The organism is Helicobacter pylori, from assembly GCF_030323545.1.
Taxonomy (GTDB): domain Bacteria; phylum Campylobacterota; class Campylobacteria; order Campylobacterales; family Helicobacteraceae; genus Helicobacter; species Helicobacter pylori_CO.
Window position 1 is genome coordinate 57,672 of record NZ_CP122954.1, and the last position, 57,671, is coordinate 115,342.

Here is a 57,671-nt window from a genome sequence, read left to right on the forward strand (position 1 = left end):
CAAGATCACTCAAGAATGGATTTTTTCTCTTTTGGATGATGAAAATTTGAATTTAGAAGAAGCGCTAAAACTTGGGGTGTTTAAAGGCAAACTGAACCCCAAAAATGAACACGCTTTGAAACAATTTATCGCTATGATAGGGCGTTTGAGGGAGGCTTTTGAAATGTCAGTAGAGGAGTTTTGCGCTCGGTTTTTAGAAGAAACCAACCTTTTAAAAAGCTATGAAAAAGAAGACAATTATGAAGAAAGAGAGGGCTTTGTTAAAGAGCTTTTAACCTTATTGAAAGAGCATTTTAAAACTAACCCCACGCATTCTTTACTGGATTTTTTGAATGAAAGCGTTCTGGATGTCCATAATACAGAAAACGCGCAAAAAGTGAGTTGCATGAGCGTGCATATGAGTAAGGGGTTAGAGTTTAAGCATGTGTTTGTGATCGGGTTAGAAGAAGGGTTTTTCCCGCATAGGGGGTTCAATCAAGAAAGCGATTTAGAAGAAGAAAGGCGCTTGGCTTACGTGGCGATCACTAGGGCTAAAGAAGGATTGCAGCTCTCTTATGTTCAAGAGCGTTCGTATTTTGGGAGGAAAATTTCTTGCTCGCCTTCTGTGTTTTTAGAAGAAGCCAAGTTACTCCAACAAGACAACCCACCTAAACAGGATTATCAAAAAGATACGCCCATTAAAGTGGGGGATTTGATTAGGCATAAGATTTTTGGCACCGGGAGGGTTTTAGGCGTGGAAAAAGGCTTGAGCGGTTTGTGTTTGAAAATCAATTGCGGAGGGAGTGTCTATGATAAAATCTCAGAAAAATTTGTAGAAAAAGTGGATAACGGGTTTTGAAAATTTTAATCCTTTTTTTGTTCTGTTTAAACGCGCTATTCGCCCTGGATTCAAACGCGCTTAAAACAGAGATTAAAGAAGCTTACCTTAAAGAATACAAAGACTTAAAATTAGAAATTGAAACCATTCACTTAGAAATCCCAGAGCGCTTTTCTAACGCTTCCATTTTAAGCTACGAATTAAACGCTTCCAATAAGCTTAAAAAAGATGGGGTCGTGTTTTTAAGGTTGGAAAATGAGCCTAATTTACGCCTACCGGTGCGTTATAGCGTGATCGGCAGCATGCAGGCTTTTAAAAACACAGGAGCGATTAAAAAAGATGAAAACATCACCGCTAACAACACTCAAAAAGAGCGCATTCCTTTTGGCACGCTTTCTAACCCCCTATTAGAGGGCGCGATTGGTAAAGTGAGCGCGAAAAATTTTATCCCCCCTAACACGCTTTTAAGCGCGGATAAAACCCAAGCTTTAATCATCGTGCGTAAAAACGACATTATCACTGGGGTGTATGAAGAAGGGCAAATCAGCATAGAAATAAGCCTAAAAGCCCTAGAAAATGGCGCGCTCAATCAAATCATTCAAGCGAAAAATGTAGAAAGCAATAAAATATTGAAAGCAAAAGTGTTGAGCAGCTCTAAAGCGCAAATCTTATAAAGGACATTCATGAAATTGGTTTTGGGCATCAGTGGGGCGAGCGGGATACCCCTAGCTTTGCGGTTTTTAGAGAAATTACCCAAAGAAATTGAAGTTTTTGTCGTGGCGTCTAAAAACGCGCATGTCGTGGCGTTAGAAGAATCTAACATCAACCTTAAAAACGCTATGAAAGACTTGCGACCTGGCGCTACTTTTTTTAACGAGCAAGACATCCATGCGAGCATTGCTTCAGGGAGTTATGGCATCCATAAAATGGCGATCATTCCAGCGAGCATGGACATGGTGGCTAAAATCGCGCATGGCTTTGGGGGGGATTTGATTTCTAGGAGCGCGTCTGTGATGCTTAAAGAAAAGCGCCCCTTACTCATTGCCCCTAGAGAAATGCCCTTAAGCGCTATCATGTTGGAAAATTTGCTCAAACTCGCCCATTCTAATGCAATCATTGCGCCGCCGATGATGACTTATTACACCCAGAGCAAGACTTTAGAAGCGATGCAGGATTTTTTAGTGGGGAAGTGGTTTGACAGCTTGGGGATAGAAAATGACTTATACCCGCGATGGGGAATGAACTGATGCAAAAAATCGGCATTTATCCGGGCACTTTTGATCCGGTCACTAACGGGCATATAGACATTATCCACCGATCTAGTGAATTGTTTGAAAAGCTCATTGTCGCTGTGGCGCATTCAAGCGCTAAAAACCCCATGTTTAGTTTAGATGAGCGCTTAAAAATGATGCAACTGGCCACTAAAAGTTTTAAAAATGTAGAATGCGTGGCGTTTGAAGGGCTATTAGCCAATCTGGCTAAAGAATACCATTGTAAGGTGTTAGTTAGGGGCTTAAGGGTGGTGAGCGATTTTGAATACGAATTGCAAATGGGCTATGCGAACAAATCCTTAAACCACGAATTAGAAACCTTGTATTTCATGCCCACTTTACAAAACGCGTTTATTAGCTCTTCTATCGTGCGATCCATTATCGCGCATAAGGGCGATGCGAGCCATTTAGTGCCTAAAGAAATTTATCCTTTGATTTCAAAGGCTTAAAATGTATGTGGTGTTAGAAGGCGTTGATGGCGCGGGCAAAAGCACTCAAGTAGAATTATTAAAAAACAGGTTTAAAAACGCCCTTTTTACCAAAGAGCCAGGGGGGACGAGAATGGGCGAAAGTTTAAGGCGTATCGCTTTAAATGAAAATATCAGCGAATTGGCTAGAGCGTTTTTATTTTTAAGCGATAGGGCTGAGCATGTAGAAAGCGTGATAAAACCGGCATTGAAAGAAAAAAAGCTCATCATTAGCGACAGGAGTTTGATCTCTGGCATGGCTTATAGCGAGTTTTCAAGCTTGGAATTAAACCTGCTCGCCACTCAAAACATCTTGCCTGAAAAAATCGTTCTTTTAGTGATAGATGAAGAGGGCTTAAAACAGCGCTTAAGCCTTAAAAGTTTAGACAAAATAGAAAACCAAGGCACAGAAAAATTGCTCACAATCCAGCAAAAGCTCAAAACCCACGCTTATGCGTTAAGAGAAAAATTCGGGTGTGAAGTTTTGGAATTAGACGCTCAAAAAAGCGCTAAAAACTTGCACGAAAAAATCGCCGCCTTTATTGAATGCGTTGTTTAACCTGTTTGAAGCTTTCTTTTAAGCCCCTTTGCAAAAATTGCTTGAACGATTTGCCCTTAAGCTTAAAGGTAAGGGTTTTAGAGGGCGTGAGCGTGTATAGTTTTTACGCTTATAGCGAAATAGAAGAACTCATTAAAAGCAAATACGCGCTGATTGGATCTCGCATTTTGCCCTTGCTTTCTCAAAAAGCCGGCGCGGAATTTGTGAGAATCTTACAAGAACAAGGCCTGACTACCCCCCTTTATGGCATCGCCATTGATGATAAAATCAAATCCTTTTACTCGCATTCAGCCGCACTTTTAAAAGGCTTTTGTCAAGGCAATTTAAAGCCCACTTACGGGCACTTAAGGGCGACTAATACTATTTCGTATGCCGGGAAAAGCCTGGAATTTCGCGCCAATAACCCACGGGATTTCACCTTCAAAGGCGATGAAAATTTAGATTATTTCTTACTAGATGATATTATCACCACCGGCACCACCCTAAAAGAAGCCCTAAAATACCTTAAAGCTTTAAACATTAAAGCGCACTTTGCGATCGCGCTTTGTAGCACGGACGAATGAGTTATAATTTTGTTTTTGATATTATGTGGCAAATGTGCCTAAAAATTTAAGCCATAAAAAGAATACAAATTTTTCAAAGCTTCTTTAAAAATTTCAGGGGAATGGGTTTGCAAAATCATTTTACCATTCTCATTTAATACAAATCCTATCTTAACTAAATCACATTGCGATAATTTTGGAAAACTAACTTCCGATATTTCATTCTCTGAACTACCAAATAAAACAAGACTTCTTATTATTCTAGCGTTTGGATAGTAATGACTTATATATATTTTTTCAAAAGCATCAAAATCACTTAACTCTTTTATGCCAACATCAACTTTAATAAATTTCTTACCCTCTATATTAATAATTTCACTTCTGTCTATATCACTGATAACTAAGTCAGGGATGGCAATTTTAGCTGATTTATCGCCACTCTTATAACGATCCCTATCTTCATATTTTTTTACAGCTACTGCCTCCCCAGTTGGAGTAAAAAAGTATCCACGCTCACATCCATCGTGGTTTTCATATATTGATTTAGCAGTAGTAAAATGTTCGATAACTAAATGCAAAAATATCGTAGCTAATTTTTCTCCTGATGATTCATAATGCCAATAGTCATTACGATCTGGTAGTACTTGAGGAATCGTTAAATTTTCAAGTTGTATGTTCAAAATATTTGCAACTCGTATAAACTTATTGTCATTTTTTATATACTCTTGAGATAAGTCGTGCGAGATAATTTCTATCTCTCCTAAATATCCTAATTTCCTAATAGTTGCAGATATTAAACTTAATGCTCCTATATTTGGATCATGAGATAAAGAATTGTTTTTTGATAGCCTACCAGATATTGTAATTTTATTGTTATATTGAACAATATTGATAGGAGTGTTATTTTTAGGTGCTTTTCTCATATTTTCCTTAAAAGCAATAAGTTCTTCCATAGAATAAAAGGGACATAAATCTTCATCAAGCCTTTTTCCTAAAATTTCAACTCCGAGCGTCATTAAACATCTTGTGCCAAAAATATTCGTTTGAGTGAGTGTATCTTTTTGAGAAATTTGGAGCGAATAGAGCATAATTTTTCTTGCATTAGGGAAAATAGATGATGCATAAACAAATTTTGAGGCTCTTTGATAAATGCCAGTATTTCGACTTTCACTATCATCTGTTTTTGTTTCTTCAATAATATAAAGTGGAATATCAGCCAATGGATTAGGATGAGAATCTTGAAAAAATATTAAAAAATCCACAAAGCTCGAACTACCTGATACATTGATAATGTAAATGTTGCAAATAAAAGGAGAACAAGCACCTAAAACTTGATAGCAAAATGTAAAATTTCCGTTACATCCATCTATAATAGGGATTATATGAAAGTTTGAGATAAAAATACCTATTCTGTTATCAAGTGCAAATTTTTCAATAATTGTCCTTAAAACATTATCTTTTGGTCGCTCCTCTGTAAGTATCCATAAGTTACTAGCTCTCATTTTTCATCCTTAATAAAATTACAAAGTATTTTATCAAAAGGCAACTTGCATAAAAGAAAAACCTACTTTTTTTTGAACACTAAAATAAATTGATGAATTTGATTTGCAACAAATGAAAATGGGTAACCGTAGGGATATAAATTAACATTTAAATCGGCCCAAATTTTATTTCCTATATAGTTTAACTCATTGATTGTGTTTAAGGTTTTAATTATGTCAGCGTGAAGCAGATTATCCTTGTCCCCTTTTGGTTGCAAGTCTTTAATAAAAACAATCAAATGCCCACCTTTCTTTAAATATTTTATGCTATATCCAACACTTTCTTTAAATTTTTCCAAAAACTCTTGCCAATTCATATTGCCCAAGTCATTTTTTAAATTTGTAAAGGGAGTAGGTGAAGTATCTTTTTTTTGTTTTAAGGTCTCTCCTGTTTTTGGACGAGACAGCATATCACCATAAGGAGGATCTATTAAAATAAGACTAGCAAGTTCATTTTTAAACAAATTTTGCATGAGATTATTGTTCTTTAAAAGCTCTAAGCTATCTCCGCATATAAATTTTTGCTCCTTTAAATCCAAGTTCTTATTCGCTTTCATATATATGTCCTTATAGCGATCAGATAAATCAAAACCTATAGCTTTTCTATTACACAGTGAACTGCCAAGTAATGTTCCTCCTACTCCAGCAAAATAATCAAACACAAGTTCATCCTCTTTTGTAAAAAAAGAAATTATATCTCGCATAAGCTGTGGAGGCTTTGGAGAAGGATGCTCTTTTCTTATTTCGTGAGCATAGCTATCCTTTCCGCTAGTTTTATATCTAGTGCATAAAACAGAATTTAAAAAATAGTTCCATTCTGCTCCGCTTAAGTCGTTAAGCTTATTTTTTAAGTGGTATTTTTTGCCATTCTCTAATTGTATAACTTGTTTTGATTTGCCGATAATAACTGCCTTGTCTATATCGTTTTTTACCCATTTGGGCAAAATTTCAATTTCCTTTTTATTCAGACATTCGATCGCTTTAATTTTTGGCTTACTATCGTCATTTTTATTAACTCGCTCTTTGTTTTTTAGCTCTTTAATCTTATTTTCTAGTCCATTCTTAATTATATTTAAAATCTCATTAAATACTTCATCGCTATATTTTTCTAAGTGTTTCTTATGAAGAATTTTATCTAATTCTAATTTATTGATTAAATTCATGTTTTACCTTTTTTCTATATAGAAAAGCAATTCGTTTATATGGTTTTTAGCTTCTCCACTTGTCCTTTTGTATCTTTTATATGGTATCTTTTTCATCTTGTAGCTTTCAAATTTAGCATATTGTCTTAATAGATTTTCTATCTCCAACATACTCATTATGCCTTCATCATTGTAACTTAAGACTATGTGCTTAAAATTCGCTTCTTTTACAATATGTTCTAGTTCGCTCAAAGCTTTTTTCGAGTTGCAAAATTTAGATTTTAATTCTCTATATTCCCTAATTCCTACTTTGCCTTTTATTTGTGGATTATCATATTTGGCTATAGTTTCAAGTATGTGATAGTTTGCTCCATATTGCCTTGAATTATATGGGGGATCAAGATATAAAATATCTCCTGATATTTCCTTTATAAGTTCTTTCGCATCTCTATTAAATACAAAGTGCTTTGATGTATTTGTAGTGGTTAATTCTATTGGATTTAGCGTTAATGTTTTAAGTGCTCTTTTATCCCAAATTTTAAGATAAGCTCCATAAGTTCCAGTAGTGTTTGAAACAAAAGGAACGGCCTCTATTAGGCAAGCTAAAAGATAAAAATATTCATCCTGATTTATATTATTTTGAATATACCATTCTTCAATGGTTTGTCTTATAAAATCTATTTTTAGGGCATTTTCATTTGTAAAAAACATTCTTTCGTTATGCTTGTTTGGAGAATAGTTTTCATAAAAGAAAGCACTACTTAAATTTCCCATGTTGTTATTTAGAAAATCAAGAGGATTTAATTTTAGACCCATGAAAGTAGGTCTTTCATTGTTGCACAAATAAGCTTTTTGTAGAACATAAGAAAAATATAGTAAGTCGTTTGAAATAATTTTATATTTTTGTTTAAAGTATCTTGCTACACAAGCAGTCCCTGAAAATATATCACAAAAAGTTTGCCCTTTTATATATGTTGGCAATATGCTTTCTATCTCTTTTAATAAAGATATTTTTGAACCAATAAATCTCATTTAACCCTACTTGTCTGCCATGCCCTAACAATTTTTACAATATCGTCATCATTGAGCTGCGAAAACATATCTAAAATAGCTCTCATTGCTAATGGCTGATTAACATCTCTTAGCCACTCTGTATATGTTCGCAAAGACACTCCAAGTCTATTTGCCATCTCTTGTTGTGAAATATTTTGTATTTCTTTGCTCTCTATGAGAGCATGTATTTTCTTTAATATTTGCGATAGTTTCATAAATTTATACCTTTCATATTAAATTCTTTTATTATACCTAAAATATCCTTAAAAGAGATTTAAATATGTATATTATAAATATTTTTATGTATAAAATAACTATTAAAATAGGTAAGTTAAATATGGAGCAATATTTTTACTATCAGCTCAATACTGCAACGCTAAAATCCATGCTACAAAAGAAGTCATCAGCCACGAAACGCCAACCCAAAAAGACTCGTTGTTTTGAAACAGATGAGGTCCAGCTTGTGTTACAATAAACTTAAAATTCGCTTGATTGAAGAGGGTTGAATGATGGAGCAGCCAGTCATTAGAGAGGGGACTTTAGCTTTAATTGATACTTTTGCGTATTTGTTTAGAAGCTATTACATGAGCGCTAAAAATAAGCCTTTAACGAATGATAAGGGCTTTCCTACGGGGCTTTTAACGGGGCTTGTGGGCATGGTTAAAAAATTTTATAAGGATAAAAAAAACATGCCTTTTATCGTGTTCGCTCTAGAAAGCCAGACTAAAACTAAAAGAGCTGAAAAATTGGGCGAATACAAACAAAATCGCAAAGACGCCCCTAAAGAGATGCTTTTACAAATCCCTATCGCCTTAGAATGGTTGCAAAAAATGGGTTTTACTTGCGTGGAGGTGAGCGGGTTTGAAGCTGATGATGTTATCGCAAGCTTAGCCACGCTAAGCCCTTATAAAACCCGCATTTATTCTAAAGATAAGGATTTTAACCAGCTTTTGAGCGATAAAATCGCGCTTTTTGATGGCAAAACGGAGTTTTTGGCGAAAGATTGCGTGGAAAAATACGGGATTTTGCCGAGTCAATTCACGGATTATCAGGGCATTGTGGGGGATAGCAGCGATAATTACAAGGGGGTTAAAGGCATTGGGAGCAAGAACGCTAAAGAATTGTTACAGCGGTTAGGGAGTTTGGAAAAAATCTATGAAAATTTAGACTTGGCGAAAAATTTACTCAGCCCTAAAATGTATCAAGCCCTTATACAAGACAAAGAGAGCGCGTTTTTAAGCAAAGAATTAGCCACTTTAGAAAGAGGGTGTATTCAAGAATTTGATTTTTCAAGTTGCACTTTTCCTAGCGAAAACCCCTTATTGAAAATTAAAGACGAATTGAAAGAATATGGTTTTATTTCTACTTTAAGGGATCTAGAAAATTCCCCTACGCCTTTAATTTTAGACAGCGTGCCCCTATTAGAAAACGCCCCTAAAAAATCACGCATGATCGTTTTGGAAAACACCGCGCCTTTGAGTGCGTTTTTAGAAAAATTAAAAAATTCTAACGCTAGAGTTTTTATGCGCTTGGTGTTAAATAAAGAAAGAAAAGTTCTGGCCCTAGCGTTTTTATTAGAAGATCAAGGCTATTTTTTACCTTTAGAAGAGGCGCTATTTTTGCCCTTTTCTGTAGAATTTTTGCAAAACGCTTTTTCTCAAATATTGCAGCATGCACAAATCATTGGGCATGATTTAAAACCCTTGTTAAGCTTTTTAAAAGCCAAATACCAGGTGCCTTTAGAAAACATCCGCATCCAAGACACTCAAATTTTAGCGTTTTTAAAAAATCCGGAAAAAGTGGGGTTTGATGAAGTTTTAAAGGAATATTTAAAAGAAGAATTAGTTCCGCATGAAACAATCAAAGATTTTAAGATTAAAAGTAAGGTGGAAAAATTAGAGCAATTGGATATGGAATTAAACGCTTTAAAGCGTTTGTGCGAGTATTTTGAAAAAGGGGGATTGGAAGAAAACTTGCTTGCTTTGGCTAGAGGAGTTGAAACGCCGTTTGTGAAAGTCTTAATAGGCATGGAATTTCAAGGCTTTAAGATTGATGTGCCTTATTTCAAGCGATTAGAGCAGGAGTTTAAGAATGAATTGCATGTTTTAGAGCGCCAAATTTTAGAACTAATTGGCGTGGATTTTAACCTCAACTCCCCCAAACAACTCAGCGAGATTTTGTATGAAAAATTAGGGCTTCCTAAAAATAAAAGCCATTCTACCGATGAAAAAAGCTTGTTAAAAATCCTAGACAAGCACCCAAGCATCCCTTTGATTTTAGAATACAGAGAATTGAATAAGCTTTTTAACACTTACACCACCCCCTTATTGCGCCTAAAAGACAAAGACGATAAAATCCATACCACTTTCATCCAAACCGGTACAGCTACCGGGCGTTTAAGCTCGCATTCGCCTAATTTGCAAAATATCCCGGTGCGATCGCCTAAAGGCTTACTCATTCGTAAGGGCTTTATCGCTAGCTCTAAAGAATATTGTTTGCTAGGGGTGGATTATTCGCAGATTGAATTGCGCTTGTTAGCCCATTTTAGCCAGGATAAGGATTTAATAGATGCGTTTTTAAAGGGGCGAGACATCCATTTAGAAACTTCTAAGGCGTTGTTTGGAGAAGATTTGGCCAAAGAAAAACGATCCATCGCTAAAAGCATTAATTTTGGGCTGGTGTATGGCATGGGGAGCAAGAAATTGAGCGAAACTTTAAACATCCCTTTAAATGAGGCTAAAAGCTACATAGAAGCGTATTTCAAACGATTCCCTAGCATCAAAGATTATTTGAACCGCATGAAAGAAGAGATTTTAAAAACTTCTAAAGCCTTCACTTTGCTTGGGCGTTATCGGGTGTTTGATTTTACCGGCGTGAATGATTATATTAAGGGCAATTATTTGCGAGAGGGCGTGAATGCGATTTTTCAAGGGAGTGCCAGCGATTTATTGAAATTAGGCATGCTCAAAGTGAGCGAGCGTTTCAAAAATAACCCTTCAGTTAGGCTGCTTTTGCAAGTGCATGACGAATTGATTTTTGAGATTGAAGAAAAAAACGCCCCAGAGTTGCAGCAAGAAATCCAACGCATCCTCAATGATGAAGTTTATCCTTTGAGGGTGCCGTTAGAAACGAGCGCGTTTATGGCTAAGCGTTGGAATGAACTAAAAGGTTAGTTTTTTAATTAAGTTTAAGAAAAAATATATTATTATTTCTTTATAAGTAATACTTAGCCATTTTAAGCTAATATAATATAAAGTGATTATCAAAAATAAAGGGAAAAGACTGAATGTTGAAAAGAATTATATTATTAGGGGCTTTGGGTGTTGGAGCGAGCGCTGAAGAGAGTGCGGCTTTTGTGGGAGTCAATTACCAGGTGAGCATGATACAAAATCAGACTAAAATGGTGAATGACAACGGCTTGCAAAAGCCTTTGATAAAGTTCCCGCCTTATGCAGGAGCGGGTTTTGAAGTGGGCTATAAGCAATTTTTTGGTAAGAAAAAATGGTTTGGTGCGCGTTATTATGGGTTTTTTGACTACGCGCACAACCGCTTTGGCGTGATGAAAAAGGGTATCCCGGTGGGCGAGAGCGGGTTTATTTACAATAGCTTTAGTTTTGGAGGGACGACCTTAACGGAGAGGGATTCCTATCAAGGGCAATACTATGTCAATTTATTCACTTATGGTGTAGGGTTGGATACGCTGTGGAATTTTGTGAATAAAGAAAACATGGTTTTTGGTTTTGTGGTGGGGATCCAATTAGCCGGGGATAGTTGGGCAACGAGCATCAGTAAAGAGATCGCTCATTATGCAAAACACCACAGCAATTCCAGTTATAGCCCGGCTAATTTCCAGTTTTTATGGAAGTTTGGGGTGCGCACCCATATCGCTAAACACAACAGCTTGGAATTAGGGATTAAAGTGCCTACGATCACACACCGGCTTTTCTCCATTACCAACGAAAAGGGATACACCTTGCAGGCTGATGTGCGTAGAGTCTATGCGTTTCAAATCAGTTATTTGAGGGATTTTTAACCCCTTTTTAGATACAATCACACCTAAAACTATCCATTTAAAGGTGTGAAAATGGCAAATTCAGAAAATTTAGACTGGAAAAATTTAGGCTTTAGCTACATTAAAACGGACTTTCGCTTCATCGCTACTTATAAAAACGGCTCTTGGTCGCAAGGCAAATTGGTGAGCGAAAATGTGTTGCAACTCAGCGAAGGCTCGCCGGCCTTACACTACGGGCAGGCTTGTTTTGAAGGTTTGAAGGCTTACCGCTCTCAAAAGGGGAAAGCTTTACTTTTTCGCCCTTTAGAAAACGCCAAGCGCTTGCAAACTTCATGCGAAAGACTGCTCATGCCCAAAGTGAGCGAAGAGCTGTTTTTAAGGGCATGCGCTGAAGTAATAAAAGCGAATCAAAAATGGCTCGCTCCTTATAAAAGCGGGGCGAGTTTGTATTTGCGCCCTTTTGTCATAGGCGTAGGGGATAATTTGGGGGTGAAGCCGGCCAGCGAATACCTTTTTATCGTGTTTTGCGCGCCTGTGGGGGTGTATTTTAAGGGGGGTATAGAAAAAGGAGGGGCTAGGTTTATCACTACGGCGTTTGATAGGGCCGCGCCTAAAGGCACCGGTGGGGTGAAAGTGGGGGGGAATTATGCTGCAAGCCTGTTAGCCCACAAAATAGCCACAGAGCAAGGCTATGATGATTGCATTTATTTAGACCCTACCACGCACACTAAAATTGAAGAAGTGGGGGCGGCGAATTTTTTTGGCATCACGCATGATGATGCCTTTATCACCCCGCATTCGCCAAGCATTCTGCCAAGCATTACAAGAAAAAGCTTGATGGTTTTGGCTAAAGAATGTTTGAATCTCAAAGTAGAAGAGAGGGAAATCCTAATGGATGAGTTGGGCATGTTTAGAGAAGCTGGAGCGTGCGGGACAGCTGCGATCATTACGCCCATTAAAGAAATCGCGCATAACAACAAGTCTTATTTTTTTGAAGCACCGGGCAATACCACTAAACAACTCTATGATTTGCTTTTATCCATCCAGCAAGGCGAACAAGAAGCCCCCAAAGATTGGATTTTTGAAGTTTGCTAAAAGGTTAAAATTTATAGCTGTATGCCGCATAAAATAAGGGCGAAGTCTCAAAGCGTTTGGAGCTAGAAAGCAATCTGGCGGTGGGTAAGATCTTAAACCCTAATTCAATGCGGTGTCTTAAAAAAAGCGTGAGCATAACCCCCCCATTAATCGCTAATCCCCCTGAAACCACAGAATGTTTAAAAAACTTGAAATTTTGCTTGTCTGTATAAACGACTAAAGCCCCCCTAGCTCCTCCAAACGCTCCCAAATAATGCTTATAACTCCCTAACGGGAATTCCATAATCACATCCAAACCCACCGCAAGCATGGTAAAAAAAGAGTTTGTAGGATCTTTATGGCTTTGGTAATTCACTTTTCCTGACCCAAGATCCCATGCAAAAACCCCCCTAATCCCGATATATTTTTTAAAAAAACTTTGCACGCCGGTTTTTAAATTGAGCGTTGCAATCCAATCTTTCATTTCCTGGCCTTGATAGTCCTTAATGGCCTCTACAGCGCCAAACCCTCCTAAAAAATACCACCCGCTTTTTTTACGAGTGAGCTTTTGGTGGTTAATGATGCTTCTATAGAGCTTTTCATGGGCTTCTTGGTAATTTTTTTTGGGGGTTTTATCGTGCAAAATAGGCATTGCATCAAGGGGCGAAACAACCAAACCCCCCATTAAGAAAACACAAAAAAAAATAATTTTTTTAAACATTTTAAAAATAATTAATCCTTTATTAAACAGAGTATTGTTTAACCTTTTGTTTTATCATTGTGTTAAAATAGTCGTTTTAACAAACGAAATTTTGTTAATAGATTTTACCTAATCTGAGAGAGAATATATTTTAATGAAGACAGAGAAACAAAAATTTTTAGAAATGCGTAAAGATGGGGCGAACTCTGTGCTGATTTTAAGAGGGGATTGGGATTTTAAAACGAGCGTGTTTCGTTTAGATGAGTTGAAAAAAAAATTATTAGATCATCAAGGGTCTTTAAAAGTGGATTTTTCAGGGTGCCAAAAAATAGATTTTGTTTTTGGCATGTTTTTATTTGATTTGGTTAGGGAGCGTTCTTTAAACATTGAATTGTGCAATGTGAGCGAGAATAACGCATGCGCTTTGAAAGTGGTTAAAGACTGGCTTGAAAAAGAAGAGGATTTAGAGTCTAAAAAAGCGGGCAAAAAATACGAACTCATGATCACTAAATTGGGTAAGAGTATCGTAGAAACTTACAACACCTTTTTAAACGCGTTCAATTTTTGTGGCATGATTTTATTTTACTTCATTAAAAGCGTTTTTAACCCCAAACGCTTTTGCATCACTCCTTTGCTCTATCATATCAATGAATCCGGGTTTAAGGTTTTGCCCGTGAGCATTTTAACGGTGTTTATTGTGGGGTTTGCCGTTGCTTTACAAGGGGCTTTACAATTACAAGACTTGGGCGCGCCTTTAATGTCGGTGGAAATGACGGCTAAACTCGCTTTAAGAGAGATTGGCCCTTTTATTTTAACCCTTGTGGTTGCTGGGAGGAGCGCGAGCAGTTTTACCGCGCAAATTGGGGTGATGAAGATCACTGAAGAATTAGACGCGATGAAAACCATGGGCTTTAACCCTTTTGAATTTTTAGTGTTGCCTAGGGTGTTAGCCTTAGTGATTGTTTTGCCTTTATTGGTGTTTATTGCCGATGCGTTCGCCATTCTTGGGGGCATGTTTGCGATTAAATACCAATTGGATTTAGGCTTTCCAAGTTATATAGACAGACTGCATGACACAGTGGGTTGGAATCATTTTTTGGTAGGGATTGTCAAAGCCCCTTTTTGGGGGTTTGCGATTGCGATGGTGGGGTGCATGCGCGGGTTTGAAGTCAAGGGGGATACTGAGAGCATTGGGCGCTTGACCACTATTAGCGTCGTGAACGCTTTGTTTTGGATCATTTTCTTAGACGCTGTTTTTTCTATTATCTTTTCTAAGTTGAATATATGATGAGCGCTACTAACAATCAAGTCTTAATTGAAGTGAAGGATCTCCATAGCGCTTTTGGAAGCACCATTATTCATAGGGGCGTGAGTTTTAGCGTGCATAAGGGCGAAGTGATGGCGATTTTAGGGGGTTCAGGGAGCGGTAAAAGCACGCTTTTAAGGTGCATGATCTTACTCAATCGCCCTACAAAGGGGGAAGTGTTGCTTTTTGGGGAAGATATATGGAAACTCAAAGAAAGAGAGCAGCAAAAGATTTTTAACCGCTGCGGCATTTGCTTCCAGTTTGGGGCGTTGTATAGCTCTTTAACGGTTTTAGAAAATGTGGGCGTCATGCTAGAACAATACGGCGCTTATTCTAAAAAAATCGTTGAAGAAATTTCTAAAATGTGGATTGAAAAAGTGGGTTTGCCCCCTAGGGCTTACCACCTTTACCCCTATGAATTGAGCGGGGGGATGAAAAAGCGCGTGGGTATCGCTAGGGCTATGGCGACTAACCCAGAGATCTTATTTTTAGATGAGCCAACAAGCGGTCTAGATCCTTATAGCGCGGGCAAATTTGATGAACTCATCATGACGCTTAAAGAGAGCTTGCAGCTTACGGTGGTGATGATCACGCATGATTTGGACTCCGTGCATGATTGCGTGGACAGGTTTATCATGCTCAAAGACGGGCTATTAGAGTTTAATGGGGATTTAAAAGATTTTATCAAAAAAGCTCAAACTCAAGGGCTAGAAGAAGGCAATTTATTCAATTCAACACGAGGAGAGAAATTTTGGAAAGGCATGTGAATTACACTTTAATCGGCGGGCTCTTCTTTTTATGCTTAGTTTGCATGGTAGGCTTTATTTTATGGCTAGGCCATTTGGGATTAGATGACGGAAAATATTATGAATATGTGGTTTATACGGACAAAGACTTGGGAGGCATTGCGACCAACTCGCCCGTTAATTACAAAGGGATTCAAGTGGGTAATGTCATCAAGGTGGGTTTTGCAAAGGATAAAGTGGGGGTGGTCCGTTTGGATTTGATGATTAAATCCAGCGTTAAGATCCGTAAAGACTCCAAAGTGGCGGTTTCTTCTAGGGGGCTTATGGGGTTAAAATTTTTAGCCTTAGAACAAAGCCACAATGAAGAATTTTATGGCAGCGGCGATAAAGGGGAGCGGATTTTGATCTTTAAAGAAGGGCTTATAGATCGCTTGAGCGTGGATGCTAATCAAGCAATGCAAGAAGTGATGAAAGCGATTAAAAATGTGAATAAGATTTTAGATGATGAAAATGTGGAAAAATTCAAGCACATTCTTGCTTCAGTAGATGATCTCATCGCTAACTTGGATTCAAGAAAGACGCAATTTGATTCCTTGATTGGCAACGCTAACAATCTTGTTTCTAATGTCAATAATGTGGCTTTAAATGTGGATAAACGCATCAAACAGGGGCAATACGACTTTAAGGCGATGTTTACCCCCTTGATCATGCAAGCGCAGTTGAGCTTAAGAAACATTGATAATTTTGTGGAAAAAGGCTCTGCTTTGATAGACAAGTTTGACGCTAACCCCTATAAAACGATTTTTGGAGAAAGGAAATAATCATGAGAGCTACGGCGATAAAAATCTTTTCACTCTCATCAGCATTAGCCCTATTGCTTCAGGGTTGCTTGAGCATCAATTTAAAACAAATGCTACCAGAGATCAGAACTTATGATTTGAATGCGAGTTCTTTTGAAATCACGCAATGCCCTAAACCTTTGACTGAAGTGAGACTCATTAGTATTTTGAGCGCGGATTTATTCAACACTAAAGAGATCGTGTTTAAAGCCAAAGACGGGCAGATCACGCATGGGAAACACCAAAAATGGATAGACTTGCCTCGCAACATGCTAAAAACCATGTTCATGCAAGAAGTGCAAAAAGCATGCTTAGGCGTGGCTTTGCCCCCTTATGGTGCGGGCGCGCCAACTTATGCGGTTCGTTTTACGATTTTATCGTTCTCTCTTTTAGAAAAAGAAAATTCTACCTATAGGGCGGAATTTGCGCTAGGCTATGATATTAGCGTGAAGGGCGATTCGCATTCTGGAGTGATCATTAAGCATGAAAATATTTCTAGTTTGGAAAATAAAACGACCAAAACGACTAAAAATGGCAATCAAGATTTTCAAGAAAGCGCGATACAATCCCTCCAACATGTAAGCGAACAAGCGATGCAAGAAGCGATTTCTTTGATTAAAAAAGCGGTTGAAGCACAAAGCGTAAGCCTGTTAAAAAAATAAAACATAAGGAGAAATTGTTTGAATTTACGATTGGCTGGAGCAAGCGTTTTAACCGCTTGTGTCTTTTCTGGGTGTTTTTTTTTAAAAATGTTTGATAAAAAACTTTCTAGCAATGATTGGCATATCCAAAAAGTAGAAATGAACCATCAAGTGTATGACATTGAAACCATGCTCGCTGATAGCGCTTTTAGAGAGCATGAAGAAGAGCAAGATTCTTCTCTAAATACCGCTTTACCTGAAGATAAAGCAGCACTTGAAGCCAAAGAGCAAGAGCAGAAAGAAAAAAGAAAACACTGGTATGAGCTTTTTAAAAAGAAGCCAAAGCCTAAAAGCTCTATGGGAGAGTTTGTGTTTGATCAAAAAGAAAATCGTATTTATGGGAAAGGCTATTGCAACCGGTATTTTGCCAGCTATGTATGGCAGGGCGATAGGCACATTGGAATTGAAGACAGCGGGATTTCAAGAAAAGTGTGTAAAGACGAGCATTTGATGGCGTTTGAATTGGAATTTATGGAGAATTTTAAGGGTAATTTCACGGTAACTAAGGGCAAGGACACGCTCATTTTAGACAACCAAAAAATGAAAATTTATTTGAAAACGCCTTGAATGGGTTTTTGATTTCAACAATCTAAAACCACTAAATTAGGATTAAAAAAAATTTTTAAGCGCGTTTTAAGAGATTGTCGCTCGCTTTTGGCTTTTTGATTGTTGATTATAAAAGATGCTTTGAGCGTTTTTAGATTTAGCACCAAAGCCCCCTAAAAGGACTTTTTGAAATCAAAAAGAGGGTTTAGGGGTTTTGTCTGTTATTATAGGGAGTTCTGGATAGAGTATTTTAGGTTTTTTACCCTTTAAAGCTCCAAAGAAAGTTTCAATTTTTTTCGCTTCTTCATCGCTGATTTCAATGCCCAACTGGATAGAGCCCATTTCTTTGATCGCATCCTTGACATCCCAAAATTGCCCGTTATGGAAATAAGGCATCGTTTCAGTGATATTCCTTAAAGTAGGCACTTTCACAAGCCCGTTTTTATCGCCTTTGAAATCGCCCACATTAGCGAATTTATAAGGTTTGACCACCCCAAAAGGCTGCATCGTTCCCCCAAGATTAATGCCGTTATGGCAAGCCACACAGCCTTTAGAAATGAATAAATCCAGCCCTTCTTTTTCGGCTTTACTGAGCGCTTTAGGATTGCCTCTTAAAAAATCATCATAACGGCTTGGGGTGATGAGCGTGGCTTCAAACATAGCGATACTATCGGCGATCAATTTAAAATCAATTTTGACTTTAGAGCCGTAAGCTTTTCTAAAGAGTTTGACATAGCCTGGCATGGAATTGATTTTTTCTACCACCACCTTTGGATCAGCCCCCATTTCAAAAGAAGACTGGATCGGCCCTTGCGCCTGTTCATTTAAATGCGTAACCCTACCATCCCAAAACTGCACATCGTTAAACACAGAGTTATACACCGTTGGGGAGCTTAAAAGGTGGGGGTTTTTCTTCCATTGAGAGCCTACTGCGCTTGGAACTAAATCCACCCCGCCTAAGCCCAAATTATGGCATGTGTTGCAAGACACGAGATAGGAAGTGGAAATCCTAGGGTCAAAATAGAGCATTTTGCCTAATTCCACTTGAGCGGAGGTCATGATCTCGCTGTTTTTGGTGCCAATACCCACATCTCTGGTTTTTTTGATTTGGTATTCTTTGAGCGCTTTGCCCATAGGCATGGGTTCTAACTGGCTTTCCCTCGCTTTTTTAATCAATTCTAAATCGTTCAAGGCATGAGCGCAAGAAAAAGCCAAGCAAACGCCCCATAAAATGGATTTTTTCATGATGAATTCCTAAAATAGCATTAAAAATAATAAAAACTTTCTTATTATAACCACCATTTTAAAATAATTTACCACTAAATGAACCGATAAAGAGTTTTTTAAAGAGCGATAGGTATAATGGCGTTAAATCCAAATAGGGGTTATACAATGAAAGAGAATAAAGCCTTCACGCATTTGCACTTGCACACGGAATATTCGCTTTTAGACGGGGCGAACAAGATTAAAATTTTGGCCAAACGCGTTAAAGAATTGGGCATGAAAAGCGTGAGCGTAACCGACCATGGGAACATGTTTGGAGCGATTGATTTTTATACGAGCATGAAAAAAGAAGGCATTAAGCCTATCATCGGCATGGAGGCGTATATCCATAATGACGACAACCTTTCTAGCAAAGAAACCAAGCAACGCTTCCATTTGTGCCTGTTCGCTAAAAACCAAGAGGGCTATGAAAATTTGATGTTCTTAAGCTCTATGGCGTATTTAGAAGGGTTTTATTATTTCCCGCGCATCAATAAAAAGCTTTTAAGAGAGTATTCTAAAGGCATTATCGCTTCTAGCGCGTGCTTGCAAGGGGAAGTCAATTACCATTTGAATACTCATAATGAGAGAAACCGCAAGTATGGGGCTAAAGGCTATGATGAAGCCAAAAAAATCGCTTGCGAATACCAGGAGATTTTTGAAGACGACTTTTATTTAGAAATCATGCGCCATGGCATTTTAGATCAGCGATTCATTGATGAGCAAGTCATTAAAATGTCTTTAGAAACGGGGTTAAAAATCATTGCCACCAACGACACCCACTACACCATGCCTAATGACGCTAAAGCTCAAGAAGTAGCGATGTGCGTAGCGATGGGTAAAACCCTAAACGATAAGGGGCGCTTGAAACACTCCGTGCATGAGTTTTACATTAAGTCCCCTGAAGAAATGGCAAAGCTCTTTGCAGACATTCCAGAAGCTTTAGAAAACACCCAAGAAATCGCTGATAAATGCGTTTTGGAGATTGATTTAAAAGACGATAAAAAGAACCCCCCAACCCCCCCAAGCTTCAAATTCACTAAAGCTTACGCTCAAAATGAGGGACTGGATTTTGAAGATGACGCTTCTTATTTTGCCTATAAGGCCAGAGAGGGCTTGAAAGAGCGCTTAATTTTAGTGCCTAAAGAAAAGCATGATCAATACAAAGAACGCTTAGAAAAAGAAATTGAAGTCATTACGAACATGAAATTCCCGGGGTATATGCTGATTGTGTGGGATTTTATCCGTTACGCTAAAGAAATGGGCATTCCTGTAGGGCCTGGTAGGGGGAGCGCGGCTGGGAGTTTGGTGGCTTTTGCTTTAAAAATCACGGATATTGACCCTTTGAAATACGATTTGCTCTTTGAAAGGTTTTTAAACCCTGAAAGAGTCAGCATGCCTGATATTGATACGGATTTTTGCCAGCGCAGGCGTAAGGAAATCATAGAATACATGATTGAAAAATACGGCAAATACAATGTGGCTCAAGTCATCACCTTTAATAAGATGCTGGCTAAAGGCGTGATCAGAGATGTCGCAAGGGTTTTGGACATGCCTTATAAAGAAGCCGATGATTTTGCCAAACTCATACCCAACCGCTTAGGCATCACGCTTAAGGGCTATGAAAAAAATGGCGAGTTCATAGAGGGGGCGTGGGAATTAGAGCCTAAAATCAAGGAATTAGTAGAAAGCAATGAATTAGCCAAACAAGTGTGGGAGTATTCGCTCAATTTAGAGAATTTGAATCGCAACGCAGGCGTGCATGCGGCAGCTTTAGTGGTGGATAGCCAAAAAGAGTTGTGGCACAAAACCCCTTTGTTTGCCTCTGAAAAGACCGGCGGTATCGTTACGCAATATTCCATGAAGTATTTGGAGCCGGTGGATTTGATTAAGTTTGACTTCTTGGGGCTTAAAACCTTGACCGTGATTGATGATGCGCTTAAAATCATTAAAACGCAGCACAAAATTAGCGTGGATTTTTTATCGTTGGATATGGACGATCCGAAAGTGTATAAAACGATCCAAAGCGGGGATACGGTGGGGATATTCCAGATTGAATCCGGGATGTTTCAAGGGCTTAACAAGCGCTTAAGGCCTTCAAGCTTTGAAGACATTATTGCCATTATCGCGCTAGGGAGACCGGGGCCTATGGAATCAGGCATGGTAGATGATTTTGTGAATAGAAAGCATGGCGTTGAGCCTATCGCTTATGCGTTTAAAGAATTAGAGCCGATCTTAAAGCCCACTTACGGCACGATCGTCTATCAAGAGCAGGTGATGCAAATCGTGCAAACTATCGGTGGTTTTAGTTTGGGTGAAGCGGATCTCATCCGCCGTGCTATGGGGAAAAAAGACGCTCAAATCATGGCAGATAATAAGGCTAAGTTTGTAGAAGGCGCTAAAAATTTGGGGCATGACGGCCAAAAGTCGGCTAATTTGTGGGATTTGATCGTTAAATTTGCCGGCTATGGTTTCAACAAATCGCATTCGGCCGCTTATGCGATGATCACTTTCCAAACGGCGTATTTAAAGACTTATTACAAGCATGAGTTCATGGCAGCGATGCTCACTAGCGAATCCAATAAGATCGAATCCGTGGCGCGCTATATTGATGAGGTTAGGGCTTTAGAAATTGAAGTGATGCCCCCACACATCAATTCTTCTATGCAAGATTTCAGCGTGGCGGAGTTTAAAAATCAAAAGGGCGAGTTGGAAAAGAAAATCGTGTTTGGTTTAGGAGCGATTAAAGGGGTTGGGGGTGAGCCGATTAAAAACATCATTGAAGAAAGGGCCAAAGGGGATTATAAGAGTTTAGAAGATTTTATTTCACGGGTGGATTTTTCTAAACTCACTAAAAAATCTTTAGAGCCATTAGTGAAATCAGGGAGTTTGGATAATTTAGGCTACACCCGAAAAACCATGCTCGCTCATTTGGATTTGATCTGTGATGCTGGGCGCGCTAAAGATAAGGCTAATGAAATGATGCAAGGAGGCAACTCCCTTTTTGGAGCCATGGAAGGCGGGACAAAAGAGCAGGTTATTTTAGACATGATTGATTTGGGCGAACATGACGCTAAAACGCTTTTAGAATGCGAGTATGAGACTTTAGGAATTCATGTTTCAGGCAATCCCCTAGATGAGTTTAAAGAAGAAATTAAGGGCTTTAAAAATTTAGTCAAAAGCATTGATATTGAAGAGTTAGAAATCGGCTCGCAAGCTTATTTGCTGGGTAAAATCATGGAAGTTAAAAAGAAAATTGGCAAACGAAGCGGTAAGCCTTATGGCACAGCGGACATTTTGGACAGATACGGCAAGTTTGAGCTCATGCTGTTTGAAAAGCAATTGAATGCTTTAGAAGAGTTGGATATCAATAAGCCTCTAGTGTTTAAATGCAAGATTGAAGAGCAAGAAGAAGTGGCGCGATTAAGGCTTTTTGAAATCTTGGATTTAGAGAGTGCTAGAGAGGTTAAAATCCCTAAAGCCCGTTATAAAGACCCTGAAAAGCAAAAAGAAGAGGTGCGCGAAATCCCCCCCATTGAAATACTCGCTTCCAGTTCTTGCTCTTTAGCGATCGTGTTAGAAAACGATGTGAAAAAAGAGTTTTTAAGACAAATCAAAGAGAGTGCTTTAAAACACCAAGGCAAACACCCCTTGTATTTGATCATTAAAGATAAGGATAAGCAATTCAAAATCCAAAGCGATTTAATGGTAAATGAAAAGATTAAGGACGATTTTAAAGGGTTAGAGTGGAGGGATTTAGCTTGAGGATCAACCAGTTTTTAGCCCATTACACCAAGCACTCAAGAAGAGAGGCTGAAAAATTGGTTTTAGAAGGGCGGGTGAAAATCAATCATGAGCATGCCAAACTCGCTAGCGTGGTTAAAGAAAACGACAAGGTGTTTTTAGACAAACGACTCATCAAGCCCTTAAAAAACAAAAAATTCAGCGTGCTGGTCTATCACAAGCCAAAGGGCGAATTAGTGAGTAAAAACGATCCCTTAAAACGGCGCGTGATTTATGAAAGCTTGGAGAAAAAATACGCCCATTTTGCGCCGGTGGGGCGTTTGGATTTTGCGAGTGAAGGGGTGTTATTATTGAGCGATAGTAAGGCGGTGGTGAGCGTTTTAATGCATGCAAATTTAGAAAAAGAATATCTCATTAAAATTCAAGGCTTTGTTACAAGAGAGATGGAGAATGCGATGCAAGAGGGCTTGAAATTAGAAAACGCCACTAATGGAGCGCACCAAAAAACCCCCATTAAAAGCATGGAATTTGCCCCCTTTATTGGTTATGAAATCATCAAAAACCATGCCAAATACTCCAAACTTAGAGTCGTTATCAATGAGGGGAAAAACAGAGAATTGAGGCGTTTTTTTGCGTTTTTTAACGCTGGAGTGTTGGATTTAAGGCGTGTTCGTTATGGTTTTGTGAATTTGAATGCCTTGCCGGTGGGGAAAACGCGTTTTCTAAACCGCCAAGAATACAACGAGTTGCATGCGTTTATGGCTAATGCGGCTAATTTTAAAGGGGATTAGCTTATGAGTTATGCTATACTTTGGGGTTGGGGGGAAATAAAAAATAAGGATTATCATGTCAGAAATTATTAACGCGAAGAATTACGCAGAGAAAATCGCTCATCAAGCGGTAGTGGTTAATGTTGGGGCGAGTTGGTGCCCAGATTGCAGGAAGATTGAGCCGATTATGGAAAATTTAGCCAAAACTTACAAAGGCAAGGTGGAATTTTTTAAGGTTTCTTTTGATGAGAGTCAGGATTTAAGAGAGAGCTTAGGCATTCGCAAGATCCCCACTTTGATTTTTTACAAAAACGGGAAAGAAGTGGGTGAAAGGCTTGTAGAGCCTGGATCTTCAAAGCCGATTGAAGACGCGATTAAAACGCTTTTATAAAGGGCGTTAAAGAGCCTTGTTGTTAAAAAGAACCCATAGGAATCTTTTTTAGCCCCTTTTTTGATAAGGGGCTAACTTCAAATAGCTTTTATCTCTCTTTATCTCAAAAAATCGTTTTTTATCGTTTTTAAATGAGCATGTTTGTTAAAAAAGTTTCTTTAATTAAGCTAAAAATGAGCGAATTTGTGGCATTAATGCTCGCAGTGTAAAATTTGTAGGGCTAGAACTTGTAAAATGTGAAAAAAAAGACGCATAAAATGCTAAAATCCGCAAAAACACTGTGTGTTTATATTAGAAGTTTAAAATTAGGAACGGAAGTATCTGTTTTAAATTTTGAATAGGGAGTTTCTATCACTATGGTATTGAAAACAAAATTAAAAATTATAAGCTCGGTGATTTTGAGCGCTTTATTGTGGGTGGGTTGCTCAAGTGAAATGGCAACTTATCAAAATGTGAATGATGCCACTAAAAATACGACTGCAAGCATTAATAGCACGGATTTATTGCTAACCGCTAACGCGATGTTAGATTCCATGTTTAGCGACCCTAATTTTGAGCAACTCAAGGGCAGGCATTTGATTGAAGTCTCAGATGTGATTAACGACACCACGCAGCCCAATTTGGATATGAATCTTCTCACGACTGAAATCGCACGGCAGTTGCGGTTGCGATCTAATGGGAGGTTCAATATCACAAGGGCGAGTGGAGGGAGTGGCATTGCAGCCGATAGCAGAATGGTGAAACAGCGCGAAAAAGAACGAGAGAGCGAAGAGTATAATCAAGACACCACTGTAGAAAAAGGCACTTTAAAAGCCGCTGATTTATCTTTAAGTGGTAAAGTATCTAGTATCGCAGCCTCTATTAGTAGTTCTAGGCAGCGCTTAGACTATGACTTCACCCTAAGCCTTACCAATAGGAAAACGGGCGAAGAGGTATGGAGCGATGTTAAGCCTATTGTGAAAAACGCTAGCAATAAGCGTATGTTTTAAATTTATATTTGAAAGGATGAACGATGAAAAATCAAGTTAAAAAAATTTTAGGGATGAGTGTGATAGCAGCGATGGTAATCGTAGGTTGCAGCCATGCTCCAAAATCAGGTATCAGTAAAAGCAATAAGGCATACAAAGAAGCGACTAAAGGCGCTCCTGATTGGGTTGTAGGGGATTTAGAAAAAGTGGCGAAGTATGAAAAATATTCAGGGGTCTTTTTAGGAAGGGCTGAAGATTTGATCACTAATAATGATGTGGATTATTCTACTAACCAGGCTACAGCGAAGGCTAGGGCTAATTTAGCGGCGAATTTAAAATCCACTTTACAAAAAGATTTGGAAAATGAAAAGACTAGAACTGTAGACGCTTCTGGTAAAAGGTCCATAAGCGGCACTGATACTGAAAAAATCTCTCAATTAGTGGATAAGGAATTGATCGCTTCTAAAATGCTTGCCCGCTATGTCGGTAAAGATAGGGTTTTTGTTTTAGTGGGCTTGGATAAGCAAATTGTGGATAAAGTGCGCGAAGAGTTAGGCATGGTTAAAAAGTAGGGTTTTGATGAAACGCCTTACTATTGCGCTTGTTTTGGTGTTGGGGTTTGTGTGGGGGAAGTCCTTGCCTAAGTGGGCAAAAGATTGCTCAAAAGAAGTGCAGATTGAAAAGACCCAAACCAAAGACGAAAAAATTTTGGTGTGTGGGATGAGCGATATATTGCTTTCAGATATGGATTATAGCTTGTCCTCAGCCAGACAAAACGCCTTAGAGAAAGTGATGGAAGCTTTCAAGGGGGATAAAATAGAGATTAAGGCTAGTGAGCTAAAGGCCACTTTTATTGATACGGATAAAGTTTATGTGCTTCTAAAAATCACTAAGAAACACATCGCTTTAACGAATGAGTAAGGATTAATAATGAAAAAGATTATTCTTGCATGCCTTATGGCTTTTGTGGGTGCCAATTTAAGCGCAGAGCCTAAGTGGTATAGCAAGGCCTACAACAAAACAAACACCAAAAAAGGCTATCTTTATGGGAGTGGTTCAGCCACTTCTAAAGAAGCTTCTAAACAAAAAGCGTTAGCGGATTTAGTGGCGTCTATTAGCGTGGTGGTTAATTCCCAAATCCACATTCAAAAAAGTCGTGTGGATAATAAGTTAAAATCCAGTGATTCGCAAACGATTAACTTAAAGACCGATGACTTGGAATTGAATAATGTAGAAATTGTCAATCAAGAAGCGCAAAAAGGGATCTACTACACCAGAGTAAGGATTAATCAAAACTTGTTTTTGCAGGGTTTAAGGGATAAGTATAACGCTCTTTATGGGCAGTTTTCCACCTTAATGCCTAAGGTTTGTAAAGGGGTTTTTTTACAGCAATCTAAAAGCATGGGGGATTTATTGGCTAAAGCGATGCCTATAGAAAGGATTTTAAAAGCGTATTCTGTCCCGGTGAGTTCGTTAGAAAATTATGAAAAAATCTATTATCAAAACGCTTTCAAACCTAAAGTGCAAATCACTTTTGATAACAACAGCGATGCAGAGATTAAAGCCGCTCTCATAAGTGCTTATGCCAGAGTGCTAACCCCTAGCGATGAAGAAAAACTCTATCAAATCAAAAATGAAGTTTTCACAGACAGTGCTAATGGCACCACACGCATTAGAGTGGTTGTTAGCGCGAGCGATTGTCAAGGCACGCCTGTATTGAACAGAAGCCTTGAAGTGGATGAAAAGAATAAGAATTTTGCTATCACGCGCTTGCAATCTTTGCTTTATAAAGAACTGAAAGATTATGCCAATAAAGAAGGGCAGGGCAATACGGGGCTATAAGCAAGGTATTAATCTTGCTTTATGCTTATTCATTCAGTTTTGTAGTGTCATTATTTTGTTTGGTGTGGCGTTTGGCACCCATTAAAATAACCCTCTGAAAGTTTGTGGCTTTTGTTCTTGCCAAATTAAACTAAAACACCATTCAATACTCTTTATCCCACAAACTCCTCTAAAACCACACTCGCTAAAAACTAAAATCTTTTTAAGAGCCTACACAAGCGAGATTATTTGAAAAAACCAAATGGCTTTGGGCTTTCAAATCCCTCTAATCTAGGGTCTATTTTTTTGCCCCACAAACTAACAAACTTTTTTAAAAACTAACGCAATTTTAAACCAAACGACCGCTTAAAAAGGGGCGTTGAATACGAAAAGAGAAAAAAACATGAGACAAAATAACGAGACAGAAAAAAGCTTCAGTAAGCTTAAAGAAAACACGCAAGCGATGCGAGAACAAAAAGAGCGAACTCCCACACCCACACATAAAACAAGGTTAAAACCGCTCACAAGAGAGCCTAAAAAGAGCGTTTCAGAGCCAGAGTTAAAGAATATTTTAACCCTTAAAATATCCACCCGTAATTAAAAAACACTTTAAAATGGCTGCCCCCTTCATTCAGGGTGATAGAATTGGTGGTTGAGCCATCGCTAGAAACGACCCTAGATTTCAACTGGACTAAAGGAACGCTAATGCCTACAGAATATTTAGAATGCTTGTAGCGGTAATTCAACCCACCGGTCACATTTAAATTGCCGCTCCCTTTGTATTGGTTCAACAAATAATAGCTGTTGTATAAGCCCCTTAACCCCCCAAACACCCCAAGAGATGAAGTGAAAACTTTCTTGGTTAGATTGTTTTTAGGGTTCTTTTCATTGGTGTAATTGGTGATAAAATCAAACAACACATCCATTCCCACACCATAGCTTAATTGTTGGATTTTTTCGTTATTGGCTTGAGCGTAGTTGTATTTGATGATGCCATAAGAAGACAACCCTAGGTAATCATTAAAGTATTTTTGATAGCCCATTTTAAGATTAACGCCTAATAGGGGGGCTCCAAAGGGCCGTGAGGTTTTTGAAGCGCGATAGGTAGTGGCACTAGATTTAGTAGATGAAAGGCTTTGACTGATTGCGCTAAGCATAGTGGTCGCAAAATCTTGCGTGTTCAAACTAGCGTTTAAATAGTTGGTTTGGCTGCTCAAATTAGTGTAATCCACTGGTAGGGCGTTTTGATCAATGAGTTGCTGCCAAACTGCGCTGGTAACGCCTATAAGCCCAGCGGGGACTTGAGAGCAATCAGTATAGATGGAGTTAGGATAATTGCCCGCTGTATAGGGCTTGTCTTTAAAACGAGAACACACATCATAGGTAGAGCCATCGGTGTCTCGCACTTCGTGCCCGTTGTCAAACACTTGCACTTCTTGTCCATTCACTTGCTCTATTTTCCCGCCTTTACAGCGCTCTTCTGGCCCATTGTTTTCTTCACACATGCGCACCCTTTGATAAGTCATGTTCCCGTTATGCGTATAGCCTAAAGTATGCCCGTATTCATGGATAATGTCTCTTAATTGCATGATGGCGACTTTATTCAATTCTTTGCCAAAGAGTATTTCAGGGTCTAAGAAAGGAGACAATATCCCTAAAGCGCCAAAATTGGTGCCATCATCGCCTGGGCCATTCGGGCCGCCATATTGAGACCCTAGCCCTAAATCCCCTCCTCTTGGGGGTAAGAGATTCACATAAAGATTATTCGTAACTCTATAGCTATAGATAACATCTTGCGGCGTTAATATCACTGATCCTGTTTGCCCGTTTTCTATATTGTATTCATCTCCAGCATTTTTAGCGATCAATTTAGGATCCACAAGCCCATTGTTGTAAGGATTCACGCATGTAGAATAATCAGAATAACATGGCTTTGACAGGTTGTTGTCGCTAAACTGGAAGGGGGCGTTTTTAACGGCATCTTCCCAAGATTTAGAATCAAACACCGCCATCATATTCAGCATTAAATTGGTCAAATTTTTAGCGTCTTGAGAGGTGAAAGGCGGCACTTTAGCCGTGCAGTTTTCTTGGTTTTCGTATGGAGGGCATGGGGGTTTAGAACCAGTGCCGTTACCGCTAGAAAATTGGTTGTAATTGATATAAGTCATTTGAAGATTGGTTGTAACCTTACTGAGCTTATCAAACAGATTCTGCGTGCTGGCATCAGAAAATTTTGTGGTGGTGGTTTGGAGCTGTTGGAAGCCATCAGCGTTAAGTTGCGGATCGTTAAACAAGCTTGCGGGCAGAATGATTTGAGATTGTTTAGGGATAGTCTCTATCACGCCCAAACTGACTACATTGCCTTGATTGTCTGTGTAACTCAGCTCAATGTTGTTTAAATTATAAGGCAAGAAATTTTGTATCATAATCAAGCTGTTATTGCCATAGTCTGCTTCCTCAGCGCTTTCTTGGTTATAAGCGGTTACATACACAGGGGTTAAAGAATAAAAGGTTAAGTTGGTGATATTGTCCTCTGCAAACAACTCAGTCGCGTTCTTTAAAATGGTGCTTTGGGAGATGTAGTATTTCCCATAGGTGCTTTGAGGGGTAATGGGTTTGGGCTTTGGTTTGGGTTTAGGTTTAGGTTTTTCTTGGGTTGTGGCTATGGTTTGTTCTTGGGTTTGTGTGCCTTGCAATAGCCCGGTTTCAAACCCGGCTTCTATAAAAAAGCCGTCTTTTTGGTGCTTTTGGTAGGCTTCTAAAGCGGTGAATGAGCTGATTAGGGACAAACAAATCGTTTTGCTAGCGAGTTTTAACATAAAATCTCCTTAATGGTCTTTTTTAATATTTTTAATTTTTTACTCAAAAATAGTTTATAGTATGTATATATCTTAAACTAGCCTATTTTACCCCTTTTTGAAAAATGGCAGTATTGTTTTTTATAAATATGGATATTAAACGGCGCTAATGGGTAAAAAGTCTTAAAAAGCAGCGCTAAAAAGGGGTTTTAATCCATTCTTTAAGCGGTTTCATTTGCCTAAGCAAAATTCGCTGAACATGCTGTCTAACATTTGGCTGGTTTCATAAGGGCGGGTGAGCAAGTTCAAGTTTTCTATCGCACTTAAAAGATGATAAGAAAAAAGCTCTAAAGTTTCTAAATGGTTTTGAGCGTTTTGCAATTCAAAAATGGCGTTTTCTAGGGCGGTTTTTTGGGCTAGGGAAGTGAGTAAGAGCTTGTTTTGAGTGTCTAATTTGGGGAAAAAGGCGCTGATTTTTTGGCTCAAATCTTTCAAACAAGCCTTAGAATTTAGGGTGTTGGTTTCTAGTAAAGCATAAGGGATTTTAAGGTGGGATTTTAAAACTTCAAGCTCCAGTTTAGGGGCTAAATCGTTTTTATTCAAAACAACAATGCAAGGCTTTTTGGCGCGATTGAGGGTGTCAATAAGGTTAAAATCTTCTTTTTCTAGGGGTTTAGAAAGATCAAACACGCCTAAAATAATGTCGCAATTTTCTAAACTTTTAAGGCTTTTTTCAATCCCTAAGCGCTCTATTTTATCCGTGCTCTCTCTAATGCCAGCGGTGTCAATCAAGCGCACCTTATGCCCTTGTAGTTCAATGACTTCTTCTATGGTGTCTCTTGTTGTGCCTTTAATATCGCTCACTAAAGCCCTTTCTTCTAAAAGCATGGCGTTTAATAAAGAACTTTTGCCAGCATTGGGTTTGCCAACAATGCTTAAGGCATGCCCTTTGTTTTTTTGTTTTTGCGCATTAGAAAAATCCAATAAGTCTTTAAAAGAGGCGATTTGTTTTTCTAAATTTTGAGACACTTCCTTTAAAAAATCGCTAGGAATGTATTCTTCGCTATAGTCAATCAAAACTTCTGAGCTGGCCAAAAGCTTTAAAAGATCGTTCCTAGCCTCTTCAATAAAAATTTTTAACTCGCCCTTAAGCTGCCTGGCTAGAGCGTTTAAAACGCTCTCATCTTCACAAAGGATGAGCTGAACGCTCGCTTCAATCTCGCTCAAATCCATTTTATGGTTTAAAAAGGCTTTTTTGCTAAATTCCCCCGCTTGAGCAAGCCTAGCCCCCAAATTCAAGCAAGCTTGTAAGATATTTTGCGCTAAAAGGGGGCTTCCATGGCATTGGATTTCGCACACATCTTCGCCGGTGAAACTATAAGGGGCTTTGAAATAAATCACTAACGCTTTGTCTAATAAAACACCATCAGAAAAAATATCGCACACATAAGCGTATCTGGGGGTGAAGTCTTGTTTTTGGGTGAGTTGTTTAAGAATATTTAGAGCGTTATTACCGCTGATTTTAATAATGCTAATCGCTCCCTTGCCTAAAGGGGTAGCGATAGCGGCGATGGTGTCATTCATTATTAAAGTCGTTGATGACGATGTATTTTTCATCGTTTAAGTTGGTTTTGATAGAAACGTATTTATTAGGGAACGCTTTTCGTAATTTCTTTAAAGCGATATAGGTTAAAACGCCATCAGGGGCTTTCATCTGCCCCTTACCCACTTCATGCACGGTCATGATCGTGCTTTGGAGTTGCGTTTCCATAACCTTTTCTTGGTTTTGTAAAAAAGTGGAAATTTCTAAGCGGATACTATAGCCATAAGTAGGGTGGATCCAATTAAAGAGCAAGTAAGAAAGGGCTTTGTAACGATAGCCTTTCTCGCCAATTAAAAGAGCGGAGTCTTCGCCATCAATATCAATCAATAAAACCCCCGGCTCATAAAGGCTGACTTCCACTTTATTGATTTTATAGGGCAAATGGGAGAATAAGTCTTTCAATTCTTGCTTAATTTCATGGAGTTTGTCCCCACTATGAGATTCTTCTTTAGGGTTTTTTTTAGAGGGTTTAGGGGTGATTTTTTCTTCTTGCGGTGTTTTTGTTTCTAAATTTTGTTTTTTTTCTTCTATATTGTTTTGATGGATTTCTTTCGTGTTGGTTTCTTTAACGCTCTCTTCTTTAACCTCTTTAACGCTTTCTTTAACGCCCGCTAAGATAATGGCTTCTTTTTTACCAATGCTTAAAAACCCTTTAGAGGGCGTTTGAATGACTTCGTATTGCAAATTAATAATGGGGCAATTCAAGGCGATAGAAGCTTGAATGAGGGCTTCTTCTAAGGTTTTGGCTTTGATTTCAATAGGATTTTGCATCAACTTTCCTTTTTATTTGGCGCGTGCGCGCGTTTTTTATTCTCTAAAACTTTATTAATAATGAGTTGTTGCAACACCGAAAGGATGTTGTTTGTGGTCCAATACAAGACTAACCCTGCAGGGAAAGTGATTAAAAAGATTGTGAATAATAGGGGTAAGAGTTTAAAAATCTTTGCTTGCATGGGATCGGTCATGGTGTTTGGCGTAACGCTTTGGTGCCAATACATAGACGCTCCCATAAGAAGCGGCAAAATAAAATACGGATCCATGATGGATAAGTCATGAATCCATAAGATCCACTCTGAGCTTTTCAATTCCACAGCGTTATAAAGCACTCTATAAATCGCAAAAAACACCGGGATTTGTAAGATTAAGGGCAGACAACCCCCTAGCGGGTTGGCCCCATGCTTTTTGTAAAGCTGCATCATGTGGGCTTGCAATTTTTGGGGTTCGCACTTGTATTTTTCTTGGAGCTCTTTCATTTTAGGGGCTAATTCTTTGAGCTTTTGCATGCTCACCATGCCTTTATAGCTTAAAGGATAAAGGATGATACGCACGATAATTGTTAAAAAAATGATAGCCCAACCCCAATTGCCCACGAATTGATACAAATAATCCAGTAAAACAAACACGCCTTTAGCAAAGAAAGTGATTAAGCCATACTCTATCACATCCGTAAGCATGGGTGAAATCGCTTTCAAAGAGCGGTAATCTTTAGGGCCAATATAGCCATGCAAATTCGCTTCGTTTTTAAGGGAAATGAAGCCTAAGGGGTTTTTAGTGCCGATTTCTGAATCAATTAAGGCTTCAAAACCTTGAGAATCTTTAGTGAAAAGCAAGGTGGTGAAATACCTATCCACGCTGGATAAAAAGAGGGTGTTAGAAAAGCGTTTGATTTCTTTGGCGTTTTTATCTTCAATTTTTTCAATTTTTTTGTCGTTGTTTTCTAAAAGCACGCCTGAAAAGGTGTAGCTGTCCAAATCAGCCACCGGCCTGTAACCATTGGTGATCACATAGCTAGGGATAATGTTGTTGGGCGATTTGAAAGCGATTTGCAAATCATAATGCAAATCATCATAAAAAGTTAGGGTTTTAATGATGGTAAGAGCGCCTAAATCTTGGGTTAAAACAAGCTGTTCATTAGGCCCAAGAGTGGTTTTTGAAGCGCTATAAGGGGTGTTGAACGCTTTGTTGTTGAGCGTGGGGTCTAAAAAACGCACTTCTAAAGGCTTGAGTTTATCAGCTGCTAAAAGGGGGAGCTCTTTTAGGGGGGTTTGCGGGTTAGCTTTGGGGCTAAAAAGATGGCCCACATGCTCTAAAAAGCCCTTTTGTTTGGGGGTTAGATACTTTTTATCCTTGAGATAAACCTGTTTGATACGTCCTAAAAAGTCAATTTCAATTCTGGCATGCTCAAAAGAAATCGTGCTTAGCAAATTCTCTTGGGGGATTGTTTGAGTAGCGTTAAAAGCGTTGGGCGTGTTGGGACTTGTTATTGTGTGGTTGTTGGCTGTTTCTTGCTTTGTGGTTTGGGTTGTTGTTTTGTTTGGTTTTTGGAAAAAATAGCTATAAAGAGTGATAAACAAGAAAGACAGAGCGATCGCTAAAATCAAGCGAGTATTGGTGTTGTTGTTTTTATCCATTGTGATTAAACCTTAATGATGTAGTAAGTTGCGTGGCTTTTTGCGGGAACGAGCCAAAAAGCAATGGTTTTAAAATTGCGGTTAAAATCTTTATGAGATTGGAGCAAACTCGGGCGTTTCAAGCGAGTAGTGGGGTAAGCAATGCCTCCAGAGCAAAAAGGGTTGCATGAGAGTATCCTTATAGCGGTTTTACCCATAGCGCTCAAAGGGTTTTCAAAATAGAGTAGCCACAGAGCGTAGTTGGAGCAAGTGGGGTAAAACCGACAGCTTGAAAAGGTGAAAGCCGAAAAAAAGCGTTGGTAACCCCTAATTGATGCCGTAAAAATCGCGCTCAAAAAAGGCGTTTTATTGTTTCGCATAGGTATGAGTTATTCCTTTTTTCAAGTCTTTTAAGGCTTTGTTCATATAGTTTTTAATGGAAGTTAGCATTTCTAAAAAATGTTTTTCTAAAGCCCAAAAATCCAAATGGTAACAATCGCTTCTAGGCACAAACACCAAAGCAAGCCCTTGACAAAGAGCGGCATGCTTTAATGTAAGCGAACGCAAACGGCGTTTGATAAGGTTTCGTTTCACGGCATTGCCGACTTTTTTGGACACGCTTAAGCCTAATAAATAAAGCGTTTTTTTGTCTTTAAGCCTACAAGAGAGCGGATCTTTAAAGCTCTCTTTTCCTTTTGGTGGCTCTTTTGACAAATCCAAAACAAAGAGCGAAAAAAAAGGGTTATGCTTTTTGAAACCCTTTTGATAAACCCTATCAAACTCACTCTTGTTTTTTAAAGAGTCATAGGGTTTAGACGGAAAGCTTTTTTCTGCCCTTAGCTCGTCTGGCATTAATCACCTTGCGCCCGTTTTTGGTTTTCATCCTCACAAGAAAGCCATGGGTTCGCTTTCTTGGTGTGTTGTGTGGTTGGTAAGTGCGTTTCATTTAAAACTCCCTTATAAAAATTAAACATAAACACAGATTTTAGCTAAAGAATGCTAAAAATTGACTAAAACTAATTTTTTTGATTCTTTTTATCTTCAACAAGAATGTAAAGCTGCTTCAAATTGTTCGTTTGCAACAAATCCACGACTTTGATAAAGTTATCCAAATTGCTTTTCTTATCGCCCTGCAAGACAATAGGGGTGTCTTTAGCCAAAGTGGAAACCTTGTGTTTTAAATTTTCAAAGCTGATTTCTTTATCGTCTAAATAGAAAGAGCCTTTATTAGAAATGGAGATCGTAACTTGTTTTTTGTCCAACACATCTTTAGAATCAGTGCTGTCTTTATCCACTTGGGGAATGCTAATAGGGAGCTTTGAAGTTTGCACAAAGGACGCTGTTGTAAGCACGATCACCAACAACACAAGCATGATGTCAATGAAAGGCACCACATTCATGGATTCTACTTTTTTCACCGCTCAATCCTTAGGCTTTGTTATAAATCTCATGGGATTTCGTGTCAACCGGGTGGTGGAAAATATCCCATTTAGTGACTAAAATCTCGCTTTTTCTCACTAGCAAGTTATAAATCACAATCGCAGGGATCGCTACCAATAACCCCATGCCAGTCGCTTTTAAAGCAAGGGCTAAATTAGTCATGATCGCTTTAGTGTCAATGCCAGAAGCGGAGCCTAAATCCATAAAAGTGAGCATGATCCCCATAACCGTTCCTAAAAGACCGATATAAGGGGCGTTAGAGCCAATCGTGGCCACTAAAGTCAGTCGTTTGTGTAAGGCTAATTCCAATTTACGCCTGTCTGTGTAGTCATCTACACGAAGAGTGGCAAAAAACCACAACCTTTCTATTGCGATCGCTATAACGATAACAGAGAGAAAGATCAAAAACCCTATAATCCCATAATCTACCATTTCTTTCATTATTATCCTTTAAAGTGGTGTTTTAAATCAGCAAGAATTTCTTTATTGAGTGCTTTTTCTTTGAGACTTTGTCTTTTGTCGTGCAATCTTTTTCCTTTCACTAAAGCAATTTGGATTTTAGCTCTATTTCTTTGGTTAAAATACAATTTCAATCCTACGATACTCAAGCGTTCTTTAGACGCTTCAATCTGCCATTTCAATAATTGCTTTTTGTGTAAAAGCAACTTACGCTCTCGCCTTTCATTGGGCTTGTAATACGCATGGATTGTATCTAAATATGATATATGAACACCAAATAAAAAAGCTTCTCCTTTGATTATTTTAACAAAATTATCTTTTAAATTCACCCTAGTTTGCCTTAAAGCCTTCACTTCAGAGCCTAAAAGCGCTAATCCTGCTTCTAAAGTTTCCAAAATTTCATAGTCAAAATAGGCTTTTTTGTTGCTGGCAATGAGTTTCATTCGCCCCCTTTTAGCACAGGCTTTAGCCTAAAAAACGCGCTCCCGCTCCCGCTAAAAAACCACTCCTTGCCTAATTCGCTTTCTATACCTCTTAAGGCTTGGTTAGTGAGTAAAGCCGGTTTTAAAAGATCGTTTAATCCGTTTCTGTCGTAAGTTTTTAGGCATTCTAAACTCGGCTTTTTAAGCCATTCTTTAGCTTGAGAAAAACAAGTTTCATGTTTATAAGCTTGATAAACGGCTTTAGTGCTGCAAAAAACATGATTTGGCGCATAGATTTCTAGGCGATTTTCTAAAGGCTCTTCTTCAAAATTTTCAATGACTTCGCCATAAGAAGTAGCGTTAGCGCTTTTGTATTGCGAGATGAAAAAATTGGTGTCTGTGCCCACTAAAGATCCCATGCTATAAAGCTCTTCTAAACTCAAACGCCAGTCAAAAATGTGATTTAGATGATACAATAGCCCCCCAGCATCAGCGCTCCCACCGCCTAACCCGGCTTGAGTGGGGATGTTTTTTTCCACTTCAATCGCTAGGGTGTCTAGGGATTTGATGACAGAATGAGAGAAATTTTTTGATTTTAAAAAATTTTTTAAAATTTGAAGGGCTTTAAAGAGCGAGTTTTCTTCTAAAGGGCAGTCAAAATCCCCTTTGAGTGAAAAGGAAAGTGCGCTTTTGACGCTGATAATATCCTTTAGCTTATCTTTGACCAAACACATGCGAGAAATGAGCTTATGGTAAGCCCCTTCTTTGTGGAGGATTTTTAAAAAAATATTGACTTTAGGATAAACTTCAAAAGCATGCATCAAGGCTTAATGACCTTTTTGATGTTTTCTAACAAGCTTTCATCTACGGACGCAGAAGCTTTTTGGTTTTCGCTCACAATGGCTTCTTTGAGTTCAGCGCGCAAAATAAGGGTGCTTTCAGGTGCTTCAAACCCCAAACGCACACTCCCTCTATCTATGGAAATGACTCTAATGTGGATGTTATCATCAATGACAATCCCTTCATTAACTTTGCGGCTGAGTATGAGCATGTCTAATCTCTTGTTCCTTATAGAGAAGAGCTAAACACAACGCTCTCTATAATATCGCCTTGTTTGATTTTATCCAAGACATTAAGGCCTTCTGCGTTTTTGATTTTGCCAAACACGGTGTGCTCGCCATCTAAGTGGGGCAAATCCACAAAACACAAGAAAAATTGACTCCCTCCTGTGTCTCTCCCAGCATGCGCCATAGAAATAGAGCCTCTTTTGTGCTTGTTGGGGTTATGGGCCACTTCGCATTTAATGCGGTGTCCTGGCCCGCCTGTGCCTGTGCCATAAGGGCAGCCTCCTTGAGCCACAAAGCCTGCGATCACACGATGGAAGTTAAGCCCATTATAAAAACCCTCTTTAGCCAAAGTTACAAAGTTACTGACCGCTTGGGGCGCATCTTTATAAAAAAGCTCTAGAGCGATATTGCCTTTATTGGTTTTGATTGTGGCGTAAGCGGTTTTTGCAAGCTCTTCTTCTTTAATTTCATAAGTTTTAATTGGATCCATTACAAACCTTTGCGATAAGCTTTTATCATTCAAATGATCTAATTATAGCAACAAATTAAAACAAATGGTATTTTAGCCGATAGTGTTGTAGGATACTTTTGAAATTTAAGCGGTAAGTTTGATAATGGCGTTTTGGCATAAAAGATTAGCGGTTGGTTGTTGTATCGTTTTATTTTCATGCATGATGAACGCTAATAACATTCAAATCGTTAGAGACGATCCGCCCCTTGATCCAACGCTCCCTGCATGGGTTTATTCTGTTGCGTTATTGAAAGTGTATTTTAGCGACGGGACTTATAAAGAAGGCTATGCGACTTTGCTCAAAAACGGGCGTTATATCGCCTCTTCTGAAACGCTTTATTCTAACGGCTTATACCCTAAAACGATTTTAGCCAAAATGCAAGACAGCAGCGCTAAAGAGCTGATTTGTATAGCTAGCCTACGCCTTGAAGCGATGGATAGGAATCAAGGGCTTTCGCTTTTAAAAACCGCCGATTTTAGAGACGATTATTGCCATAAAAGAGAAGAGAGCTATTATCATGCAAGGATTTACACAAAATACGCTCAAACTTTTCATTCAAATCCTTACACAAATCAAAAAACACCCAATTCTGATCTCTACTACCCAGCGTTGAATGAGGGGAATTCTTTTTCTATACAAACAACGGATATTTCTGTGGCTGAACTTTTGAAATCTAAAAAGTTTCTTTCGCTTGATGCTTCTTTTAAAAAGGGGAGCGTGTTGTGGGGAGGGAGGCCTTATTTTAGCGAAGTGGGGGAGTTTATGGGAATGGCTAGCAGCACTTTAGAAAACCACGAAAGTTTGGTGATTATCCCTAAAGAAAAGATCGTGCAATTTTTAAGCGCTCTAAAAAAACAAAATATTTTCCCAAACATTCCCTAAATTTAAGCAAACCTTAAGCTTTCTATGACTATACTTTCATTTCCTTGTTTCAGCAAGGGCTTTTAAAAAGCCGCTTGATAACTTGCAAGGATAGCTGATTAAAGCAAACGATCTTTGAAAACTAAGCAAATTGATAGAAGTTCTTTTTAAAGGGATATTCTAAATGGTTTAAGGATGACTTTATTATAAAGAGTGAGGGTTTCAATCGCTTTCATTCTTTTATGAGAAATTCTTATCCAACGAGTGCTATTCAATAATCATTGATTGTATGATGATGATTGATGGTTAATTGGCATGAGAGTATTTACTAGGTTAGCGTTTGGCTAAACCTTTTAAAAAGTTTCTTTCTGTTTTGTTGTTGTAATACTTAAGAACACAACCCGTTTTATTCAATAAAGTATAAAACGAGTTCTTGTGATACGCTAAAGCTGTTGTTAGAAATAACAACAGCTTATCAAAAAACAAAAGAGCTTTAGGACAAACACTTTTATGGAGAGTTTGATCCTGGCTCAGAGTGAACGCTGGCGGCGTGCCTAATACATGCAAGTCGAACGATGAAGCTTCTAGCTTGCTAGAGTGCTGATTAGTGGCGCACGGGTGAGTAACGCATAGGTTATGTGCCTCTTAGTTTGGGATAGCCATTGGAAACGATGATTAATACCAGATACTCCCTACGGGGGAAAGATTTATCGCTAAGAGATCAGCCTATGTCCTATCAGCTTGTTGGTAAGGTAATGGCTTACCAAGGCTATGACGGGTATCCGGCCTGAGAGGGTGAACGGACACACTGGAACTGAGACACGGTCCAGACTCCTACGGGAGGCAGCAGTAGGGAATATTGCTCAATGGGGGAAACCCTGAAGCAGCAACGCCGCGTGGAGGATGAAGGTTTTAGGATTGTAAACTCCTTTTGTTAGAGAAGATAATGACGGTATCTAACGAATAAGCACCGGCTAACTCCGTGCCAGCAGCCGCGGTAATACGGAGGGTGCAAGCGTTACTCGGAATCACTGGGCGTAAAGAGCGCATAGGCGGGATAGTCAGTCAGGTGTGAAATCCTATGGCTTAACCATAGAACTGCATTTGAAACTACTATTCTAGAGTGTGGGAGAGGTAGGTGGAATTCTTGGTGTAGGGGTAAAATCCGTAGAGATCAAGAGGAATACTCATTGCGAAGGCGACCTGCTGGAACATTACTGACGCTGATTGCGCGAAAGCGTGGGGAGCAAACAGGATTAGATACCCTGGTAGTCCACGCCCTAAACGATGGATGCTAGTTGTTGGAGGGCTTAGTCTTTCCAGTAATGCAGCTAACGCATTAAGCATCCCGCCTGGGGAGTACGGTCGCAAGATTAAAACTCAAAGGAATAGACGGGGACCCGCACAAGCGGTGGAGCATGTGGTTTAATTCGAAGATACACGAAGAACCTTACCTAGGCTTGACATTGAGAGAATCCACTAGAAATAGTGGAGTGTCTAGCTTGCTAGACCTTGAAAACAGGTGCTGCACGGCTGTCGTCAGCTCGTGTCGTGAGATGTTGGGTTAAGTCCCGCAACGAGCGCAACCCCCTTTCTTAGTTGCTAACAGGTTATGCTGAGAACTCTAAGGATACTGCCTCCGTAAGGAGGAGGAAGGTGGGGACGACGTCAAGTCATCATGGCCCTTACGCCTAGGGCTACACACGTGCTACAATGGGGTGCACAAAGAGAAGCAATACTGCGAAGTGGAGCCAATCTTCAAAACACCTCTCAGTTCGGATTGTAGGCTGCAACTCGCCTGCATGAAGCTGGAATCGCTAGTAATCGCAAATCAGCCATGTTGCGGTGAATACGTTCCCGGGTCTTGTACTCACCGCCCGTCACACCATGGGAGTTGTGTTTGCCTTAAGTCAGGATGCTAAATTGGCTACTGCCCACGGCACACACAGCGACTGGGGTGAAGTCGTAACAAGGTAACCGTAGGTGAACCTGCGGTTGGATCACCTCCTTTCTAGAGAAAAGCTTTTAATATTCGCTTATTAAAAGCCAAGAGTATTACCTGACAAAAGAACTTCTTGTTGCTTAGTTTTGAAGGATTGGACCTATTCTTTCTTTTTTCATTCTTTATTTTATTTAATTCTTGATTTTTATTTAGTTCTTTCTTTTTGGTTGATTTTGGCTTGATTGATTTTAACCGCTTGATTTTGGTTTTTTAAATCTTGTTTTTTCATTCTTGTGTTTTGATTGCTTATTGTTTGTTAATGTTTAATGTTTCTTATTGCTTGTTTTAAATTTTTTACTAGTTGTGTTAGCTTTAGCGTTGGGCTTTCTTGATTCTTGTGTTTTTGTTTGTTTTATTTTTCTTAAATCTTATTTTTATCTTATACTTGTATTCCTTGCTTGTTTTGCTTCTTATTCCTTGTTTTTTCTTTTGTTTTAAGTTTTGGTTTTAGAGTTTTGTTTTTGGTTGATTATGATTGAATGCGTTTGGATTTGAAAACTCCTTTCCCATCAAGAATGTAAGTTTTAAGTGTTCTCTAAGTTTTAAGTTAAATTCAATTAAAAATCATTTGGAAATATAACACAAACTTTTTAAACAAAAGCTTAAAAAATAATTTCATTCCTTTAGCATTAGCTACAAGTTCTTATGAAATGAGCTGGAAGTTCTTTGGCTCTAGCTGTAAGTTATCATGCGAGTTTCTAGTAAGTTCTAATGGTGTGTCATTTTAGTTTTTATCGTGTAGCCCTTAGTTCCCTAATTGTTGCTTACAAGTTCTTACTACTTGCTTGTCAGTTCATAGAATTTAGCTTGCAAGTTCTTATTGGTAGGCTGTAAGTTCTTTTGCTTGTGCTATAAAGTTTTCATTCTATAGGCTACTAAGTTCTTACCATATGGCTATCTAGTTCTTAATGTTTTGACTACAAGTTCTTTCAATAAAAATCTCTAAGTTTTTATAGCGTTTCTAACAAGCCCTTGCCTAAAAAAGTTAGCAAAAACCCTTATTTTTTAAAAATCTAGCTCCAAGTCCCTTGAATACGAAGTTTTAACCTAATGTGTACGCACACATGGTGTTATCCTGCACCTTTTTGATTTAGTTCTAATTAATTCTTTGTGCTATGCTACAAAGAATTGAAAAATCGCTAGATTTAAAATCAAAAGTCTAGCTCTTAAATTAGCGTTAGCTTGAATAAAATTTGGGCGTTTTAAATGCCTTGTTAGTAAGGGAAAGAAGTTTAGCTTGAAAGTGTGCGAATTAGATAAAAATTTAGCAATGTTGTTAAGTCTTAAAGGGTTTGTATGCTAGATAGGGCTATATTAGATACTAAGCTAGATAGTCGCCCTATGGACTTATCTTTCTTAGATGATATTTTAAAGCATATGCAAAAGCCTAGATTTAGTGATAGCGATAAAGTAGATAAAAGATTGCTCATTAAGTTCAATCAATTTAACCCTAACTCAAAGTTTATTAAATCTAATCTAGTTGGCACAAAAACAGCTAGTCCTGTGCTTATTAAAAACATAGGGCAAATGAAACGCTCCCACTTAGAAAATGCCCTAAATTATGCTTTAGAAAATAGCGAAACAGCTTACAATGAAATGTTTTTAGAATGCGATAAGCAATTCATCTTAGAGAGTTGGCTCAATGACTTTGATTTGACTAAAGATTATAATGAGGCTATGCACTTAGTTTTTTCTATCAAAGATAAGCCAGATAAAGAGACAATGCAAGGGCTTTTACATTCTACTTGGGAGAGCTTAAAAATAAGATTGCCTGAATACAAGTTTGCCCTTGTGCCACACGCTCATCAAGACCATGCCCATATCCATTGTTTTATCAATAAGACTAATCAGCTCACACGAAGAAGACTGCGTTTTAAGGGGCATGAAGATTGTAAAGAATTTTTTAATGAATTAAGAAGTGAGTTTGCTTATAGGTTGAATGACCACTTATTGAGCGAAGAATACTTGTATGTCAATGAGCCAAAACTTAAAGAGCTAGACAATATCAAACAACAATTACAAGACTTGGAAAAAGAAGAAAAAGCCTTAGAACAAATCAAATCCCCACAAGATGAGTGGGACTTAAACAAGGCTTTACAAAGCGAGTATTTACAAGAACTCAAATATAAAAACAAAGCAAAAGCCCTAGACATTCAAAATAACCACAGCACCCCTTTAAAACAAAAGATTTCTGAATTTAAAATCGCTCTGTTTAATCACAAAGACACAAGCGATGATGAAAAAGAACAGCTAGATATTGACAGGATAGATAAGAGAAAGCCAGTAAGCGAACACTTAAAAAACACGAGCAAACACGAATTATACGAACTCTTAGGCTTTTATCAAAAAGAATTAGATAAAAAACAAAATCATTCTGCTTTTAAGAATTTTGCTATTCTCAATGATTTAGACAAAAACTTTGAAAGAGAGACTAAGGGCTTTTCTGTGTTAAAGAAAAAAGAAATGCTACTAAGTAAGCTAGAACGCCTAGACAAACGCCTTTTAGATAAAAACTCACACCTACTATTAGCTCAATTAAGGAATGTTGTTAGAACCAAGCAAAACACACAATACAACACTCTAACTAATCCTATCTTTTTAGCCAAAGCATTAGAACTTCCTAGGGATAAACGCCCCACACTTAAAACTTTTAAAAACGCTTATTTTAATGCTAGAAAATATCAATTCATGCTAGGAAGCTTTAAAGCTAAACAAGATGACCCCACTTATAAGCTTAATGATAATACTTATGAGCTAGTGAGTAAGCAATTACAAGATTATCAAAACACTATGCTTTTATTAGCCAAAGAAAGATTGCTCTTTTTAGAACAAGACTTAAAAACAAAAGAAGAAGAGTTTAAAAGAGCTAAAGAGAGCTATTTCAAAGCCCTAGAGAGCCATAAAGAGACTTTTTCATTAAAAGAAAAGCAAGACTTTCTCAAACAAAACAAACAATTTTCTAAACTCTCTAAGGATATTGTCTATATCTGTAATGAAATCATAGGAGCTAATAGGTTTTTAACCCACTATGACAACCTAAACCTTGAAAAAGTCCTAGAACACGCTAAAGACACTAAGCTAGAGCAAAAAGAAATTCAAGCTATCACAAAAGAGCCTAATAACGATGAGCCTTGGATTGAGTTTGGTAAAAAAGAACAAGCTAGAGCTAAAGCACACTATCAAGCTATGCTAGAAAAAGAAAAAGCTAAAGAATTAGCTAAACAACAAGCTAACACCTTGCACTCTAATGAGCTTGATGATGACCCTAAAGCTCATGCTGGATTAAAACAAAATGACAACACAAACTTTAAAGGGCGTAATAGATAATGCTCTCAAGCGATGATTGCCTTTAATGTTCTTAATAAAGAATATGCCCTTTGATTAAAAAAGTTTCTTTTCTTGTTCTTTTTGTAAAATAGCTAACTCTAACAAACACCTAAATAGATTGCTCTAAAATGCCCTACAATCAAAATAAGGCTATAAGACAAGACAAACTATTAACTCACAATCAAAAACGCCTTAAAATGCCTTGTAGAGCTTAAAATCTTCTTAAGCGGCGTGCTGAAAAATCCATAACCTTAAAGTTATCTTAAAAAATACAAAAACAAAAATAACATGCCTTTAAACTAACAAATCCTAGCCGTTACTACAAACCTATAAAATCCTATAAAGAGCTATAAAATTCTCTCAATTTGGGATTTTTGTTGTATTCCTAGTTCAACCTTGCTAGTTGCTAAACGATTATTGGACAAATCATTCAACAGAGCCGTCAAGTCCATAGGCGTAAATTCGGCAGTAACTCTACCTACTAAATGCTTTAAAAGATTGATAGCAGCGTTTATATCTCTATCTAATTCAAAGCCACACTCTAGGCATTGATAAATCCTATCGTTAAGCTTTAAATCTTGTTTAACTTTTTGACAATTAGAACAAGTCTTAGAGCTTGGATAGTAAGTGTCAGCTATTAAAATTTCTTTATTAGAGTATTTAGCTTTATATTTTAATAGCGTGTTAAACATGGACATAGAAACATCGCTTAAAGATTTAGCTAACCTGTGATTTTTAAACATGTTTTTGACTTTCAAACTCTCTAAACAAAACGACTTTGAGTGTCTTATAAGAGAGCTTGTGAGCTTGTGTAAAAAATCAAGTCTGATGTTAGCTATTTTTTCATGCAAGTGGGTAAGCTTTTTAGAATGCTTTAAGTAATTATTAGATTTCTTGGTTTTATCCCCTTTGGTTTTTGGGTGGATTTTTTTACTCAGTTGTCTGCTAATTCTTACAAGCTTTCTAGTAAGCTTATCTAAGGGCTTAGGGCATAGATATTTAAGCCATTAGACAAACTCACAAAGGATTTAATCCCTATATCAATCCCTAGCTCATTATGACTTTCTTGGAGTTTATGGGTTCGCTTGTATTCACTCTCATCAATATCACAAGAGATTGAAACATAGAAATGATCGCCCTTTTGAGTGATGGTAGCGTTATTGATTTTGCCTTGAAATCTTAGTTTTTCAGTGAGTTTGATTGGGGGTAAGTTAGGTATTTTTAAATAATCAGTATTAGCTGTTTGAATGATTTTAATTTGGTCGCCCCCTATATAAAAAGAACCTTGAAACTCTCTTTTCTTTTTAAATTTAGGGTAACTCACTAAACCTTTTTTTAAATCCTTAAAAAACTTATTAAAGGCTAGATTTAAGTGGATAAAAGGCTGTTGGGTGGCGTATTTAGTTACTTCATAAACGAAATTAAATTGCGATTTTTTAAGAGCGTTAAATTCTTTTTTAAGCTGTAGATGGTTAGTTTTAATGCCTAGTTGATAGTTTTCTTTCCACTTAGCTAATCCCCAATTATAAGCTAACCTAGCGCACCCAAAAGCTTTTTTAAAATAAGTAATATGCTTGTTGTTAGGCTTTAAAGCTATTTTATGCGTGATTGAGATAGCTGACATTGTTAGTGATTACTTCTTGCATTTCATTTAAGAGCTTCTTGTTTTTTTTTAGACCTAGAGCCATACAATCTAGCGCTAAAGACGGTTATAATTTCTAAAACATCTTTGGCTAATTCTTCTTCAAACCTCACATTCTCATCGCCCTTATTGATGATAATCACTTCTACTTCTTTAGCTTCACAAATACTGAATACCAATTCGGCTCCAAAGCGTAATAATCTGTCTTTATGCGTTAATACAAGGCGTTTGACTTGATTGTCTAAGATTAAATTTAAAAGCTTGGTTAAGCCTTTTTTATAGTAGTTCATGCCACTCCCTAAATCTTGTATCACTTCATAGTTAAAGCCGCATTTAGCGCAATAAAGCTCTAAGACTTGAACTTGTCTGATTAAATCATCTTGTTGGTCATGCGAGCTTACTCTAGCATAAGCTATTGTTTTTAATTCATCTTGATTAAAGACTACGCTTCTATTGATACGCCTTAAACTTTCTAACTTATAACGCCTTTCACCGCCTTTAGTGAGTTCATCAGGTTTTAACAAATCTTTTTTATCCCAATTGCGTAAGGTTTGGATAGTTACACTAAAAGCTTACTCGCTTGACCGATGGATAGCATTCTTTTATTCATGCGAGCAGTATAACACAAAACTTAATAACCTATACAAAAATTATAGTGTTTTATGGATTATTATAGTATTTTAGTTGCTGTTTGTAGCCCCACGCATTCCAAACAAAAAACCTCTCTAATCCTAAATGTTAATGATACAGACTGCCCACAACCTAACTCTAACAACACAAGCCTTGACTAACCATTCCTTCCACAACTAACATGTCATTGATAGGTAATTCTTATTTTTCTTTTATTTTGATTTTTGTTCTTTTCCTTAAAAATTAAATCTAGCAAACTACCCTTATGGCTCTTACAATCAGTTTATCCCTTTTAATGATAGAGTTTTTTCTTTTTTTAACTTTTTCTTTTTTTTTGCAAATTCCTATCTACATGATTTAATGATATTTTTAAAAAAAAGAAAAACGCCCATGTCATGAAATTACATGATATTTGCTAATAACATGTTTATTAAGATAAGGTAATAAGGTGTCCCCTTCTTTCCCTTAATACAAATTATACTTATGCGGAACTTAAGTTCCGCTTTTATATCTAATACCCATAAACACGAACTTCATAATCTTAAAAAGTGCTTAAAGCTAACTTTCAAGAGCTATTTAATAGTTGCTAAATTTAATTTTTATATTTAGTAGGCAATGCAAATAACCATGTATTTGATTATTGATTTTTAAGGGGGCGGAATTTTGTTTTTATGTTTTAGTTAAAAGCGGAACTTTTTAAAAACTAAGATTTAAAGGCGGAACTTAATAACTCTAATGGATAATGTGGAATTGTTAAAAATACCGCTTTTAGAACCTAACAAACTAAAAAAATATAAAACTCTCATTCTTTAAGATTTATTTTTACATTTTAATAAGGGAGCAATATGCTAAATAACAAACTCACCAAATCTCAGAGAGAACTCTTTTGTAATCTTAAAGCCTTTTTATACACTAAGGTTAAAAACTTCACGCCTATTCAAGATGTGAATGATATGGCTTTGATATTAAACACACAAGATAAAATCTTAAAATGCTACAATATAGAGCAATTAAAACAACTCTGTCATATTCTTTACAATCAAGGTATCAAACACACCATAATAATGCAAGGCCTGTTTTTATTCTTTGACTATTTTAAGGATAATCTCAAATTAAGAAGTTTTAGAATGCTTAGCGAAGAGCAAGTCATTAACTTTCTTTTTGAACTCGCTCAAAATAGAAAGCTAAGCTCTATGGCTAAATATGTGATGTATTTAAGACAATTCTTTGATTACTTGGATAGGAAAAAGCATTATAGCTTTGATTTTGCTCTTAAAAACCTAGCCTTTGCTAAAACCAAAGAAAGTCTGCCTAGACATTTAAACTACAAGGATTTAAAGGCATTCTTAAAAACACTCTTAGAGTATAGTCCAGCCACAAGTTTTGAAAAGCGTAATAAGTGTATTCTACTCATTGTAATACTTGGGGGGCTTAGAAAATGCGAAGTATTAAACATAGAATTAAAACACATTCAAGTAGAAGAGCAAAACTACTCTATTTTAATTCAAGGCAAAGGTAGAAAAGAAAGAAAAGCTTATATTAAAAAGAGTTTGTTAGAACCAAGCTTGAATGCTTGGCTTAGTGATGAGTATAGACTAAAATATTTTAATGGGGCATATCTTTTTAAAAAAGACAAACAAAAAGCACAAAATTCTTTAACGCTTTATAACTTTATCCCCTTAATCTTTAAACTAGCTCAAATCAAACACTATAAGCAATATGGCACAGGCTTACATCTATTTAGGCATAGTTTTGCAACACTCATTTATCAAGAAACCCAAGACTTAGTTTTAACTTCAAGGGCGTTAGGGCATAGCTCCTTACTCTCTACTAAGATTTATATTCATACCACACAAGAGCATAACAAGAAAGTGGCTCTTGTATTTGATAGTTTGATAGAGAATAAGAAGTAAGGGGGTTAAAATTGATTAGTTAGTTTAGTTAATCTAAGTAATCTAATTAGAATAAATAGTATAATATTAGATAGTTTCATTTAACTATTTAATGTTTCATTGCCAATTAAAAACAATTAGGTTTTATAAAGGTCATTAAAATTATTGAGATTTTATAGAATTAGTTTAAGTTGTAAAATACTCTAAAAATAATGTAATTATAGCTTGTTATTATTCATTAAGAAAATATTTAACAAACAATGCAAATAACTAAATTCTATTCAATACTGATAAAATAACTAAGCACTATCAAATACTTTCTTAATGATATTATTTATCGCCTACGCTTAGGTGTGGGAGTGTATTCACTGGAATTGTCTAAATTATCGGTATTGTCATAAGGGTTTGAGTGAGCTTGTTTGTGTTGTAAGGATAACTCAATAGCTCTAGTGTGTGCTACATCTATAATCTTTGATTTTCTTTCATCAAGCATTGTATGTAAAAATTCTTTGTGTATTTCGCTCATAAAGGGTGTGTTATCAATAATTGAATGGATTTTATTCATATCTATGCGTGGGTATATCCTAAGTAGTGCATCAAGGCAATCTTTATTATTGGTTTGAGTTAAGAAATCATAGTAGTTAATTTTTTTATCGTTGTCATCTTTTAAGATAGATTGGGGGAAATTATAAATCCTTGCATTGAGTTCATCAATATTACTTAAAACTTTTTGGCATACCACATCATCAGCTTGGGGGTATAGACAAGAGCCACAATCAAAAATGGGAGCTATTTGATATTCTTTTGAATTTGAGACTCTTAAGAACCCCCAATTACCATTATGTCTATCAAAATTACCTAGCAATGTATCTGCTACAAACATATCCCAAAAGAAACATTTTAAAACTTTTGGCTCAATAAAATGCTGGTTATCTATGGCATAAAGCACATCATTCAAATTAGTGTCTTTGCCTGATTTTTCTAATTCAATCATAGTATTTTTTAGACTTAGAAAATCTACAAGCTCGTATTGATGGGTGGTAAAATCTTTACAAGCAACCACGATTTTATTTTTATAAGTGCCTAGCAATGTTTCTTGAACCTTTAAGCCTAAGCTATTGACTATATGACATGCTACATATTCACTAAAACAACCATTGGTATAGGACATTTCTTTATGTGTAGAAGGCTTAGGGGGGAATTTGACCATGTAGAGTTCATTATTATAAAATAAGCTAATTTTATTTCCATTTACTCCCCCAAAACCTTTTTTAGGGTTAATCTCACAAAAAGTAAAATCAATGGTTGGCATAAGCTGTCCTTTTATTATTAGTAATGGATTATTAGATAAATTATAACACAAACATAAGCTATAAGAGATTATTATTATTTGTTAAGAATATATTTAATCAATAATTCAAATAATCAAAACTAACTTAATACTGATAAAATAACTAAATACTTGATTATTATTGATATATTTTTAAAACTTTATGTTATAACGATGAGTGAGATTATTAAGTTTCAATTAAAAGGAATAAAAATGATTAGATTAAAAGGTTTGAATAAGATTTTAAGGATAGGGTTATTAGCTGGAGCGTTGCTAGGTATTGCTGCTCCCTTAATGGCGAAACCTTTATTCACAGATACTGAGTTAGCTAAGCGTGTTTCAGTCTATAACAAAGTCCTTAATAATGAAGATATATTAGCTTGTAATCGTAGCGTTGATAGCACTAAATATTTTTCTGCTGGGTGGGATTATAAACAAAAAATTCCTAGCGAATGGAAAAAAGAATTTCAACAATGTGTTTTAGATAAAGTGCAACAAAAAATAGATACAAAAATTAAAGCAACTGAAAAAGAACGCAAAGAAAAAATCGCAAAAGAGAACAAAGAAATTATGCAAAAAGCTAAAGAAAATGCCAAAAAAGTAATGGAAAAATTTATAGCATTTGAGATAAAAGAAAAGTCTAATTATGTTTCAAATGAAAAGCAATTAAGAATGATAATTGATAGGGCATATGAAACAGGGATTTCTAGATGGCTTGATGATTTGCATAGAAAATATGGGTATAAAAATACAGAAGAGACTATTGAAGCACTTGGTTTTAGTGAATATGGCGAAGAAGCAAAAATCATAAGATATGGCGTGGAAAACTATATTGAAGAACAAGAAAAAGGCTTAAGAGACAATTCAAACCATATCGCCCTATTAAAAACCCAAGCGTTTAATAATGAAGAAAACAAGATTGCTTTTAAATACAAGCATTAAACCCTATATTCCTAAAAGCCCTTATTCCCATATGCTAAAAATGGGAAAGCCAAATTGGTCAAATTTAACATTAGGGTTTTGAAAGTATCTTCTAGCCCTTTTTCTTTGATTTATCCTTTCTTGTTCTAGTTCTTCATATTCATGGCTTTTTGGCGTGTTATAACCATTGCTATAACGCTTGAAATAATCATCTGCCATAATCTCACTTTGCATTGCCATCGTTTGATTTAAAAAGAGCATTTGATTAGTAATCTCTTTAAGATACTTCACAGTGAGTAGTCTAACCCTTTGATTAAAATTCGCATACGCTTGGCTCTGAGCGTCTTTATTAGGGGCTTTACTTAAATCTTGCGTGAGTGTTTGGATTTCTTACTCTAAGTCGTTATCTAGGCGAGTTGTTCTAAATATATTATCAATAGGGTCGCATTTGCCTGTCTCTTTATTTTCTCTGCAATAAGGTATCCCTTGTTTGTTATGGTTAGCTGTGGGGTCGGTTACGCCAAAATTAGTTTGTAAGGCATCAAGTCTTTTTGATAGTGGTTTAGCTTTGTCATTCAATCTCTGTTCCTCTGCGATATTTTGCTTAATCTGTTGAATAAACGCTTGTTTATACTGCCCTCTTGTCTTTAAAAGAGCTATTCTGTCGTTATTATTAGCTCTAGTCATTTCTTTGCACAACATCTCCCCCCATGCCCTACCACTTAATTGCCCTGCAAGAGATTGCATGTTTTCATAGCCACTGCTACTAATGGACTGAATGAGATTTTGCACATCTCTTGCGGTCTGGGTTTGTTCGCCATTTTTAGAAATAAGATTATTAAGATTTTGTAGATTGACAATCTTATTGCTAGTAAGAGCATTGACATTAAGCCAAGGGCATTGTTGCTGTAAGTATTTGTTTCTTAACAAATTTTGTGCGTTCCAATTTTCTATGCTTTGCTTTAAATTCTCATAGTTGTATCTAATGCTCTCTATTTGATACTGAGCGTTTTGTATCACTTGCATGGGATTGGCTAAAGTGATAGCACTACCACTAATCAAAGAATTAGTCGTATTTATCATGTTATTGACTTTTTGTAACTGATTGACTTGAGCTTGAGCCTTAGAAATAATCTCTTCATATCTTTTGATACTATCTACCATTTTGCCTATGATAGTGGCTTGACCAGCATGGAGTTCTGGGTCATTGACAATCAAGGGGGTTTCCCCCTCTGCAAACACGCTTTTACAACATAAAAGCATGCTAAAAACTAATTTTTTCATTGTTAAACCCTTCATCTATTATTATCAAATCCATTTTTAACACTTGCTACAAAGTGTTTCACCCCAGCTTTAACACTCCTGTGATTTGCCATAGCACTTGCCCCTCCACTGATTGCTCCAAGCCCAAAAGCTTTGGCTCCAGCTTGAAGCCCTGCTAATCCGCCCCCAGCATTTTGATAAGCTTGTTTCATTTGATTAGCTACCATAACCATAGAGCCTCCTACTACAGCTCCGCCTATTGTCATACCGATTTTTTGCATCATTTCTGTTACCCAAAACTAACGCCTTAAAGCCCCTAGCTTTTAGCTATGGGGATACAAGGCGAAACGCCTTTAGGCGTGCCAATATGGAATAGGGGTATTAGAGTCAATATCATGCACAAAAATAAGGGTAATGTTATGAATATCTTGTATTAGTTATTTTTTTTATATATACTACAAATATGAGTAACGCTGTTTTATACAAAAGCAATCATAATGTTGTCTATTCTTGCAAATACCATATCGTGTGGTGTCCTAAATACAGGCGTAAGGTCTTAGTGGGAGCTGTAGAAATGAGATTGAAAGAAATCATTCAAGAAGTGGCTAAAGAATTAAGAGTAGAGATTATAGAGATGCAAACCGATAAAGACCATATCCACATTTTAGCTGACATTGATCCAAGCTTTGGAGTGATGAAGTTCATTAAAACCGCTAAAGGTCGTAGCAGTAGGATATTAAGACAAGAATTTAACCACTTAAAAACAAAACTACCTACTTTATGGACCAATTCCTGTTTCATTTCAACAGTGGGGGGTGCGCCTTTGAATGTTGTCAAACAATACATTGAAAACCAACAAAACAGCAACCGCCCTAAGCAAAAAGAAAAATGGAAAAGTTATGTTGATAACCTACAAACAAAAGCTCTATAAGAACGATAAGAATAGGCGTATAGACACACTATTAAGGCGTTATGGCGTGTTTTATAATCATTGCATTGCCTTGCACAAACGCTATTATAGACTTTTCAAAAAGTATTTAAAGCTTAACGATTTGCAAAAACACACCACCAAATTGAAAAAGACCCATCGTTATGCTTTTTTAAAAACACTAGGCTCACAAACCTTGCAAGATTTAACTGAAAGGATAGATAAGGCGTTTAAAAAATTCTTTAAGAAACAAGCCAAATTGCCACGATTTAAAAAAGTAGCCAACTACAAATCTTTCACTTTTAAAAGCCAAGTTGATAAAAAGACAGGGTTGAATAAGGGAGTGGGTTTTGAGATAAAAGACAATGTTGTTTCTTTTAATGGTTATAGCTACAAGTTTATTAAAACTTATGCTTTGATAGGGCAAGTAAAAACTCTAACCATTAAAAGAGATAATATGGGCGATTATTTCTTGTGTCTAGTCTGTGAATTAGAAAATAACCCTAACAAGCAAACCGCATGCGATAAAAGCGTGGGCTTTGACTTTGGGTTAAGGACTTTTTTAACCGGATCTGACAACACTAAGATAGAATCGCCTTTATTTTTCTCTAAATACTTGCCTTTAATTAAACGACTTAGTAAAAACCTTAGCAAGAAAGTTAAGGGTTCTAATAACTTTAAAAAAGCTAAAAAGAAACTAGCCCAACTGCACCAAAAAATCAAACACTTAAGAACCGATTTCTTTTATAAATTGGCTTTGAAGTTAAGCAGAAAATACCAAAGCATTTTCATTGAAGACTTGAACATGAAAGCTATGCAAAAACTTCGAGGTAGGAAAGTGAGCGATATAGCTTTAGCGAGTTTGTGAAAATCCTTGAAAACAAGGCTCATGTCGTTAAGATTGATAGATTCTATCCTAGCTCTAAGACTTGTTCTAATTGCTTATCTGTTGATGAAAACTTTAATAAAGACATTAAAAAATTAGGCAAAACAGATAAAGAAAGAGAATACCACTGCAAATATTGTGGATTGGAACTAGACAGGGATTTAAATGCGTCTATCAATATTCATAGGGTTGGGGCATCAATCCTTGGGGTAGAATTTGTAAGACCTACCTAGTAGGCTGAGTTTGCTTGATCCCAATTTTTCTCATGCTTTAGCTAGAATCCCCTAGCTTTAGCTATGTGGAGTATGTCGATTCTAGCATTAGAGCGGTTAAATTTAAAATAGGTAAATTGCTCATCATTAAAGATTTGAGTGGGTAAATCATCTTTGTATTTGGATTTGACAACCTTTTTACACATCCATAAGCAATACCATTTGCGTTTTTTCTTGTCTATAATGACATAGCCATATTCCATTTTTTTCTTGTTGATATAGATGTGATTGACATTGTCCCCAATTTTAATGAATTTGCCATCATCTTTGATTTTGGCGGAGTAATCCACATATTTCATTTCATCTTGGCTGTGTCTATGCTCTTTGAAAGTTTTAGTTTGATTGCTAATCACTTTAAAATTTTCTGAAGCCTTTCTAGAATTAGCTAAAGCGTTACTAGGTGGATAGCTAGGGGATTTGAAACGATTTAAAGAAATGGGAGCATTTGCTAACGCTATTTTAGTGGTAGTAGGGTTTTTAGATTTTATAAGTGGGTTTTGCTCTTTAATATTTGGTGATTTTTTAGTTATCTTTTTAGGGACATTATGGCTTGTTTTAATGTCTTTGTTTGGGGTGTTATGAGTGGGTTTATTTTCTTTGTTGATTTCTTTCTTAGTGGTAGTGAAATTTTTAAAATACTCTTTAGAAGAAATATACACCATTAAGGCTGGGTTTTTAGAGCTAGTATATGTGGTTGAAAACATATAAAAGCTATAGACCTTACCGCTTTTTCCAATGATAGTTAAATTGCTATCTACGCCAATTTGCAAGGGCTTAATGAGTAAGATATTAGAAATTAAATGCTCTTTATCTTCGCCAAGCATTTTAGTAGAAAAGCCTATATCATCACCTAGAACCACTTGTGCGATTGGCTCATCAAAAATAAAAGTGGTTGTCATAGCATATCTTAGGCGAATATTGAAAGTATCGCCTATGGTGTAGTGGATAAAGTGGGCGTTATCTTTGATAGAGCGATTTTTAGCAAAAAAATTGGCTTGGATGGCATTGAAGTTTGTCATAGGTTTTAAAGAATTATATTCATCGCTATTATCATCGCTTAAAACTTCATCGCTCTTTTGAGTTTGTTTGGAGTTTTCTTTATTTGCATAAGGGCTATTAGCACTAAACGCACTAATAGGCGCATCATTAGGTTTTGGGGTGAGTTTATCATTAACATAATTAGTGGCGTTAGTGATAGTTTGCTTGGTGTTATTAAGAGCGTTATTAGTGAATTGCTTGGCGTTATTTAGCATTGTTTGAGTTTGTGTGTTATTTGGTTGGTTATTTTGTATAGGTGTAGTGGGTTGTGAATAAGGGTTTTGATTTGGCATAGGTGTTTGCATAGAATTAGGCTGTGTGTTGTAGTTAGTGCTAGGTTGTGTTTCTTGTGGCTGGTTATAGTTATTTGTAGGTGCGTTATTAAAGGGTTGTATTGTAGGATTTTGTGAATAATCCATAGGCTCATTATAATTTTGAATGCTATTTTCTGCTAATAAGGGAGTTAAGAAAAATAGAGTAAGGTTTATACCCTTAAACGCTCTAATCATTTTTGTCCCTTATTATTCATGCTATTTGGCATAGGGCTTTGCGTATTTTCTTTATTTTGATTGTTTTTGTATTCAATTTTAGAATGCGGTCTTTCTACTTTTTTATAAGTCTTATCTAGGGCTTTAATGCTTGCGATTTCACTTAATGAATACTTATCTACGATAAAGCCTGTAGGTTTTTTAGGCATAGAGCTATAATCAAATTGAATAAGGGGTTTGAAGTGATAGATTAAAGACACTCTGTAGCGTTTTTCAGAGATTAAATAGCCTTTATCAAAGACTTTAGCCACAATATCTGCTACAGCTATATTTTGCTGTTTGCCTTGCTTATAGATAGAAATATTGATGATTTTAATTTCTCTATCCATATTGGAATTAGAATAGATACTGCCCTTTCCTGATACTAATTGTTCTAAATTTTTCCACACTTCATCAGAGCTTTGCTCTCTTATGGTTTCATTCAAGCGGATTTTGTCATCAATATGATTGATAGTTTCTCTACTCATAATATAAGAGCCGACTAGACTGCGTAAAAACGCCTCGCCATAATCTACTTTGGTATCCGCTCTTTGCACCACAGCAAAATGCTTATCGCTATTAGCAAAGTCTATAAAATAAGGCGTGTTTTCTTTTAAGGGCATCATAATAAAAATGGCTATACTTAAAGCAATGATACCTATAAGCCCCCCTATAGCTAATCTATACGCTATTTGAGTGTTCTTTCTTTGGATTTCAAACACGCTAGATAAATCTAACTCATCTTTTTTAAAACTCTCTAGCTGGGAGTTTAATTGTGGCATGACATTGTCTTTAAGCTTGTGTGTAACAATGCGTTCTAACTCAGGCAACACCCTTTCTTGAATTTTATTCTTTCATTTTTCAAAAGAGATTTTTTCTAACTCTTGGTTTTTAGCAATGCTTGTTTGAATGCTTTTAATGAGCTCTTCTTGATTTTCTTTGGTATCTTGTTCTAAAAACTCTTCTTGTTGGTTTTTTTCTTGTTCTTCTAAAAACATGCTTAAACTCATAAAAAAGCATTTAGCGTATTCTTTAATATTTTCTTTAGTAAAAGAGCCTATTTCAAAGGAATTTTCTAATTCTTTTAAATGCTCTCTAAGTTCTTGCAAATTAGACATGTGTCCCCCTTAAAAAAGAGTTGTTTAAGTCCTTTAACGCACAAGGGGATTTTTTCATTTCTATGAATTTCTCTGAGCATGCACATAGAAACATAGCCACTATCACAAAAACTAAACGCATGATGTTTTTCATTTAAGCACCTTTTCTAAGTGTTTTTTGTCATCAAAATTTTCGTGTTTGTTACTCACAAAGACTTCTCGCCAAGTTTTAGGGTAATGCTTAATGAGATTATCAATGTGTTCTACCATGCTAGAATTAGAGCTAAAGATTTGTAGGTAATTACCCAAAGAACTTAGGCTCACATCTATAATGTTAGATGAGCCATCATTCATGTTTTTGAGTAAGACTTTGTATTCATTAACGGCGGTGTTTTCTAAAAAATGTTTTTCTGTATCGCTTAGTCTAATGCCAAATTTATCGTTTAAATCTTTGGTATCAATATTTCTTTGGGGATACAAAATCAATTGCCCCATATTTTTTATAAAGCTTTGAGCGTTTCTCACTTCGCTTAGTTGGTTAATGTCTTGTAAGGCTAGAACAATCACCCCATTAGCCTTTCTAGCTTGAGTAATGATTTCATTGATTTTTTTATTCATCATTTCATTTTGAGCGTAAGATTTAAACTCATCAATAAAACATAAAAACCCACGATTGATTTTCAAAGCTCTATCAATCATCTTATGAAACACATAATAAGCTAAAAGCCCAGCGTCATCATCATTGTGTAAAATACTATCGGTATTTATGGTGCTAATACGAGTCTTAAAATCTAGACTATCCATTCGGCTAGAAAATAAGGAAGATTTTAAATAGTCTTCAAAACTACTATCTAAAATGTCTGTATTGGTTTTAACAATGGCATTGACAAACTCTTTTAAATCAAAAGGAAGGGGTAATTCTTGGTTGCTAAATTTGGCTTGTTTGACTTCATCGTTATAATTTCTATACATGGTATCAATAGCGTTTAAAAGGGCTGTTCTATCTTCTATCTTATCATTATGTTTGTCATAGCTATCTACTTTTGCCATTTGGGCATAAAAATGCAATAAAAAGGCTCTGTTACTTGCGCTATCTTCTAATGAAAAAGGATTAATATGAAAGCTTTCGCCTTCATTATAAATCCCATCAAAATACTTGGTAAAAGAATACAAGCCATTTAATCTATCAAGAGCTAGAATGTCAATGTTAGGGTATTTTAAAGTGCTCATCATCAAATAGCTAATGAGCGTGGTTTTACCAGCTCCTGTTGCACCAATAATCATGGTATGTCCTATACCACTCGTGCCACATTATGGGCTAACACGCCTTTATGTTTGACTTCTTGGTTGTGGAAGTTAAACAAATAAGGGCTATGGTCTAGGTTCTTAAATACAGATAAGGGCATATCCCCCCATGAATTTGCCCTAAAACCTGTATTATTTTTCTCAAACAAGATTAAAGAGGCAATCACTTGGGAAGTTTGATTTCTCATTCTAGGATTGATATTGGCGTTATTAGGAAAAAAAGAAAAATAAGAGGGTTTTAGCCCTATGGTTTCTGTAACACTGCCTAGTCCAGCGTTATTGAGTAAAGATAAAATCTCTCTTAAAGACTTATCTAGTTTTGCTTTACTTTTAGCTCTTAAAACTAAGTTTAAGGCACACTCTTGCATACTCAAACGATTGGCTTGCACCAATTCTATATAATCATCAATATCATTTTTAACGATTTTAGAAAGCGTGAGCTTTTTCTTGGTTTTTAAAAAATTCAAGCTTTCAAATTGCCCTAAAGAGCGGATATGAAAGATTAAATCTAATTCAATTTGAGTGTGTAAAAGGGTGGAAATGGGGAGTGAAGAAATTTCTTCACTCTCATAGTTTTTAATCCCCACACACGCACAAAAAGTGCTTTGATTTTGAAATTCAATGATGAAATAATCTTTTTTAAAATGGATATTACTAGCGATATAGCTATCGCTTAGTCGCTTTAATTTAGGATTAAAGGCGATGTATTTGCCATTGATATATTCTGCATAAAAATTCAACACTTCTTTAGAATCTAAAAGAGTGGGTTTAAACTCCCTTAATGCG

49 protein-coding genes, 1 rRNA gene and 9 pseudogenes (2 of these 59 cut by a window edge) are annotated in these 57,671 nt (G+C 36.9%); 30 read left to right on the plus strand and 29 right to left on the minus strand.

Annotated features, from left to right (window positions below; genetic code table 11):
- The 6 genes in view from uvrD to QAP06_RS00270 are tightly spaced (at most 9 nt apart) and all read left to right on the plus strand, a layout consistent with a single transcriptional unit that may run on beyond the window.
- Positions 1 to 838: the 3' portion of a DNA helicase UvrD gene (uvrD, locus tag QAP06_RS00245; RefSeq protein ID WP_286465756.1), read on the plus strand. The gene continues 1,208 nt to the left of window position 1, outside the view; 838 of the gene's 2,046 nt are visible here — the last part of the coding sequence; its start codon lies beyond the left edge, outside the window; it ends in the stop codon at positions 836 to 838.
- Entirely contained in the window at positions 835 to 1,491 is a 657-nt protein-coding gene (flgA, locus tag QAP06_RS00250; RefSeq protein ID WP_286465757.1) for a flagellar basal body P-ring formation chaperone FlgA, read from the plus strand. The genes uvrD and flgA overlap by 4 nt, the downstream gene beginning before the upstream one ends.
- A 9-nt stretch (positions 1,492 to 1,500) precedes the next feature.
- The gene (locus tag QAP06_RS00255; RefSeq protein WP_000780095.1) at positions 1,501 to 2,064 is read left to right on the plus strand and encodes a UbiX family flavin prenyltransferase; all 564 of its coding nucleotides are present in this window, start codon (positions 1,501 to 1,503) and stop codon (positions 2,062 to 2,064) included.
- Positions 2,064 to 2,537, plus strand: a complete 474-nt coding sequence (gene coaD / locus QAP06_RS00260; protein ID WP_001169242.1) for a pantetheine-phosphate adenylyltransferase — start codon at positions 2,064 to 2,066, stop codon at positions 2,535 to 2,537. Before QAP06_RS00255 ends, coaD begins: the two co-directional genes overlap by 1 nt.
- A gap of 1 nt (position 2,538) precedes the next feature.
- Positions 2,539 to 3,114: a dTMP kinase gene (gene tmk, locus QAP06_RS00265; RefSeq protein ID WP_286465758.1), complete on the plus strand. Its 576-nt coding sequence runs from the start codon at positions 2,539 to 2,541 to the stop codon at positions 3,112 to 3,114.
- The gene (locus QAP06_RS00270) at positions 3,102 to 3,677 is read left to right on the plus strand and encodes a ComF family protein (RefSeq protein WP_286465759.1); all 576 of its coding nucleotides are present in this window, start codon (positions 3,102 to 3,104) and stop codon (positions 3,675 to 3,677) included. Before tmk ends, QAP06_RS00270 begins: the two co-directional genes overlap by 13 nt.
- A 38-nt stretch (positions 3,678 to 3,715) precedes the next feature.
- Here the strand turns inward: QAP06_RS00270 and QAP06_RS00275 are convergent, their stop codons facing one another.
- The 4 genes from QAP06_RS00275 to QAP06_RS00290 all read right to left on the minus strand — a co-directional run bounded on the left by QAP06_RS00275 (position 3,716) and on the right by QAP06_RS00290 (position 7,607).
- Complete coding sequence (locus QAP06_RS00275; RefSeq protein WP_286465760.1) at positions 3,716 to 5,158, minus strand: hypothetical protein; 1,443 nt, start codon at positions 5,156 to 5,158, stop codon at positions 3,716 to 3,718.
- A 62-nt stretch (positions 5,159 to 5,220) separates the two neighbouring features.
- Complete coding sequence (locus tag QAP06_RS00280; protein WP_053575792.1) at positions 5,221 to 6,360, minus strand: DNA methyltransferase; 1,140 nt, start codon at positions 6,358 to 6,360, stop codon at positions 5,221 to 5,223.
- A gap of 3 nt (positions 6,361 to 6,363) precedes the next feature.
- Positions 6,364 to 7,371 carry a DNA adenine methylase gene (locus tag QAP06_RS00285; protein ID WP_053575793.1) on the minus strand — a complete coding sequence of 336 codons (1,008 nt, stop codon included), beginning with the start codon at positions 7,369 to 7,371 and terminating at the stop codon, positions 6,364 to 6,366.
- Positions 7,368 to 7,607 carry a helix-turn-helix domain-containing protein gene (locus QAP06_RS00290; RefSeq protein WP_000777862.1) on the minus strand — a complete coding sequence of 80 codons (240 nt, stop codon included), beginning with the start codon at positions 7,605 to 7,607 and terminating at the stop codon, positions 7,368 to 7,370. The genes QAP06_RS00285 and QAP06_RS00290 overlap by 4 nt, the downstream gene beginning before the upstream one ends.
- A gap of 148 nt (positions 7,608 to 7,755) precedes the next feature.
- On the opposite strand from QAP06_RS00290, the pseudogene QAP06_RS00295 reads away from it, so the two are divergent.
- The 4 genes and pseudogenes from QAP06_RS00295 to ilvE form a co-directional block, all read left to right on the plus strand.
- A pseudogene (locus tag QAP06_RS00295) lies at positions 7,756 to 7,836 on the plus strand (restriction endonuclease subunit S); the annotation flags it as partial.
- A gap of 65 nt (positions 7,837 to 7,901) precedes the next feature.
- The gene (gene polA / locus QAP06_RS00300; RefSeq protein WP_286467670.1) at positions 7,902 to 10,565 is read left to right on the plus strand and encodes a DNA polymerase I; all 2,664 of its coding nucleotides are present in this window, start codon (positions 7,902 to 7,904) and stop codon (positions 10,563 to 10,565) included.
- 113 nt (positions 10,566 to 10,678) lie between these two features.
- Positions 10,679 to 11,425, plus strand: a complete 747-nt coding sequence (locus tag QAP06_RS00305; protein WP_286465761.1) for an outer membrane protein — start codon at positions 10,679 to 10,681, stop codon at positions 11,423 to 11,425.
- A 51-nt stretch (positions 11,426 to 11,476) separates the two neighbouring features.
- The gene (gene ilvE / locus QAP06_RS00310) at positions 11,477 to 12,499 is read left to right on the plus strand and encodes a branched-chain-amino-acid transaminase (RefSeq protein ID WP_286465762.1); all 1,023 of its coding nucleotides are present in this window, start codon (positions 11,477 to 11,479) and stop codon (positions 12,497 to 12,499) included.
- A gap of 4 nt (positions 12,500 to 12,503) precedes the next feature.
- Here ilvE and QAP06_RS00315 read toward each other — a convergent pair whose 3' ends face one another.
- The gene (locus QAP06_RS00315) at positions 12,504 to 13,199 is read right to left on the minus strand and encodes an outer membrane protein (protein WP_286465763.1); all 696 of its coding nucleotides are present in this window, start codon (positions 13,197 to 13,199) and stop codon (positions 12,504 to 12,506) included.
- 133 nt (positions 13,200 to 13,332) lie between these two features.
- On the opposite strand from QAP06_RS00315, the gene QAP06_RS00320 reads away from it, so the two are divergent.
- From QAP06_RS00320 to QAP06_RS00340, 5 genes are read left to right on the plus strand one after another with little or no spacing between them, the layout of a single operon-like run.
- Positions 13,333 to 14,466 carry an ABC transporter permease gene (locus tag QAP06_RS00320; protein ID WP_000845753.1) on the plus strand — a complete coding sequence of 378 codons (1,134 nt, stop codon included), beginning with the start codon at positions 13,333 to 13,335 and terminating at the stop codon, positions 14,464 to 14,466.
- On the plus strand, positions 14,466 to 15,251 hold the full coding sequence (locus tag QAP06_RS00325; protein ID WP_286467679.1) for an ABC transporter ATP-binding protein: 786 nt from the start codon (positions 14,466 to 14,468) through the stop codon (positions 15,249 to 15,251). Before QAP06_RS00320 ends, QAP06_RS00325 begins: the two co-directional genes overlap by 1 nt.
- Positions 15,236 to 16,051, plus strand: coding sequence for an MlaD family protein (locus QAP06_RS00330; RefSeq protein ID WP_000439525.1), 816 nt, complete (start codon positions 15,236 to 15,238; stop codon positions 16,049 to 16,051). The genes QAP06_RS00325 and QAP06_RS00330 overlap by 16 nt, the downstream gene beginning before the upstream one ends.
- A gap of 2 nt (positions 16,052 to 16,053) precedes the next feature.
- Positions 16,054 to 16,731 (plus strand): hypothetical protein, encoded by a 678-nt coding sequence (locus QAP06_RS00335; RefSeq protein WP_286465765.1) that lies wholly within the window; start codon positions 16,054 to 16,056, stop codon positions 16,729 to 16,731.
- Between the two features lie 18 nt (positions 16,732 to 16,749).
- The gene (locus QAP06_RS00340; RefSeq protein WP_001053512.1) at positions 16,750 to 17,337 is read left to right on the plus strand and encodes an META domain-containing protein; all 588 of its coding nucleotides are present in this window, start codon (positions 16,750 to 16,752) and stop codon (positions 17,335 to 17,337) included.
- 171 nt (positions 17,338 to 17,508) lie between these two features.
- Here QAP06_RS00340 and QAP06_RS00345 read toward each other — a convergent pair whose 3' ends face one another.
- The gene (locus tag QAP06_RS00345; RefSeq protein ID WP_286465767.1) at positions 17,509 to 18,561 is read right to left on the minus strand and encodes a cytochrome-c peroxidase; all 1,053 of its coding nucleotides are present in this window, start codon (positions 18,559 to 18,561) and stop codon (positions 17,509 to 17,511) included.
- Between the two features lie 147 nt (positions 18,562 to 18,708).
- Here QAP06_RS00345 and dnaE point away from each other — a divergent pair, with 147 nt between their 5' ends.
- The 8 genes from dnaE to QAP06_RS00385 all read left to right on the plus strand — a co-directional run bounded on the left by dnaE (position 18,709) and on the right by QAP06_RS00385 (position 26,874).
- The gene (gene dnaE / locus QAP06_RS00350; protein WP_286465768.1) at positions 18,709 to 22,344 is read left to right on the plus strand and encodes a DNA polymerase III subunit alpha; all 3,636 of its coding nucleotides are present in this window, start codon (positions 18,709 to 18,711) and stop codon (positions 22,342 to 22,344) included.
- The gene (locus QAP06_RS00355) at positions 22,326 to 23,114 is read left to right on the plus strand and encodes a pseudouridine synthase (RefSeq protein WP_286465769.1); all 789 of its coding nucleotides are present in this window, start codon (positions 22,326 to 22,328) and stop codon (positions 23,112 to 23,114) included. Before dnaE ends, QAP06_RS00355 begins: the two co-directional genes overlap by 19 nt.
- A 55-nt stretch (positions 23,115 to 23,169) precedes the next feature.
- Positions 23,170 to 23,484 carry a thioredoxin family protein gene (locus QAP06_RS00360; protein ID WP_231172187.1) on the plus strand — a complete coding sequence of 105 codons (315 nt, stop codon included), beginning with the start codon at positions 23,170 to 23,172 and terminating at the stop codon, positions 23,482 to 23,484.
- 356 nt (positions 23,485 to 23,840) lie between these two features.
- Positions 23,841 to 24,473, plus strand: a complete 633-nt coding sequence (gene lpoB / locus QAP06_RS00365) for a penicillin-binding protein activator LpoB (protein WP_000243398.1) — start codon at positions 23,841 to 23,843, stop codon at positions 24,471 to 24,473.
- Positions 24,474 to 24,496: 23 nt separating this feature from the next.
- Positions 24,497 to 25,024, plus strand: coding sequence for an LPP20 family lipoprotein (locus tag QAP06_RS00370; RefSeq protein WP_000795968.1), 528 nt, complete (start codon positions 24,497 to 24,499; stop codon positions 25,022 to 25,024).
- Between the two features lie 7 nt (positions 25,025 to 25,031).
- Positions 25,032 to 25,373: a hypothetical protein gene (locus tag QAP06_RS00375; protein WP_286465771.1), complete on the plus strand. Its 342-nt coding sequence runs from the start codon at positions 25,032 to 25,034 to the stop codon at positions 25,371 to 25,373.
- Between the two features lie 9 nt (positions 25,374 to 25,382).
- Complete coding sequence (locus tag QAP06_RS00380; RefSeq protein WP_286465772.1) at positions 25,383 to 26,294, plus strand: LPP20 family lipoprotein; 912 nt, start codon at positions 25,383 to 25,385, stop codon at positions 26,292 to 26,294.
- Positions 26,295 to 26,676: 382 nt separating this feature from the next.
- Positions 26,677 to 26,874, plus strand: coding sequence for a hypothetical protein (locus QAP06_RS00385; protein WP_286465774.1), 198 nt, complete (start codon positions 26,677 to 26,679; stop codon positions 26,872 to 26,874).
- On the opposite strand, the gene QAP06_RS00390 is transcribed toward QAP06_RS00385, so the two are convergent.
- The 13 genes from QAP06_RS00390 to QAP06_RS00450 form a co-directional block, all read right to left on the minus strand.
- On the minus strand, positions 26,852 to 29,092 hold the full coding sequence (locus QAP06_RS00390) for an outer membrane beta-barrel protein (protein ID WP_286465775.1): 2,241 nt from the start codon (positions 29,090 to 29,092) through the stop codon (positions 26,852 to 26,854). The two genes, QAP06_RS00385 and QAP06_RS00390, sit on opposite strands and share 23 nt — an antisense overlap.
- 210 nt (positions 29,093 to 29,302) lie before the next feature.
- Positions 29,303 to 30,655, minus strand: a complete 1,353-nt coding sequence (mnmE, locus tag QAP06_RS00395; RefSeq protein WP_286465776.1) for a tRNA uridine-5-carboxymethylaminomethyl(34) synthesis GTPase MnmE — start codon at positions 30,653 to 30,655, stop codon at positions 29,303 to 29,305.
- Positions 30,648 to 31,445, minus strand: a complete 798-nt coding sequence (locus QAP06_RS00400; RefSeq protein ID WP_286465777.1) for a Jag N-terminal domain-containing protein — start codon at positions 31,443 to 31,445, stop codon at positions 30,648 to 30,650. The genes mnmE and QAP06_RS00400 overlap by 8 nt, the downstream gene beginning before the upstream one ends.
- Entirely contained in the window at positions 31,445 to 33,085 is a 1,641-nt protein-coding gene (gene yidC, locus QAP06_RS00405) for a membrane protein insertase YidC (RefSeq protein WP_286465778.1), read from the minus strand. Before yidC ends, QAP06_RS00400 begins: the two co-directional genes overlap by 1 nt.
- 5 nt (positions 33,086 to 33,090) lie before the next feature.
- Positions 33,091 to 33,444 (minus strand): membrane protein insertion efficiency factor YidD, encoded by a 354-nt coding sequence (gene yidD / locus QAP06_RS00410; RefSeq protein WP_286465779.1) that lies wholly within the window; start codon positions 33,442 to 33,444, stop codon positions 33,091 to 33,093.
- Complete coding sequence (rnpA, locus tag QAP06_RS00415; RefSeq protein ID WP_001112470.1) at positions 33,431 to 33,916, minus strand: ribonuclease P protein component; 486 nt, start codon at positions 33,914 to 33,916, stop codon at positions 33,431 to 33,433. Before rnpA ends, yidD begins: the two co-directional genes overlap by 14 nt.
- Entirely contained in the window at positions 33,876 to 34,010 is a 135-nt protein-coding gene (gene rpmH, locus QAP06_RS00420) for a 50S ribosomal protein L34 (RefSeq protein WP_001847286.1), read from the minus strand. Before rpmH ends, rnpA begins: the two co-directional genes overlap by 41 nt.
- Before the next feature lie 70 nt (positions 34,011 to 34,080).
- Positions 34,081 to 34,482: an ExbD/TolR family protein gene (locus QAP06_RS00425; RefSeq protein WP_000755086.1), complete on the minus strand. Its 402-nt coding sequence runs from the start codon at positions 34,480 to 34,482 to the stop codon at positions 34,081 to 34,083.
- 10 nt (positions 34,483 to 34,492) lie between these two features.
- Entirely contained in the window at positions 34,493 to 34,945 is a 453-nt protein-coding gene (gene exbB, locus QAP06_RS00430) for a TonB-system energizer ExbB (protein WP_000661835.1), read from the minus strand.
- Positions 34,946 to 34,947: 2 nt separating this feature from the next.
- Positions 34,948 to 35,406: an SsrA-binding protein gene (gene smpB / locus QAP06_RS00435; protein ID WP_000766480.1), complete on the minus strand. Its 459-nt coding sequence runs from the start codon at positions 35,404 to 35,406 to the stop codon at positions 34,948 to 34,950.
- Positions 35,403 to 36,206 carry a 4-(cytidine 5'-diphospho)-2-C-methyl-D-erythritol kinase gene (locus QAP06_RS00440; protein WP_286465780.1) on the minus strand — a complete coding sequence of 268 codons (804 nt, stop codon included), beginning with the start codon at positions 36,204 to 36,206 and terminating at the stop codon, positions 35,403 to 35,405. Before QAP06_RS00440 ends, smpB begins: the two co-directional genes overlap by 4 nt.
- Complete coding sequence (locus QAP06_RS00445; RefSeq protein ID WP_286465782.1) at positions 36,206 to 36,436, minus strand: carbon storage regulator; 231 nt, start codon at positions 36,434 to 36,436, stop codon at positions 36,206 to 36,208. Before QAP06_RS00445 ends, QAP06_RS00440 begins: the two co-directional genes overlap by 1 nt.
- Before the next feature lie 17 nt (positions 36,437 to 36,453).
- Entirely contained in the window at positions 36,454 to 36,942 is a 489-nt protein-coding gene (locus QAP06_RS00450) for a peptidylprolyl isomerase (RefSeq protein WP_040157385.1), read from the minus strand.
- A 124-nt stretch (positions 36,943 to 37,066) separates the two neighbouring features.
- Between QAP06_RS00450 and QAP06_RS00455 the strand changes: the two genes are divergently transcribed.
- The 3 genes from QAP06_RS00455 to QAP06_RS00465 all read left to right on the plus strand — a co-directional run bounded on the left by QAP06_RS00455 (position 37,067) and on the right by QAP06_RS00465 (position 43,154).
- Complete coding sequence (locus tag QAP06_RS00455) at positions 37,067 to 37,846, plus strand: hypothetical protein (protein ID WP_286465784.1); 780 nt, start codon at positions 37,067 to 37,069, stop codon at positions 37,844 to 37,846.
- Positions 37,847 to 38,332: 486 nt separating this feature from the next.
- Positions 38,333 to 39,836: ribosomal RNA gene (locus tag QAP06_RS00460) — 16S ribosomal RNA — on the plus strand.
- Between the two features lie 1,287 nt (positions 39,837 to 41,123).
- Positions 41,124 to 43,154, plus strand: a complete 2,031-nt coding sequence (locus QAP06_RS00465; RefSeq protein ID WP_286465785.1) for a relaxase/mobilization nuclease domain-containing protein — start codon at positions 41,124 to 41,126, stop codon at positions 43,152 to 43,154.
- 347 nt (positions 43,155 to 43,501) lie between these two features.
- On the opposite strand, the pseudogene QAP06_RS00470 reads toward QAP06_RS00465, so the two are convergent.
- A pseudogene (locus QAP06_RS00470) lies at positions 43,502 to 44,778 on the minus strand (RNA-guided endonuclease InsQ/TnpB family protein).
- Positions 44,753 to 45,406: pseudogene (locus QAP06_RS00475) on the minus strand (IS607 family transposase). Before QAP06_RS00475 ends, QAP06_RS00470 begins: the two co-directional pseudogenes overlap by 26 nt.
- An 865-nt stretch (positions 45,407 to 46,271) precedes the next feature.
- Between QAP06_RS00475 and QAP06_RS00480 the strand changes: the two are divergent.
- Positions 46,272 to 47,339, plus strand: coding sequence for a tyrosine-type recombinase/integrase (locus tag QAP06_RS00480; protein WP_286465787.1), 1,068 nt, complete (start codon positions 46,272 to 46,274; stop codon positions 47,337 to 47,339).
- Between the two features lie 313 nt (positions 47,340 to 47,652).
- Here the strand turns inward: QAP06_RS00480 and ctkA are convergent, their stop codons facing one another.
- Positions 47,653 to 48,630 (minus strand): serine/threonine-protein kinase CtkA, encoded by a 978-nt coding sequence (gene ctkA, locus QAP06_RS00485; protein ID WP_286465788.1) that lies wholly within the window; start codon positions 48,628 to 48,630, stop codon positions 47,653 to 47,655.
- A gap of 231 nt (positions 48,631 to 48,861) precedes the next feature.
- Here ctkA and QAP06_RS00490 point away from each other — a divergent pair, with 231 nt between their 5' ends.
- Positions 48,862 to 49,590, plus strand: coding sequence for a hypothetical protein (locus QAP06_RS00490; RefSeq protein ID WP_286465789.1), 729 nt, complete (start codon positions 48,862 to 48,864; stop codon positions 49,588 to 49,590).
- Positions 49,591 to 49,611: 21 nt separating this feature from the next.
- Here the strand turns inward: QAP06_RS00490 and QAP06_RS07775 are convergent, their stop codons facing one another.
- From QAP06_RS07775 to QAP06_RS00500, 3 genes and pseudogenes are all read right to left on the minus strand, one after another.
- Complete coding sequence (locus QAP06_RS07775; RefSeq protein ID WP_434059347.1) at positions 49,612 to 49,803, minus strand: hypothetical protein; 192 nt, start codon at positions 49,801 to 49,803, stop codon at positions 49,612 to 49,614.
- Positions 49,804 to 49,863: 60 nt separating this feature from the next.
- Positions 49,864 to 50,868 (minus strand): annotated as a pseudogene (locus QAP06_RS00495) (hypothetical protein); the annotation flags it as partial.
- Positions 50,865 to 51,125: pseudogene (locus tag QAP06_RS00500) on the minus strand (P-type conjugative transfer protein TrbL); the annotation flags it as partial. The pseudogenes QAP06_RS00500 and QAP06_RS00495, both read right to left, overlap by 4 nt.
- A gap of 170 nt (positions 51,126 to 51,295) precedes the next feature.
- On the opposite strand from QAP06_RS00500, the gene tnpA reads away from it, so the two are divergent.
- On the plus strand, positions 51,296 to 51,763 hold the full coding sequence (tnpA, locus tag QAP06_RS00505) for an IS200/IS605 family transposase (protein ID WP_000063685.1): 468 nt from the start codon (positions 51,296 to 51,298) through the stop codon (positions 51,761 to 51,763).
- Positions 51,732 to 52,879 (plus strand): annotated as a pseudogene (locus tag QAP06_RS00510) (RNA-guided endonuclease InsQ/TnpB family protein). The gene tnpA and the pseudogene QAP06_RS00510 overlap by 32 nt, the downstream one beginning before the upstream one ends.
- Before the next feature lie 80 nt (positions 52,880 to 52,959).
- On the opposite strand, the pseudogene QAP06_RS00515 reads toward QAP06_RS00510, so the two are convergent.
- From QAP06_RS00515 to QAP06_RS00530, 4 genes and pseudogenes are all read right to left on the minus strand, one after another.
- Positions 52,960 to 54,465, minus strand: a pseudogene (locus QAP06_RS00515) (TrbG/VirB9 family P-type conjugative transfer protein); the annotation flags it as partial.
- A pseudogene (locus tag QAP06_RS00520) lies at positions 54,462 to 55,601 on the minus strand (VirB8/TrbF family protein). The pseudogenes QAP06_RS00515 and QAP06_RS00520, both read right to left, overlap by 4 nt.
- Complete coding sequence (locus QAP06_RS00525) at positions 55,594 to 55,734, minus strand: hypothetical protein (protein ID WP_000789926.1); 141 nt, start codon at positions 55,732 to 55,734, stop codon at positions 55,594 to 55,596. The pseudogene QAP06_RS00520 and the gene QAP06_RS00525 overlap by 8 nt, the downstream one beginning before the upstream one ends.
- A pseudogene (locus tag QAP06_RS00530) lies at positions 55,731 to 57,671 on the minus strand (VirB4 family type IV secretion/conjugal transfer ATPase) (it continues 638 nt past the right edge of the window). The gene QAP06_RS00525 and the pseudogene QAP06_RS00530 overlap by 4 nt, the downstream one beginning before the upstream one ends.

Bases quoted from the DNA above. Each gene is read 5' to 3' on its own strand.
- QAP06_RS00270 (WP_286465759.1), top strand. From the start codon at position 3,102: ATGCGTTGTTTAACCTGTTTGAAGCTTTCTTTTAAGCCCCTTTGCAAA.
- QAP06_RS00375 (WP_286465771.1), top strand. From the start codon at position 25,032: ATGAAACGCCTTACTATTGCGCTTGTTTTGGTGTTGGGGTTTGTGTGG.
- QAP06_RS00280 (WP_053575792.1), bottom strand. From the start codon at position 6,360: ATGAATTTAATCAATAAATTAGAATTAGATAAAATTCTTCATAAGAAA.
- ctkA (WP_286465788.1), bottom strand. From the start codon at position 48,630: ATGCCAACCATTGATTTTACTTTTTGTGAGATTAACCCTAAAAAAGGT.
- mnmE (WP_286465776.1), bottom strand. From the start codon at position 30,655: ATGAATGACACCATCGCCGCTATCGCTACCCCTTTAGGCAAGGGAGCG.
- rnpA (WP_001112470.1), bottom strand. From the start codon at position 33,916: ATGCCAGACGAGCTAAGGGCAGAAAAAAGCTTTCCGTCTAAACCCTAT.
- QAP06_RS00325 (WP_286467679.1), top strand. From the start codon at position 14,466: ATGAGCGCTACTAACAATCAAGTCTTAATTGAAGTGAAGGATCTCCAT.
- QAP06_RS00335 (WP_286465765.1), top strand. From the start codon at position 16,054: ATGAGAGCTACGGCGATAAAAATCTTTTCACTCTCATCAGCATTAGCC.
- QAP06_RS00385 (WP_286465774.1), top strand. From the start codon at position 26,677: ATGAGACAAAATAACGAGACAGAAAAAAGCTTCAGTAAGCTTAAAGAA.
- ilvE (WP_286465762.1), top strand. From the start codon at position 11,477: ATGGCAAATTCAGAAAATTTAGACTGGAAAAATTTAGGCTTTAGCTAC.
- QAP06_RS00490 (WP_286465789.1), top strand. From the start codon at position 48,862: ATGATTAGATTAAAAGGTTTGAATAAGATTTTAAGGATAGGGTTATTA.
- lpoB (WP_000243398.1), top strand. From the start codon at position 23,841: ATGGTATTGAAAACAAAATTAAAAATTATAAGCTCGGTGATTTTGAGC.
- dnaE (WP_286465768.1), top strand. From the start codon at position 18,709: ATGAAAGAGAATAAAGCCTTCACGCATTTGCACTTGCACACGGAATAT.
- QAP06_RS00480 (WP_286465787.1), top strand. From the start codon at position 46,272: ATGCTAAATAACAAACTCACCAAATCTCAGAGAGAACTCTTTTGTAAT.
- rpmH (WP_001847286.1), bottom strand. From the start codon at position 34,010: ATGAAACGCACTTACCAACCACACAACACACCAAGAAAGCGAACCCAT.
- yidC (WP_286465778.1), bottom strand. From the start codon at position 33,085: ATGGATAAAAACAACAACACCAATACTCGCTTGATTTTAGCGATCGCT.
- QAP06_RS00360 (WP_231172187.1), top strand. From the start codon at position 23,170: ATGTCAGAAATTATTAACGCGAAGAATTACGCAGAGAAAATCGCTCAT.
- QAP06_RS00315 (WP_286465763.1), bottom strand. From the start codon at position 13,199: ATGTTTAAAAAAATTATTTTTTTTTGTGTTTTCTTAATGGGGGGTTTG.
- yidD (WP_286465779.1), bottom strand. From the start codon at position 33,444: ATGCGAAACAATAAAACGCCTTTTTTGAGCGCGATTTTTACGGCATCA.
- tnpA (WP_000063685.1), top strand. From the start codon at position 51,296: ATGAGTAACGCTGTTTTATACAAAAGCAATCATAATGTTGTCTATTCT.
- tmk (WP_286465758.1), top strand. From the start codon at position 2,539: ATGTATGTGGTGTTAGAAGGCGTTGATGGCGCGGGCAAAAGCACTCAA.
- QAP06_RS00450 (WP_040157385.1), bottom strand. From the start codon at position 36,942: ATGGATCCAATTAAAACTTATGAAATTAAAGAAGAAGAGCTTGCAAAA.
- exbB (WP_000661835.1), bottom strand. From the start codon at position 34,945: ATGAAAGAAATGGTAGATTATGGGATTATAGGGTTTTTGATCTTTCTC.
- QAP06_RS00290 (WP_000777862.1), bottom strand. From the start codon at position 7,607: ATGAAACTATCGCAAATATTAAAGAAAATACATGCTCTCATAGAGAGC.
- QAP06_RS00440 (WP_286465780.1), bottom strand. From the start codon at position 36,206: ATGCATGCTTTTGAAGTTTATCCTAAAGTCAATATTTTTTTAAAAATC.
- polA (WP_286467670.1), top strand. From the start codon at position 7,902: ATGGAGCAGCCAGTCATTAGAGAGGGGACTTTAGCTTTAATTGATACT.
- QAP06_RS00305 (WP_286465761.1), top strand. From the start codon at position 10,679: ATGTTGAAAAGAATTATATTATTAGGGGCTTTGGGTGTTGGAGCGAGC.
- coaD (WP_001169242.1), top strand. From the start codon at position 2,064: ATGCAAAAAATCGGCATTTATCCGGGCACTTTTGATCCGGTCACTAAC.
- QAP06_RS00255 (WP_000780095.1), top strand. From the start codon at position 1,501: ATGAAATTGGTTTTGGGCATCAGTGGGGCGAGCGGGATACCCCTAGCT.
- QAP06_RS00445 (WP_286465782.1), bottom strand. From the start codon at position 36,436: ATGCTCATACTCAGCCGCAAAGTTAATGAAGGGATTGTCATTGATGAT.
- QAP06_RS00380 (WP_286465772.1), top strand. From the start codon at position 25,383: ATGAAAAAGATTATTCTTGCATGCCTTATGGCTTTTGTGGGTGCCAAT.
- smpB (WP_000766480.1), bottom strand. From the start codon at position 35,406: ATGAAACTCATTGCCAGCAACAAAAAAGCCTATTTTGACTATGAAATT.
- QAP06_RS00525 (WP_000789926.1), bottom strand. From the start codon at position 55,734: ATGAAAAACATCATGCGTTTAGTTTTTGTGATAGTGGCTATGTTTCTA.
- QAP06_RS00390 (WP_286465775.1), bottom strand. From the start codon at position 29,092: ATGTTAAAACTCGCTAGCAAAACGATTTGTTTGTCCCTAATCAGCTCA.
- QAP06_RS00345 (WP_286465767.1), bottom strand. From the start codon at position 18,561: ATGAAAAAATCCATTTTATGGGGCGTTTGCTTGGCTTTTTCTTGCGCT.
- QAP06_RS00285 (WP_053575793.1), bottom strand. From the start codon at position 7,371: ATGAGATTTATTGGTTCAAAAATATCTTTATTAAAAGAGATAGAAAGC.
- QAP06_RS00370 (WP_000795968.1), top strand. From the start codon at position 24,497: ATGAAAAATCAAGTTAAAAAAATTTTAGGGATGAGTGTGATAGCAGCG.
- QAP06_RS00455 (WP_286465784.1), top strand. From the start codon at position 37,067: ATGGCGTTTTGGCATAAAAGATTAGCGGTTGGTTGTTGTATCGTTTTA.
- QAP06_RS00465 (WP_286465785.1), top strand. From the start codon at position 41,124: ATGCTAGATAGGGCTATATTAGATACTAAGCTAGATAGTCGCCCTATG.
- QAP06_RS00320 (WP_000845753.1), top strand. From the start codon at position 13,333: ATGAAGACAGAGAAACAAAAATTTTTAGAAATGCGTAAAGATGGGGCG.
- QAP06_RS07775 (WP_434059347.1), bottom strand. From the start codon at position 49,803: ATGCAAAGTGAGATTATGGCAGATGATTATTTCAAGCGTTATAGCAAT.
- QAP06_RS00400 (WP_286465777.1), bottom strand. From the start codon at position 31,445: ATGCAAAATCCTATTGAAATCAAAGCCAAAACCTTAGAAGAAGCCCTC.
- QAP06_RS00275 (WP_286465760.1), bottom strand. From the start codon at position 5,158: ATGAGAGCTAGTAACTTATGGATACTTACAGAGGAGCGACCAAAAGAT.